Here is a 54,360-nt window from a genome sequence, read left to right as displayed (position 1 = left end):
ATCGAGGCGCCCCTGACCTGGGCACAGATGAAGGGTGCGTTCGAACGCACGGCGCCGCTGGCGCAGCAGGCTTACGAGCATCTGGGATCGAAACCCGAAGCCGCCGAGTTCACGCGTAAGGACACTAGCGACCTGCGCAGCCTTCCGTCCTGGCAGATCGAAGACTAGACGGATCGGACCTGATAAGCCGTCTGGGGTGGGCATCGCCTGCTCGTCATAGGCTCTTTAGAAAGGCAACCAGAGCCTCACGCTCGGAGTCTCCGAGCGTGAGCGCCTCTACGAGGGGAGACAGGCGCGCCGCCTCTTGAAACAGGGGCCGCGCCGCCTCCGCCGCGTTGCGGGCGCGCACGTCGCCGCCGCCGCGGGCGTAGAAGTTCACGACGGCCCGCAGCGAGGGTAGGAGCCCATTGTGCATGTAGGGCGCCGTCATCGAAACGTGCCGCAGGCTGGGCGTTCGGAAGCGGCCGGCATCCTCGGGCACCGACGTCACGTCATAGCGCCCGAGATCCTGACTGACCTCGCCGAACGAGGAAAGGCGAAGATTGTGGAACCGTCCGTCCGTTAGAAGCTGGCCGGAATGACAATTGGCGCAGCCAGCCTTCGTGCGGAATAGGTGGAGCCCCTCAAGTTCCTCGTCGCTGAGAGCCGACTTGTCGCCGGCGAGGAAGAGGTCAAAGCGGCTCGGCCGTTGCAACGTCCGGACATAGGCCGCAAGCGACTCGCCGATCTCCGCGGTACCCAACCCTACGCGATCCTCGAGCCTTGTGGCCGTCTGCGGACCCATCTCCGCCGGGTCGAACAGCGGCGCGAGGCTCCGCGCGGCCAGGGGGTGGCCTTTGCCATCCCAGTCGAAGAGCGGAGTCCTTGCGGTGTGAAGAAGGCTCGGCGTGTTGCGCCGCGTGGCCTTGCCACCCGTGCCGCGAGACAGTGGCTTGTCGTCCGCCCACGCCAGTTCCGGCCAATGACAGGTGGCGCAGGACACGTCGCCCCTTGCGGATAGTCGCCGATCAAAAAAGAGCCCGGCACCGAGGGCGGCGCGCTCGGCGTACGGTGGCACGGTGGCGGGGGGAAGGCCCATTTCGGCAAAGATGGCCCCCGCCCGCAGGTGCGGACGCGGCCACGTTTCCGGCGTACCTGCATACGACAGGCGTAGATCCCGAACTGGCGAGATCGACGGGTGAGAGGAGGCCTGGCTTATGGAGAAGGCCGCAAGAAGAGCCGCCGCGAGGCGTCCAGCCTTCACGGCGCAGCGATCAGGGCCCTCAGCTTGGAGATCTGCTCCTCCTGCGATGCCCGGTAGTCCAGCTTGTCGAAGAAGCGCCCGTGCTGGTCCATCAGGAAGACCAGCGCCGTATGGTCCATCGTGTAGTCGTCGTTGGCCGTCGGCACCTTGCGATAGGTGACGCGGAAGGCCTGGGCGGCGGCCGCAGTCTCGTTGGGCGTCCCGTGTAAGGCGACGAACCGTTCGCCGAACGGTGACAGGTAGGCTTTCAGCCGCTCCGGCGTGTCACGCTCGGGATCCACGGTGATAAAGGCGACGCGCAAGTTCTCCGCGTCCGCTCCGATGGCATCGAAGGCACTGGAGATTTCGTAGAGGGTCGTCGGGCACACTTCGGCGCACGAGGTGAAGCCAAAGAAGACGAGATACGGCCGGCCTGCCAGATCGGCGTCGCCGAAGCGCCGGCCCTCCTGCGTCGTCAGGCTGAATGTGGTGCCGACGGACGGCCCCGAGACGGCGGCCCGCGGGGCGGCTGCGGCGATCAGGGCCGCCAAGGCGATGCGGGAGAGCATTGTCAGTGACAATCGGGAGCCTCCTGGTCGAGATAGATTTCGAACGCGACATTGGCCGCCCACCGCTCCACCCGCCGGCTCCAGGGCTTCTCGGCATTGATGCGTGCGAGGGCCGCAGCGAATTCCTCCCTTGTGGCAGGCGATGCGGAGAGGTGGAGGTCGCGCGCTCCGACCGGCTGCAGCGTGGCCGAGAATTTTTGCCAGTTCTCCTGCCGGAACAGCCGGTCGAGCAGAACGGCGTCGTGGATCGCGACGTCGCATTCGCCTGTGCGTACCCGCATCAGCGAGCGCGCGGGGACGGGTTCCTTACGGATGCGCGCCTTGTGGCGGGTGGCCAGCGCCAGTGCCTCTTCGTTGCCGTCCGAGACGCAGGCCGTACGCCCCTCAAGGTCGTTCCAGGAACGGATCGTCGTATCGGAGCGCATGGCGACCGTCAGCGCCGAGCCGTAGCCCGTTTCGATACCCTCGCCGCCCCTCGCGAGAGCCGCGTCGATCCGGCCGTCCGCAAGGGCCGAAGCCATGTCGTCGGGAGCGACCACCTCGAAGGCGACGGGGCGGCCGAGCGCCTTGGCGAGGTCTCGAGCGAGATCCGTCTCGAAGCCTTCTTCCGTGTAGAGCCGCGCGGCAGGCGTCGCGGGCTCCGGCGTGAGATGGGAGACGCCGACGCGCAAGGGGATGGGGTAGGCGGGAGTTCCTTCCGTCGCGGCGGCGCTGGCGCACGAGATGATCGCCGATGCTATGGCGACGGCGGATGAGAAGAACGGGTTCGGCATTCTGGATTGAAGACCTTGGCCGGCGGAAATGCCGGGAGGCTGCCTCGATCGGCATGCCACCGAAAGAAATTTTTTCTTCGCATTCTGAAAAGGAAAAATTGCAAGGAAAATATTCGTTTCATCCAGTACGGGAGCGATAGACGCCATTCTCCTAGGAGTGCCAGCCGAAGAACGAAAGGTTCGGCGATCGGCGGTTCATAGGAAGAAAGGAAATATTTTCTCACGCAGTATGCTTTGGCGGGCCGTAGCTTGTTCGGAGCGGATCGGAGAAGACGAAGACCCCTCAGGCTTCTACTCACGTCCGGTCAGGAGAGATTTCAATATGATTGGAAAGATCAAGGCGACGATTGCGGGAAGCGTTCTGTCCGCTGCCCTTCTGGGTGTTCTGTCGGTGGGACAGGGCGTCGTCGAGCCTGCCGGCGCGAGCGAACAGGCGACCGGCGCCGGGCCGACCGAAGTCCTGCCCTATATCAATCTCCAACTCCGGCCCTGGACCGTCGTCGCGCAGGAGAAGGGCTTCCTCAAGGAGGAATTCGATAAGATCGGCACCCGCGAGGTGAACCTAATCGCCTCCGGCACGGCCGAACTCGTCGGCGCCGAATCGGCGGCGCTCGACCGTGGCTCGATCGCGATCGCCCAGCGCATGATCTATCCGGCGACTGTCCACAAGGCGAACGGGCTCGACGCGGTGATCGTCTGGGAGTCGGAGCCGTCCGACCAGTACCGGACGCCCATTCTGGCGCGCGTCAACAACGACGAACTGAACAGCGTGGCCGATCTGGAAGGCAAGAAGTTCGCCTCCAGCCGCATCTCCTGCTATTTCACGTCGCCTTTCGAGATCCTGACCAAGGCTGGCCTGCCGCTGGACTCCCGGCTGAAGGAAGGCAAGGTCCGCTATCAGTCGATCGACAACACGGCCGCCGTCAACGCCGCACTCCTTTCCGGCGCGATCGACGCGACCGCGGCGCATCTGGGCACCAACAACGCGGCTGCGCTCTGGCTTTCGGGGCAGGTCAAGGTGATCGGTCGCTCGCCCGACGACGGCGTCTACGTCAACGGCGCGGGCCGGGTCTCCTATTTCGCCATGCGCGACTTCGTGGATCGCTACCCGCAGGCGGTGAAGGCGTTCCTCGTCGCGCATGAGCGCACCAAGGCTTGGATCGCGGCCAATGTGGACGAAGCCGCCGAGATCATCGCGGAAGGCACGCGCGTGCCTGTCGAGGTCGCGAAGTTCCAGATCACCGATCCGTCCTCCTTCGAGTTCATGAAGGGCGAGCCGGACGCCGACAAGGCGCGGGCGGGCATCAAGGCGTTTCAGGACTGGTACATCGCCAACGGCGACGACATCCTGACCGACCGCCGTCTCAGCGAAGCGGCGATCGACGACTTCGTGGACGAGCGCTTCTTCGCCGGCGGCCAGTACTCGATCTACTGACCTCAGCCTGCGGCTGCCCGTCGCGGCGGGCGGCCGTGTCCTGCCATATTTCACAGTCGGAATCCGCCATGAGCCAAGTCGCCGCCCCAGGCGAGGCGATCCTCGCCGCCTCCGCCTCGCCCTTCTGGTCGAACCGGTTCGGACGCTTCTTCGACAGGTCCAACGCCATCGGCCTGATCCTGCCGCTGATCATCTTGTCGCTCTGGCAGGCCTCCTCGTCGCTCGGCTGGATCCAGCCGGTCTTCCTACCGTCGCCGCTGGCGACCGCGGAGGCCTTCTGGGTCATGCTGACGCGCCAGAACCTCCATTGGGACTTCCTGGTCTCCATCTCCATCGTCGGCCAGGCCTTCCTCTACGGCTCCGCTCTCGCGATCGTTCTGGGTGTGGCGGCGGGTCTCTCGCGCAACGTGGAGCGATTCCTCGGGCCGACCTTCGATTCCATCCGCCACATTCCGGGCATCGCGTGGCTGCCGCTCATCGTGCTCTGGCTCGGCATCGGCGCGCCGGCCAAGGTCGTGGTGATCGCGAAGTCGGTGTTCTTCCCGGTCTTCCTGAACACGCTGCAGGGCATCCGCAACGTCGATAAGTCGCATGTCGAACTCGGGGCGGTGCTGACGCTGACGCGCTGGCAGCTGGTGCGCAAGGTGATCCTGCCGAGCGCGGTACCTAGCATCATGGTGAGCCTGCGCTATTCGGCGGGCCTCGCCTGGGCGCTCGTCGTCGTCGCCGAGGGGCTCAGCGGTCTGGAGGGCATCGGCTTCCTGATCTTTCGCGCGCAGGGGCTTCTGCTGACCGACCAGCTTCTCGTCTGCATGGTCATCATCGGCCTCGTCGGCTTCGGCATCGACCGCCTGATGTATCTCGCCCAGCGCCGCGTCCTGCGGTGGAAGCAGGGCTTCGAAGGCTGAACCGGACGATAAAGGAACCACCATGATGACCCACCATGCCGGAAGCCTGAAGATCCGCGACGTGTCGAAGTCCTATTCGGTGGAGGGGCGGAGCTTCCCGGTCCTCTCGCATGTGGACCTCGATGTCGAGCCGGGCGATTTCGTTTCCATCGTCGGCCCCAGCGGGTGCGGCAAGTCCACCCTGCTTCGGCTCGCCGTGGGCCTGGACACGACCTACAAGGGCGAGATCCTGCTCGACGGACGCCGCATCGTCGGGCCGGGCCTCGATCGGGGCATCGTCTTCCAGGACCACCGGCTCCTGCCCTGGCTGACGCTGAAGGGCAACATCGCTCTCAGCCTCGAGAACTCGGGCTGGAGCGCCGCCGAAAAGGAGAAGGCGGTGCGCGAACACATCGCGCTCGTCGGTCTCGAAGGTTTTGAGCACGCCTATCCGCACCAGCTCTCCGGCGGCATGGCCCAGCGCGCGGCGATCGCGCGCGGCCTCGTCGGCCGCCCGGAGATCCTGCTTCTCGACGAACCCTTGGGCGCTCTAGACGCGCTGACCCGCGCTCGCCTTCAGGAGGAGCTTCTGCGCATATGGCGCGCCGAGGGCGTGACGATGATCCTCGTCACCCACGACGTGGAGGAGGCGATCTACCTGTCCGACCGGATCGTCGTGATGCACGCCCATCCTGGCCGCATCGCCCAGACGATCGCCGTCGATCTGCCCAGGCCGCGCGACCGCGCGAGCCACGCGTTCGCCGATCTCAAGCGCCGCATCCTCGCCGACATGGAGGCCGCGCCGGCCCTGGCCGCCGCGTGAGGCGCGCCGGCCTTGCCGCCGCCCTGCTCGCCGCACTGATCGCGGCGCCGGCGGCGGCCGTCGACACGCCGCCTTCGGACGATCTGCCGGATCTCTCCGCGATCCGCGCGAAGATCTACTCCGATGACTTCGAGGGGGCGGCCGCCGATCTCTCGGCCCTCTCGAAGACGGTCCGGCACGCCGACATCTACAACCTCCTCGGCTTCGCCACGCGCAAGCTGGGCCGGTTCGAGGAGGCGGGGCGCTGGTACCGGGAAGCCCTCTACTACGACCCGCAACACCGCCCGGCCTTGGAATACCAGGGCGAGCTGTTTCTCCAGACCGGCGACGTTGAGGCCGCGCGCGGCAACCTCGTCCAGCTCGAGTTCCTGTGCCCGGAAGGCTGCGAGGAACTCGATACGCTCCGCGCCGCGATCGCCTCACGGGCTGGGTCCTGACTGGACCCGAAATCTCATCGAAAGGCTCCCCATGGCTAGACGCAAGGATCAGATTCGGCTCGGCGCCTTCCTCTATTTCACAGGGCATCACGTCGCCGCCTGGCGCCATCCGCAGGCGGCGGAGGGCATCGAGCTGGAGGACTACGTCCAGCTCGCCCGTCTCGCCGAGGACGCCAAGTTCGACATGGTGTTCCTCGCCGATGGCGTCGCCGTGCGCCTGCGCAATGCGGCGGCGGCGAGCCGTAAGGCACATTCGGGCGTCACGCCCTTCGAGCCGCTGACGCTCCTGTCGGCGCTGTCGGCCGTGACCCGGCGCATCGGTCTCGTCGGCACGGCATCCACGAGCTTCTCCGACCCGTTCAACCTCGCACGGCAGTTCGCCTCGCTCGACCGGCTGAGCGGGGGGCGGGCGGGGTGGAACCTCGTGACCTCGACCGACCCGGAGGCCGCGCTCAACTTCAGCCACACGGACGCGATCGATCACGGCGACCGGTACGACCGGGCCGTGGAGTTCCATGAGGTCGTCCGGGGGCTATGGAACTCGTTCGAGGACGACGCCTTCCTGCGGGACCGTGCGAGCGGGCTCTACTTCGATCCGGCCAAGGTTCATCTCCTGAACCACGAAGGCCGCCATTTCCGGGTTCGCGGGCCGCTGAACGTCCCGCGTTCGCCGCAGGGGCATCCGGTGGTGATCCAGGCGGGCGCGTCCGAGGCGGGGAAGGATCTGGCCGCCCGTTCGGCCGAGGCGATCTTTGCCGCGCAGGTCACGCTGGAGGACGCCGTCGCCTTCTATGCCGACGTGAAGGGCCGCTTGGCCCGCTATGGCCGCGCGCCGGAGGACGTGAAGATCATGCCCGGCATCTTCCCGGTCGTCGGGCGCACGCGCGACGAGGCGCAGGAGAAGTTCGAGGAATTGCAGAGCCTGATCCAGCCGGAGGTCGGCCTGGGCCTTATCTCCGACCTCACCGGTGTCGATCTCTCGTCCTATCCGCTGGACGGGCCCGTGCCGACCGACCTGCCGGAGACCAACGGCGGCAAGAGCCGGCAGGCTCTGGTGCTGGACCTCGCGCGTCGCGAGGATCTCACCATCCGCCAGCTCTATCTCAAGGTCGCCGGCGCGCGCGGGCATTGGCAGGTTGTGGGCACGCCGACCGATATCGCCGACGTTCTGCAGGAGCGGTTCGAGGCCTATGGCGCGGACGGCTTCAACATCATGGCTCCGCTGAAGCCTTCGGGCCTCGTGGACTTCATCTCGCTTGTTGTTCCCGAACTCCGCAGGCGCGGCTTGTTCAGGTCCGAGTACGCGGGTCAAACGCTGCGCGAACATCTCGGCCTGAAGTTTCCCGGGCACCCTCACGCGCGGCAGCGGGTCGCTGCGGAGTAGTCTCAAAGACGGCATCAGCGGAAGAAGGCCCGGCGGATCGCTCCGCCGGGCCTTCTGGTTTGTCGGGTTTGTCAGGCCGCTGTCGGATCGATCCAGGTGTGCTGGAGACCGCTGATCAGCCCCGTGGCGCCCACCGCATAGTCGCGCACCTTGCGGTTCGCCACGATCGGCTGGATGGGCTGGATCAGGTTGATGACGGGCAGGTCCTGGTTCACGATGACCTGGAATTCCTTGAATAGCGCGATCCGCTTCGCTTCGTCGGGCTCGACGGCCGCCGCTTCCAGCAGCCGGTCCACCTCCGGATTCTCGTAGCGGCTGGCGTTGGAGAAGGGCAGGCCGATCTTGAAGTTCCTGCTCCAGTAGACGCGCTGCACGCCCGCCGTCGGGTCGAACGTGTTGGACATGGCGTCGACCGACAGATCCCAGGCTCGGTCCGTATAGACCTTCTTCACGAAGGTGGCGAAGTCGAAGCGCTCGATCTGCGCATCGATGCCGACACCGGCCAGCGCCTGCTTGATGAAGTCGGCATAGGCCGGCGGGTTGAACGGATTGTTGGTCAGGCGGAGCGAGAAGCGACGGCCGTCAGCTCCGATGGGGTAGCCGGCCTCGTCCAGAAGCGCCTTGGCGCGTTCGGGATCGAAGGCGGCCGGCTGGATGTCGGTGTTCTGGAACCTGGCGAGGCCCGGTCCGATGGGGGTCGGCGAGATGACGCCGTAGCCGTATAAGACGATGTCGAGCAGCGCCTGGAGGTCCAGCGAATGGGCGATCGCCCGTCGCACCTTGAGGTTCTTCAGGTACTCGTTCTCGAGGTTCAAAGTGAGCTGGTTGAAGTTGCCGGCATAGGCATACACCCTGTCGTCCACGACGAGGTTCGGAATGGCGCGGAAGCGCTCGATGTCGGACAGCGGAACAGGGTTGGGACCGATGTCGACCTCGCCGGCTTCGAGCGCGGCGGCGCGCGCCCCGGGATCGTTGATGAGACGGACCACGACGCGGTCGAGATAGGGGCGGGGCCCGTCCCAGTAGTCCGGGTTCTTGTCCAGGATCACATGGCTGCCGGGAACCCACTCGTTCAGCTTGAACGGACCGCTGCCGACGATCTGGGCGACGGTCGGGTTCTCCTCCGGCTTCAGCGTCTCGTAGATGTGCTTGGGCACGATGGGCGACTCGGACGCGGCAAGCGCCGTGATCAGCGCGGGTGAGGGCTTGGCGAGCTTGAGCCGGGCGACATGCGGGTCGGTGGTGTCGATGCTCTCCACCTGCGCGAAGATCGCACGGCCGCGGGGATGCGCCTCCTTCAAGCGCAGGATCGAGAAGGCGACGTCGGCCGAGGTCAGCGGCGTACCGTCATGGAATGTAATGCCACGCCGGATATTGAAGACGTAGTCCAGCCCATCCTCGCTGACGGCCCAGCTTTCGGCGATCTGGGGCCTGGGGTTCAGGTCGTAGTCGTAGTCCAGAAGCCCGTCGAAGAGCTTGGAGCCGACGAACTGGGGACCGCCGGCGCTGGTGTTGATCGACACCAGCCCGTTTGGTTCGGGGTGATAGACGATGTTGAGGGTGCCACCGGGAACGGGCTGCGCAGCGGGGGCAGCGACCTCGGCGAAAGCTGGAAGGGAGAAGCCGGCTCCAAGGCCAATGCCTCCGAGGAGCAGGAACTGGTTGAAACGGCGACGGTCGATCGTCATGGCAGGCCTCGAGCTGGTGTGAAGACGCCGACGATGCGAGAGGAAATCGGTGGGTCGGAAGACTAAATTTCTTTCGCCCCTGCAAAGATTTGCTTCCTGCGGAATGTCGACCTTCTGCAGCTAATTTCATGAGTAAAAACGGCTTCCATTGCGGTTGTGGACGGAGATCGGTGCTCCGTTCCTGGGTGGAACGGAACGATGGTTCCCGGCGGGGTTCAGCCTCAGGAACTAATCTCCGCACCCGATAAATTGACTGATTTTGTAGACTATGCAGTCTGGTTTGATCGAAGGTCGACGCTGCGGCGCAGGACCGCCGTCGTCCTGCAGCGCATGATTCAAGGATCACGCATGGCGATTTCCCACGCTCCCGGATCGCTTGTGGGGCTCGACCGCTTCGTTGGCCCGACCGACTTCGCCGAAAGCCCCTTGTCTCGCGCCCTCCGCGAGCAGCCGATCCTGCTGGGCCTGTTCCTGCCGATCCAGGCAGGCGGATGGACCAACTCGACGTTGCCGCGTTCGACCGACTGGCGCTTCGACTACAACCGCGATCTCGTGCTGCGCGCGGAGGAACTCGGCTTCGACCTCGTCTTCGCGCTCAGCCAGTGGCTGCCCAAGGGGGGCTACGGCGGCGTCTTCAACGGGCAGGCGCTCGACAGCTTCACCACCATCGCCGCACTCGTCGCGATGACGAAGCGGATCATGCTGATCTCGACGATGCACGTCCTCTACGGCCCGTGGCATCCGCTGCATCTGGCCAAGTTCGGGGCGACGCTCGATCACATCTCAAACGGGCGTTGGGGCATCAACGTGGTCACCGGCCACAGGGCGGTGGAGCATGAGATGTTCGGCTGGAATCGGATCGAGCACAACAGGCGCTACGAACTGGCCGCCGAGTTCGTCGAGGTGCTGCAGCGCCTCTGGCAGGATGAGGAAAACTTCACCTTCGAGGGACAGTCTTCCTGGCGGATGCAGGGGGGCTACGTGTCGCCGAAGCCGCATTACGGGCGGCCGATCCTCGTCAATGCGACCGGGTCAGACGCCGGCATCGCCTTTGCCGGGCGCTATTCCGACATCGTCTTCATCACCAGCCCGGCCGGCTCCGACATCGCTTCGACGCTGGAGGCGCTTCCGGCCCACACGGAAAAGGTCAAACGCAGCGCCCGCGAGGTCGGGCGGGAGGTGCGCACGCTGATTAATCCGCTCGTGATCGCCCGTCCGACCGAGAAGGAGGCCTGGGACCTCGCTGACCGCATCGTCGCCCAAACCGACAAGCGCAGCCCGAACGGGTTCAAGAGCTTCGAGAGCGATGCGCACGCCTGGAAGGGGCGCGAGGGTCGGACGGACCCTTACGCGCAGATCGGCGGCAACATCTATCTCGTCGGCACGCCCGAGCAGATCGTGGAGCAGTTCGCGGGACTCAAGAAGGCGGGGATCGACGGACTGCAGCTCAGCTTCTTCGACTTCAAGGAGGATCTGGAGATTTTCGGCTCGGACGTGCTGCCGCTGATGAAGCAGGCGGGACTGCGAAACTGATGCGGCACGACCGCGATCCGCCGCGCGTGGACTTCGGTCCGATCCTCGCACGCGCCGAGCTTCTCGGACGCGAGTTTGCCAGGACGGCCGCCCACCACGACGCGACCGGCGACTTTCCCTTCGACAACTTCGACGCCCTCTTCGCGGCTGGTCTCCTCGTGGCCTGCCCCCGTTAGGTGGCCCGGTTCAAATCTAATGCATGGTGGGCTTGTCGGCGACGTTTGAGGTGGCCGGCGAAGCGGGTTGGGGTGGCGCAGCCGGCCACGGCACGACGGCTGGAGCGGGTGGACGGTAGCCCAGGCTCGAGTGTGGACGCTTGGTGTTGTAGTGTCGGCGCCAGCTCTCGATGACGATGCGGGCCTCTGCCAGGCTGTAGAAGATCTCACCGTTCAGGAGTTCATCGCGGAGCTTGGAGTTGAAGCTCTCGCAGTAGCCGTTCTCCCATGGGCTGCCGGGTTCGATGAACGCCGTTCTGGTGCCGACCGCGGTGATCCACTCGCGAACCGCCTTGGCGATGAACTCCGGACCGTTGTCGGAGCGGATGTGACCCGGCACACCACGCAGGATGAACAGATCCGACAAGACGTCGATGACGTCCGAAGATCTCAGCTTCCGATCGACGCGGATGCACAGACATTCGCGGGTGAACTCATCGACGATGTTCAGCATGCGGAACTTGCGGCCGTTGTGGGTGCGATCCTCCACGAAGTCATAGGACCAGACGTGGTTGGGGTGCTCGGGCCGAAGCCGCACGCACGAGCCGTCGTTCAGCCAGAGCCGACCGCGCTTGGGCTGCTTGGCCGGCACCTTCAGACCTTCCTGCCGCCAGATCCGCTCCACCGGCTTCATGTTGACAAGCCAGCCAGCCTCGCGAAGCAAGGCCGTGATCCGGCGGTATCCATAGCGTCCATACTGCGTCGCCAGCTCGATGATGTCGGCCGTCAGCGCCGCATCGTCAGATCGCCCCTTGGGCGCCTTGCGCTGCGTCGATCGGTGCTGCCCCAGGACGCGGCACGCCAAACGCTCCTTCACGCCATGCTTCTTCATGACGTGCTCGATGCATTGGCGACGGCGGGAGGGGCTCACCAGTTTCCCGAGGCGGCCTCCTTCAGGATCAGCTTCTCCAGCGTCAGATCGGAGACCGCCTTGCGCAGCCGCTCGTTCTCCTTCTCCAGCTCCTTCAGCCGCTTCACCTGGTCCACCTTCAGCCCGCCATACTCCTTGCGCCAGCGGTAGTAGGTGAACGGCGTCACGCTGATCGTGCGCACTGCTTCGGCAACGGGGCGACCCTGCGACACGAGAACGTCCACCTGCCGCAGCTTGGCGACGATCTCTTCCGGGCTCGGCTTCTTCCTCGGCATTCTCGGCATCCTCCAAAAAGGCTCAAAAGCCTACTTCACGGAGGACCACTTTTCAGGGGGCAGGCCAGAAACGTTCCCCCCATCAGGGCACGCTCCGACGGCCGACCGACGCGCCTCGTCGGCATCACCTGGACGGACGAATTTCAGGCAATCATCGCATTGCCCCAATCGGGGATCCGGTCCGCGTCCGATCTTGCAGGCAAGCGGTTCGGCGTTCCGCGCCGGCCCGAGGGCATCGTCGATTTCATGCGCGCCACGGCCATCAAGGGGCTCGTGACGGCGCTCGAGCTCGAAGCGGTGGATCGAACCAGCGTGGAGCTCGTCGATCTCGTTCACGAAGACACCGTCTTGAGCGATCAGGAGGGGCCATCGCTCTTCGGTCTGCCGCGACGTCTCGCTTTCGGCGATGAATGCGCAGCACTGCTCCGCGGGAAGGTGGATGCCGTCTTCGTCAAGGGCACGGCCGGCGTCGCCGCAGCCAACTTGATCGGCGCGATCGCGGTGTCAAAATTCGGATTCCACCCCGACCCGGCCGTGCGCATCAATTCCGGCTCACCCCGCATCCTGACGGTGGACGATCGGCTCGCGGAGGAGCGGCCGGATCTCGTGCGGCGGCTGATCGGCATCATCGTGCAGGCCGGAGACTGGGCGGCCGGGCATCCCGAGGAAACGCGCCGCTTTATCGCGCGCGAGAGTCACGCCAGCGAAGAGGCGGTTCTGGCCGCGAACGGTGCGGACGTTCATCGGAACCTCGGTCTTTCGCTTCGCCCCGACCTTCTCGACGCCGTCCGACGCTTCAAGGACTTCCTCTTGGAGTGGGATTTCATCGAGAGGGATTTCGACGTGGGCGCGTGGGCCGACCATCGCGCTTGGGAAGCGAGCGAGCGCCGTGTCGCCTGACCTTGGAACAAACGGATAGACGATGAGCCACGTTACGACCTCGCCTTCGCTCAGTCTGGCCAGGCTTCCCCCACTGACGGCGCTTCGTGCATTCGTCGTCACGTCCCGGCACCACAGTTTCTCCGACGCAGCGCGTGAACTGCACGTGACCCCCGCAGCGGTGGGGCAGCAGGTGCGGCTCCTGGAAGAGCATCTGCAGCAGCCCCTGTTCAGGCGTGCCCGCGGACGGCTGGAGCTGACGGAGGCGGCGATCCTCCTTCTGCCGCATCTCGACAGAGCGTTCGACCACTTCCAGCAGGCCTTCGTCCACCTTGTCGCGCACAGAGACGAGGCAACGTTGCGGGTGGCGGCTACGCCCTCCTTCGCGGCCAAATGGCTGATGCCGCGCCTCGACCGCGTCCGAGAAGCCATGCCACGCCTGAGGATCTGCATCGAAGCGACGAACGATTCAGCCGTCATCGAGGACGGGCAGGCGGACTGCGCGATCGTCTACGGGGCCGGCCATCATCCCGGTTCGCGGGCCGAGCGCCTGTTCGGCGAGGCGATCCTACCGGTCTGTACGCCTGCCTTTGCCGAACGCCTCCGTTCGGAGGGCGACGTACGGAGCCTGTCCGATGTGACGCTGCTGCAGGAGGACGGCGCGGAACGGCATCCCCGGCACTCGAACTGGGCGCACTGGATGGGAACCGGCCGAGTGCCGCAGGGCGATCTCGCGCGCGTGGTCAGATTAGGCAGCCCCTCCCTGGTTCTGGATGCCGCCCTGGCAGGGCAGGGTATCGCGCTCGGCAAGCTGCGTCTGGCGGAGCCTGAACTGGAAGCCCGACGGCTCGTTTCTCCATTCGGTCAGGTTCAAACGCTGGAGACCGCGTATCACTTCGTCTCGGGCGCATCGGATCGGGCGGAGCGCCACGTCGCCGCCTTTCGCCTGTGGCTGCGGGAAGAGATGCGGATAGCGCACGGAAGTACCGGCATCCTCGCTGCCGACCCAACGGCTTAGCGCTACGGCCGGGATGGCCCTGCGCCGCGTTGGCCTCTGCAGCGAGGCGATCGCACGGACATCGAGTGAGGACGGCCGTCCAGGTATCGCGTTCTACGCAATCGGTCGGACGCGGACGATTTAACCGCTCCTGCCCGTTCCGCCGATCCCTTTCCGCTTTGCGATATCAATCTACATCGCCACTATAGAGATGCGGCGCCGAGGAGGCGTTCGCCGGATGCCCGCTCCGTCTGCGCGGCATTCGCGATCCGACGCCCTTCGATCCTCGGGAACGTTCCGCATGACATCCTATCTGACTCGAACCATCGTCGCAGCCGGGCTCGGCCTTGCGACCCTTGCCGCGTCCGCCGCTCCGAGTCTCGCGGAGGAGGGGCGGATCCGCATCGCCCAGCAGTTCGGGATCGTCTATCTGCTGCTCAACGTGGTGGAGGATCAGAAGCTGATCCAGAAGCACGGGAAGGAGGCGGGGCTCGACATCGACGCCGAGTTCATCCGCCTCTCCGGCGGCTCGGCGGTGAACGACGCGCTGCTCTCGGGAAGCGTCGACATCGGCGGCGCGGGCGTCGGCCCGCTGTTCACGCTCTGGGACCGGACCAAGGGCTCGCAGAACGTGAAGGGCGTCGCCTCGCTCGGCAACTTTCCCTACTACCTCGTCTCCAACAACCCGGCCGTGAAGACGATCGCCGACTTCACCGACAAGGACCGTATCGCGGTGCCGGCGGTCGGCGTGTCGGTGCAGTCGCGCATCCTGCAATGGGCGTCGGCCAAGCTCTGGGGCAACGAGGCCTTCGACAAGCTCGACGCGATCTCGGTCGCCGTGCCGCACCCGGAGGCGGCGGCGGCGATCATCTCCGGCGGCACGGAGATCACCGCCCATTTCGGCAATCCGCCCTTCCAGGAACAGGAACTGGCGGGCAATCCGAACGCCCACATCGTGCTGAAATCCTACGACGTGCAGGGCGGGCCGGCCTCGTCCACGGTCCTCTACGCGACGGAGGCCTTCCGCGACGAGAGCCCCAAGACCTACGCCGCCTTCGTCGCGGCGCTCGACGATGCGGCGGCGTTCATCACGGCCAACCCGGAAGCGGCGGCGGACATCTATCTGAAGGTGGCTGGCGGCAACGTCGATCGCAAGCTCCTGCTCGACATCATCACAAACCCCGAGGTGACCTTCAAGGTGGCGCCGGAGAACACGCTCGGCCTCGGCCGGTTCCTGCACGGCGTCGGCGCCATCCGCAACGAGCCGACGGCGCTCGCCGACTACTTCTTCGACGATCCGCGCGTGGCGGGCGGCTCGTGAGCTCGGTCCGCATCCTGCCCTTCCGTCAAGCCGAGGTTCCGGGTCCCACCCCCGCCGCCCCGGTCTTCCCGGTCGACGGATCGCCGGCGCCGGCCGGCGAGCCGCTTCTGGCCGTGCGGGGCGTCTCGCTCGAATACCGCACGCCGGAGCGCGTCGTGCGCGCAACGCATCGGATCGACCTCGACATCCACCGCGCCGACCGCTTCGTGCTGCTCGGCCCCTCCGGCTGCGGGAAGTCGACGCTCCTGAAGTCGATCGCGGGCTTCATCCTGCCGATTGAGGGCGAGATCGTCCTGGACAGCAGGCGCGTGAGCGAACCGGGCCCCGACCGGATCGTGGTGTTCCAGGAGTTCGACCAGCTCCCGCCCTGGAAGAGCGTCCTCGACAACGTCGCCTTTCCGCTCGTCGCCTCGCGCGCCCTGGGCAGGCGCGAGGCGCGAGAGCGGGCGCGGCACTATCTCGACAAGGTCGGGCTCGCGACCTTCGCCGACGCCTTCCCGCACCAGCTCTCGGGCGGCATGAAGCAGCGCGTGGCGATCGCCCGCGCGCTGGCGATGCAGCCACGGGTGCTCCTGATGGACGAGCCCTTCGCCGCGCTCGACGCGCTGACGCGCCGGCGGATGCAGGAGGAACTCCTCGGCCTGTGGGAGGAGGTGCGGTTCACGCTGCTGTTCGTGACCCATTCGATCGAGGAGGCCCTGGTGATCGGCAACCGCGTGGCGCTCCTGTCGCCGCGTCCGGGCCGCGTCCGGGCCGAGATCAACGCGCACGAATGGGGGCTGCACAGCCTCGGCGGCGAGACCTTTCAGGCCGCCAGCCGGCGCATCCACCGCCTCCTGTTCGACGACGGCGCCGGCACGGTCGCGAGCGAGGAGGGCGCCGGGTGAGCCTAGCCCTCGACCCTCCCGTGCGGCCCGAATACGAGCGCGACCTGCCGCCGTTCACCGAGACCGTCGTCGAGCGTCGGCTGCCGCTCGCCGAGCGCCTTTGGAGCCAGGGCTGGCTGCGCAAGGCGCTGATCGTGGCGGTGCTGATCCTGGTCTGGGAAGCGGTCGCGCGCTGGCAGGGCAACCCGCTGCTGCTGCCGACCTTCGGCGCCACGGCCAGGGCCTTCGTTTCCGGCATGACCAGCGGCGAGCTTCTGGAGCGCACGCGGATCTCGCTCCTCGTGCTGGTCCAGGGCTATGCGCTCGGCATCCTGCTCGCGCTCGTCTTCACGACGCTCGCCGTCTCGACCCAGATCGGCCGCGACCTCCTGTCGACCCTCACGGCCATGTTCAACCCGCTCCCCGCCATCGCGCTCCTGCCGCTGGCGCTGCTCTGGTTCGGGCTCGGACAGAACAGCCTGATCTTCGTGCTGGTGCATTCGGTGCTCTGGCCTCTTTCCTTGTCGATCTTCTCCGGCTTCCAGGCCGTGCCCGAAACGCTGCGCATGGCCGGGCGCAACTACGGCCTGAAGGGCTGGCGATACGTCGTCCGGATCCTGCTGCCGGCGGCCCTGCCGTCCGTCCTGTCGGGCCTGAAGATCGCCTGGGCCTTCGCCTGGCGCACGCTGATCGCCGCCGAACTCGTGTTCGGCGCCTCGTCCGGGCGCGGCGGGCTCGGCTGGTACATCTTCCAGAACCGCAACGAGCTCTACACCGACAACGTCTTCGCCGGGCTCGCTCTCGTCATCCTGATCGGCCTCCTCGTCGAGAACCTCGTCTTCGCCAGCCTCGAGCGGGTGACGGTGCGTCGATGGGGGCAGCAGCGATGAACGGGCCGAGCGAATTCCTCTGGTACATCCCGAACCAGTCGGTCGCGGGCCATCGCGGCGACACGGCGGCGGCCGACCACAACAGCCTCGACACGCTGGTCGCGCAGGCCGAGGCGATCGAGCGGAACGGCTGGACGGGCGCTCTCCTCGGTACGGGTTGGGGACGGCCGGACACGTTCACCGTCGCGGCCACGCTGGCCGCGCGCACGACGCGCTTCGAGCCGCTGGTGGCGATCCGGCCGGGCTACTGGCAGCCGGCGCTCGCGGCCTCGGCCCTTGCCACGCTCGACAACCTGACCGGCGGGCGCGTGCGCGTCAACATCGTGTCGGGGATCGACGATCCGGCCGCCTACGGCGACGGCGAGTTCGACAAGGCGAAGCGCTACGAGCGCACGCAGGAGTTCATGCAGATCCTCCGGCGCCTGTGGACGCAGGACGGCGTCTCCTACGACGGCCGCCACTTTACGCTCACCGGCTCGACGCTGGCGCCCAAGCCGGTGGCCCGCGAGGGTAGGGCGCATCCGACCCTCTACTTCGGTGGCGCGTCAGAAGCGGCTGAGCGCGTTGCCGCCGCCGAGGCCGACGTCCAGCTCGTCTGGGGCGAGCCGCTGGCGGACGTCGCGGAGCGCATCGCGCGCCTGCGCGCGCTCAGCGACACGGTCGGCCGGCGGCATGCGCCGCTGGAGTTCGGCCTGCGCATCACGACGCTGGTGCGGGAGACGAGCGGCGAGGCCTGGAGGGACGCCGAAGCCAAGGTGGCCGACATGGCGCGGACGGACGGGGCCGGCTGGCACGACCATCGCGGCGAGGTGGCGGTCGGCCAGCGCCGGCTTCTCGACCTCCAGGCGCGGGGCGACGTTCTGGACACCAACCTCTTCACCGCGCCGGGGCGCTACGGCGGCGGGGGGGCGGGGACGACCTGGCTCGTCGGATCGGCCGAGGAGGTCGCGGCGTCCCTGAACCGCTACCGCGCCCTCGGCGTGTCGCACTTCATCCTGTCCGACACGCCGTATCTCCGCGAGATCGAGCGGCAGGGCCGAACACTTCTGCCGCTCCTAGGGGCCCGAGGCACCGAAACCGGAGGGTAGCCATGACGAATATGCCCACAGTCCTGGATGCCTTCACGCCCGCTGCGGCGGGGGTGATTGCCGACGCAGCCTTGCATGCGCGGATCGACATGTATTGGGCGCAGTTGCGACGCGAGGCGGAACGCATTGTTGGGCGAGAACCGACGCTGGCCGCGCTCGTGATCTCGACAGTCCTGCCGCAACACTCGCTTGGACTTGCCCGGGAAAGTGGAGAGCGATTTTGATGTTACGCGGCCTGTTTCTCGAACTGAAGCGGGCTGGTGAAGTCGAGCGTCGAATGTCGCCGGATGGGATTGTAGAAGCCATCGATGTAGCGGCCGATCGCGGCGGTAGCCGCGGCCCGGCCGTAGAAGACGGTGCGCCAGACGAGTTCGGCTTTCAGCGTCTTGAAGAAGGTCTCGACCATCGCGTTGTCGAAGCAGTTTGCCTTGCCCAACATCGAAATCCGAATGCTGTGCCGGCGCACTACGATCTGGTACTCCAAGGAGCAGTATTGGCTGCCGCGGTCCGCTTGATGGATGAGGCCGGCGGTAGGCCGGCGCAAAGCGATGGTTCGGCGCAGGGCCGACAAGGCCAGTTTCTTGTGCAGGCGGTCGCTGGTGGCCCAGCCGACGAGAGTCGGGCGAGCAGGTCGATGATGATGGCCAGATGCAACCAGCCCTCCTGGGTCCAAACGTAGGAGATGTCGGCACTCCACTTCTGGTTCGACCCGGTTGCAGCGAAGTTCAGGTCAAGCAGGTTCGGCGCGACCGGGAAGGCATGCAGGCCGCGCGAACATGCGCGAGCAGCATCAGGTCGGTACGATGACGGTGACAGGCCGAGCGGTTCTGCCAGGCGAAGTAACTGCTTGGGCTGACACCGAGGATTTTGCATAGGCGCTGGACAGGGAACTCCTTCTTCGCCGCATCGATGAAACGGAACCTTATCGACTTCCCTCCTTGGCGAAAAAGTCGCGGCCATCTTCAGGATCTCGTGCTGCTGGCGAAGGATCTCGTTCTCGCGGCGCAGCCGCTTTAGTTCGGCCGCCATGTCCTCATGGCGCTTGGGGGCGGTACCTCCAGATCACGCTCCCGGCGCTTGTTTAGCTAGCGCCGCAATGTCGATAGTCGATGCCGAGATCCTCGGCGATCTCGCGCTGCGTGCGCCCCCTCGTCTCCACCAGGCGAACGGCCTCCGCCTCAAACTGCCTAGGCTCAGGACTCATTGATCAGAGCCAGAAGATGACGGCGGCGGCGATGCAGATGGCGGAGAAGAAGGTGTGTGCGCATCGGTCGTAGCGCGTGGCGACGCGCCGCCAGTCTTTAAGCCTGCCGAACATGACCTCGATCTTGTGGCGCTGCTTGTAGAGCGTGGCGTCGTGCGGGACGGGATTCCTGCGCTTGGCACGTGAGGGGATGCAGGCCGCAATGTCGCGCTCGCTCAACGCCTCGCGCAGCCAGTCGGCGTCGTAGCCCTTGTCTGCCAGCAGTTTGCGGGCTGGCGGTAGATGGGGCAGCATCAGGCGGGCGCCGCGATAATCGCTGGCCTGGCCCTCGGTCAGCGTCATGACAAGCGGGCGGCCTTGTGCGTCGCAGATGGCATGCAGCTTGGAGTTCAGGCCGCCTTTCGTGCGTCCGATACGGCGGGGAACATCCCCCCTTTGAGAAGGCTGGCCGCGGTGCGGTGCGCCTTCAGGTGCGTGGCGTCGATCATGATGCGCTCGGGCCTTGGACCTTCACCGGCAAGGCTGGCGAAGATGCGGTTGAAGACCCCCAGCCGCGACCAGCGGATGAAGCGGTTGTAGAGCGTCTTGTGCGGCCCGTAGCCGGTGGGCGCGTCCTTCCATTGCAGGCCGTTGCGGATGACGTAGACAATCCCGCTCACCACCCGCCGGTCGTCCACCCTCGGCACGCCGTGCGCCAGCGGAAAGTGCGGCGCGATCCGCGCCATTTGGCGCTCGCTCAACAGGAACAACTCGCCCATCAGACACTCCCTTAGTGCCCAACTGAATCACGCATCAAACCAAATTAATAGGTCCTGAGCCTAGAGGCTGTTATGGACCGGTTGCGAGCGTGGCGGCCTGTTTGAGCATGATGCAGGCGAATGCGACGACGTGCAGGTCTGCCAGAGTGCTTGCATATCGCTCATAGTCCTTTGCGAGACGGCGAAAGCGGGTGGCCCAGGCGAACGAGCGCTCGACCACCCATCGCCGTGGCAGGAGCACGAAACCGCGTTTGGCGTCCGGCAGTTTGATCACCTCCAGATCGATGCCGTGCGTCTTGGCCGCCGAGGCGGCTCGCGCACCGCTGTAGCCTTGGTCGACATAGGCCAGGTCGACGCTCTGCCCGGTCGATGCCTGCACCGCCTTGGCCAGGCGCTCGACCTCGCCGCGATCCTCGGCGTTTGCCGGCGTGACGTGAAGGGCCAGGAGATGGCCGAGCGTGTCGACGGCCAGGTGCAGCTTGGAGCCCTTCTTACGCTTGGCCCCGTCATAGCCGGCCCTCGTCCCGCTCTCGGGCGAGGAGCGAAGCGTCCGGCTGTCCAGGATCGCCGCACTCGGCTGGGGCTTGCGGCCCGCGGCAAGGCGCAGAACCGCCCGCAGATCCTCGGCCAGCGTTTCGAAGCCGCCGGCTGCAAGCCAGCGCTGCGCCTGCTGGTAGAGCGCCGCCCAGGGCGGCAGATCGTTGGGCATCCAGCGCCAGGGCGCACCCGTCGTCACGATGTAGTGCAGCCCGTTGAACACTTCGCGCAGGCAATGCTCGCGCTGCCCCGCCTCCGCGGGCAGGAGCGTCAGAAAGGGCGCAACAAGCGCCCACTCCTCATCCCAAACGTCCGACGGATACGCCTTGCGACTAGTCCTCATCCCTCGCCAGATGACGCATCCCTCCAGGACACTCCATAACAAGCCTCTAGCCTGGCTGGCCCAGTTCCGGCGCCTCGCCATCCGCTACGAGCGCCGGGCCGACATCCACATCGCACTCACCACCTTCGCAGCCGCCCTCATCACATGGCGCTTCGTTGCAAAGTGGTTTTGTTAGAGGCTCTTAGAGCCCTTGCCGCGTCCGGCGGACGGGACGAGCCGCATGGATTCGCCGGGGGCGCGCCGCGGCGCCTCGATGGTCCGCTCGGTTATGGCTCGCGTGACGGCCTCGGGCCTGAAGAACGCCGTGTCCGCCCGAGACAAATCGGCGTCCCGATCTACAACCGCGAACACTCCAGGGTTGTAGGCCCGTCGAGTGCGGATTGCCTATCCTGACGTTCCCACGAGGTCGCCGACGCGGCTGAGATGGGCGCGCATGGCGGCTTCGGCCTGATCGGGCTCGCGGGCGGCGATGGCCTCGACGATGGTCAGGTGCTGCGCGACAAGCGCGTCGCGCACGGTCGGCGTGAAGGACTTTTCGCGCATGACCTTCCAGTTCTGCTCGACGCGCACCGCGCCGATCATGGCGAAGAGGCCCTCGAACAGGCTGTTGCGCACGCTGCCGGCGATTTTTGCGTGAAAGGCGCTGTCCCAGCGCTCGTATTGGGCGCCGGTCTGGGCCTGTGAGCCCTTTTCGGCGAGGCGGCGCATGGCCTCGATGTCGGCGGGCGTCGCGCGCAGCGCCGCGAGCTTGGCGAGGGCCGGCTCGATCTCGCGGCGCACCTCCATGATCTCGACGGGGCTGGTGTGGAGCGAGAGCCCGCTCGTGCGCATGGCGGGGGCGGGCACGGGCTTGATGAAGGTGCCCTGGCCCTGGCGGCGGAAGACGAGCCCTTCCGCTTCGAGCTGTTCCAGCACGATCCGCACCGAGCGCCGGCCGACGCCGAAGACCTCCATCAGGCGCCGCTCGGGCGCGAGGCGCCCGTCGACGACGAGCGCGCCGTCGCCCGATTCCACGGCGCCGCGCAGCGCCCCGAGAAGGGCCTCGGTGTCGTCGGTCGCGGCGCTCATAGGCTCTGGTAGAGATCGTAGAACATGCGGGCGGAGGTCAGCAGCAGGAAGCCGGCAAAGCAAAACTGCAGCGCGCGGCGGGGAATGGAATGGGCGAGGCGCGCGCCGACCGGCGCCATGAGCATGGTGAGAGGCACGAGGGCGAGAGCAGCGGCGGCGTTGAAGTATCCCAGCGAGAAGGGCGGGCGCCCCTCGGCGCCCAGGCCCGTCACAATATAGCCGAGCGTGCCCGGGATGGCGATCACGAAGCCGATGGCCGCGGCGGTTCCGACCGCGCGGCGGATGTCGAAGCCATAGGTCGTCAGGATCGGCACGCTCAACGTTCCGCCGCCGATGCCCATCATGGCGGACACGCCGCCGACGAAGAAGCCGGAGCTGATCTTGGCGAAGCGGTTCGGAAAGCCGTCGGCAACCGCGACGCCTTCGCGCCTCAGGAGCATGTTGATCGCGACGAGAAGGGCGACGGTCGCGAAGACGCCGGTGAGGACGCGCCCGTCCACCGTGCCCCCGAAGGCGGTCCCCGCGATGACGCCGATGAAGATCGGCAGGCTCCAGCTCTTCAGGAGCGAGAGGTCGATCGCGCCGCGCCGGTGGTGGCTCATCACCGAAACGGAGGAGGTCGCGATGATCGTGGCGAGCGAGGTGGCGACCGCGACCTTCATGCGCAGGCCCTCCTCGACGCCGAAGCCGGCGAGCACCTGATAGAGCACGGGCACGATGACGATGCCGCCGCCGACCCCGAGGAGGCCGGCGATCAGGCCTCCCACGATGCCGGCGAAGACCATGGAGGCGACCCAGAGGGCGATCGTGCCGGCGTCTGCTTCGAAACCCATGACCCTACCCTGTCGAATTCTTCGCGTGCCTGATCCAATAAGAACCAATCGATAATGGTTCTCCTCTTGGTCCTGCACGGAAACCGCGGGTTTGTCGAGAGACATGATCGAGGCGCGGAACGAAACAGCTAAGAACGGCGGCCTCCGCGGGCGTCGTCGGCGCCGGGAGGAGCAACCTTCTTCGAACCAATTTCCATCATCCATCTGAAAGGCAGTTGACAGGAGCGGGTGGTTTGAAATTATCTAGCGATAAATAAAGTCGCATCCGCAAGTCGCCGGCCGAGTGCCGGCGACCCGGAGCGGCACCCCGGCGAAGGCGCCGGCGAGCGGACGCGCGCGGTTGGAGGACCCGCTCGTTCGCGGCTCAACCTGGGAGGATACAGACGATGTTTGGACTTGGCCGCGCGGTTCTGGCCGCGACCTTCGCCACCCTGGCCCTGGCCGGCCCCGCCGCGGCCGACCCCGTCAACATCCGGATCGGCTGGTCCACCATGCCGGGCCACCTGATCCCGGTTCTCTACTCCAAGCCCGAGATCCTGAAGCACTACGGCACGAGCTACACGGTGGAGCCCGTGCGCTTCAAAGGCTCCTCGCCGCAGATCGCCGCCATGGCGGCCGGCGAGATCGACATGGCCGCCTTCGGCGCGCTGACCCTGACGCTCGCCGTCACCAATGCCCGCCAGGACGTGAAGGTCGTCGCCGACATCATCCAGGACGGCGTCGAGGGCTACCACTCCGAGACCTTCCTCGTGCGCGCCGATTCCGGGATCGAGAGCGTCGAGGACATGAAGGGCAAGCGCGTCGGCACCAACGCCATCGGCTCGGCCTCCGACACCGCCATGCGCGCCATGTTCCGCAAGCACGGCATGGAGGACAAGCGCGACTACACCATGGTCGAGGTCGCCTTCCCCAACATCCCGGCCATGATCGACGAGGGCAAGCTCGACATGGGCACGGTGCTGCAGCCCATGTCCGGCCAGCTGACCGCGGGCGGAAACTACAAGGTCCTTTTCACCGCCAAGGACGCCATCGGCCCCTCGCAGCTCGTCTTCCTCACCGCCAAGGCCGACTTCCTGGAGGAGAACCGCGAGCAGCTCCAGGACTTCTTCGAGGACCACGTGCGCGCCGCGCGCTGGTTCAACGATCCGGCCAACCGCGAGGAGGCCGTGAAGATCGTCGCCGACTTCATGCAGCAGCCGCCCGAGACGCTGAGCCACGTCTTCACCGACAAGGACTATTACCGCGATCCCTTCATGGTCCCGAACGTTTCGACCATCCAGAGCGGCATCGACATCGCCGTGGACCTCGGCCTGGCGCCCCAGGGCATCACCGTCGATCCCGACTACGTCGACCTGTCCTTCGTCCAGGAAGCCAAGCGCCGCATCGAGGCGGAAGGGCAATGAGCGCCCTTCGCCAGGCCCCGGCGGCCGATGGTGCCGCAGCGCCCGGCGCGTCGGGCATCCGGATCGACACCGTTACCCACGCTTATCGCTCGCCCGGCCGCCCGCCCGTCATCGCGCTCGACCGCATCAGCCTCGACATCGGGCCGACCGAGTTCCACGCCCTTCTCGGCCCGTCCGGCTGCGGGAAGTCGACGCTCCTTTATCTTCTCGGCGGCTTCATTCCCGTCCAGGAGGGCGCGATCACGACGCCCAAGGGCCGCGTCACGGCCCCGGGGCCCGAGCGCAGCATCGTGTTCCAGAACTTCGCGCTGTTTCCCTGGAAGACGGTGCGCGAGAACGTTCTCTACGGCCTTCGCAAGTCCGGCGTCGGGCGCGAGGAGAGCGAGGCGCGGGCGCGCGATTTCATCGCGCTCGTCCATCTCACCGGCTTCGAGGACGCCTATCCCTCGCAGCTGTCGGGTGGCATGCAGCAGCGCGCCGCGATCGCCCGGACCCTCGCGGTCGACCCGAAGATCCTCCTGATGGACGAGCCCTTCGGCGCGCTCGACGCCCAGACCCGCCGCGTCATGCAGGAGGAGCTGCGGGCGATCTGGCAGCGCAGCCCGAAGACCGTCGTCTTCGTCACCCACGACGTCCAGGAAGCCGTCTTCCTCGCCGACCGCATCTCGATCATGAGCTCGCGCCCGGGGCGCATCCAGCACATCCTCGACGTGCCGCTCCCCAAGGAGCGCGGCGAGGACACGCTGGAAAGCCGCGAGTTCATCCAGCTCAGCGAACACATCTGGCGCCTGGTGCGCGAGCAGGCCGTCGCCGCGACGCGGGGGCGGCTGTGAGCGCGGCCGGCGCGCAGGGGCGGGCAGCCCCGGCGGTGCCGGGAAGCCCGCGCCTCTTCGGGATCCTCGACGCGGCCTTGCGCTACAGCCCGCTCCTCGTCCTCGTCGCGATCTGGGAGGGGCTGGGCCTCTCCGGCCTCGTGTCGCGCCAGATGCTGCCGGATCTCGGAACCATCCTGTCCGAGTTCTGGCGCATGCTGGTCGGGGGCGATCTTCTCTACAACACCGCCCGCTCGCTCTCCCGCTCCTTCTCCGGCCTCGCCCTTGCCATCCTCGTCGGCCTCGCCGCGGGGCTCGCCATGGCGACCGCGCGGCCCGCCCGGCTCCTGATCAACCCGGTCGTGCAGATCTTCTATCCCATGCCCAAATCGGCCCTGATCCCGGTCGTGATGATCTGGCTGGGCCTCGGCGACGCGTCCAAGGTCCTCCTGATCTTCCTCGGCTGCCTCCTGCCGGTCGTGGTCGGCGCCTATAACGGGGCGCGCGGCGTCAATCCCTTCCTCATCTGGTCGGCGCGGAGCCTGGGCGCCGGGCGCTTCGAGGTGCTGCGCGAGGTGATCGTCCCGGCCGCCATGCCGGAGATCCTCAACGGCTGCCGCACGGCGCTCGCCTTCTCCTTCATCCTGATGGTCTCGTCCGAATTCCTGATCGCCAGCGACGGCGTCGGCTACATGATCTCCTCGCTCGGCGACGGCGGCATCTATCCCGCCATGTTCGCGGTGATCTTCTTCGTCGCGGCGATCGGGTTCGCCGCCGACCGGATCTACACCGCGATCATGCGCCGGCAGCTGCGCTGGAGGAACGCCTGATGGCCGGCTCCGCCCAGAACACCGCCGTTCCCGTCGGCGCCGAGGCCAAGCCCGCCCCGCCGCGATCCCGGCTCGGCCGCCGGCGCCCCGGCGCGTTCCTCGACCTGTCGGTCCAGGTCGGCGTGGTGCTCGCCCTCTGCCTCGCCTGGGAGGCGGGCGCGCGGCTCGGCGCGATCAACCCCTTCCTCCTGCCGCCGCTCACCGACGTCCTGGCGCGCATCGGCGAGGATGCCGCGTCCGGCGCCGTCTTCGTCGACCTCGGCCTGACGCTCTACCGCGCGCTTCTCGGCTTCTTCATCGCGGCCGTGATCGGCATCCCCGTCGGCATCCTGATGTCGCGCGTGGCGGTCGTGCGCTGGTTCTTCGATCCGCTTCTGTCGGTCGGCTTTCCCATGCCGAAGGTCGCCTTCCTGCCGATCTTCATCCTCTGGTTCGACATCTACGACACGTCGAAGGTGATCATGGTCGCCTTCTCCTGCTTCTTCCCGATCGCGGCGGCGACCTATGCCGGCACCACCGGCCTCGACAAGTGGCCGATCTGGTCCGCCCGCTCCTTCGGTGCCAAGGAGGTCGAGATCCTGTGGGAGGTGAACCTCCCCATGGCCCTGCCGCAGATCCTCACCGGCCTCCAGGTGGCGCTGCCCGTCGGCATGATCACCACGGTCGTCACCGAGATGCTGATGGGCGGGCGCGGCATCGGCGGCTCGATGATCATGGCCGGCCGCTTCGCCGACTCCGTCGGCGTCTTCGCCGGCATCGTCGAGATCGTCGCTCTCGGCTTCCTCGTGGTGAAGAGCCTCGAGCTCCTCCGGGCGCGGCTCCTCGCCTGGCACCCGGAAACGCGGCGATGAGGCCGAACCCATGGCCGAGCCTTTCGACGAGCGTCAGGGCGAACTCCGCTTCGGCACTGCCGCGCCGAACAAGGCCGGCGGCCTGCGCATCCGCGTCGACGCGCTGGCCGGCGAGCCCCTGCGCATCTCGAGCGTCGATCTCGGCCTGCCCCGGCCGGGCTCGCTCGGGGCCGGATCGTTCTCGCGGTGCGAGCTCCTCCTCGCCGCGCTGGAGCGCCTCCTCGACCCCTTCGACGCGCTCGGCCGGCGCGTCCTTGCCCGCTACTTCGCCTGGCTCGACCGGCGGATCGGCCGGGCGCGCGCCGCGATCGAGGCGCGCCTCGCCCCCTTCCACGGCCTCTACGCGCCGGAGGACTACCTCTTCTCCGCGCCTCTGCCGCTGCCGCGCGCCCATCTGCCGGTGGGGGAGGGGATCCTCGTTCCCGCCGACGTCGCCTTCTGGACCGGGCGCGGCTTCGCGGTCGCGCTGGCGCGGCCCGCGCGCCTTTCGCCCGCGGCGCAGCGCGAGCGTCTCGCCCGACTGGACGCGGCCGGCTGGCGCCGCGCCGCCTTCGACGCCGCGCCCGCGGCTCCGGAGGCCGACGACGCGCTGTTCGACGCGCTTCTCGCCCTCGACGACGCCCGGCTTCTCGACCTCGACCGGCCGCCCGTCGGCCCGGGCCTCGACCTCGACTTTCCCTTCTGACCGAACGCAGCCCCCAAGGAGGCTCAACGACTCGTGACACCCGACCTGATCAAGGGAATGCGGCTGATCGCCCACGACGACCTCCTCGGTTTCGGCGGCGTCGGCGAGGGCATGTCGATCCAGGCGACGCGCGACGGGCGCCGCATCCTCTGGCTCGCCCATGAGGGGCCGCCGAAGAACTTCACCGGCGTCGACGTGACCGATCCCCGCCGCCCGCGCGTCGTCGTCCAGACCGAGCTGCCGAACCGCCACGTGCGCTCGAACTCCCTGGAAACGAGCGGCGACCTCATGGCCGTCGCCTATCAGGTGCTGGAGCACGGCCAGACGCCGGCCGGCATCGAGATGTTCGACATCTCCGATCCCGAGAACCCGCGCTCGATCAGCTTCTTCGACTGCTCCGGCCCGTTCTCGCGCGGCGTCCACCAGCTCTGGTTCGTGGACGGCGAGACCGTGCACTTCGGCGGCGGCTCGGCCGACTTCACCCCGAAGAACAAGCTCGACGACCAGCCCTACCGCATGCTCGACGTGCGCGACCCGGCGCGGCCCCGCGAGATCGGCCGCTGGTGGATTCCGGGCACGCGCGAGGGCGACCCCGAGCCCGAGCCGGCGCGCCTGGCCATCGACACCGGCTTTCGCGCCCACAACACCAACGTTTATCCCACGCGTCCCGACCGCGCCTATGTCGGCATGATCGACGGGGGCGGCTACGTCCTCGACATCGCGAATCCTTCGGCCATCAAGCCGGTCAGCCACTGGAACCCGAACCCGCCCTTTCCCGGCTTCACCCACACGGTGATGCCGCTGTTCAGCCGCGACCTCCTCGTCTTCACCCATGAATGCGTGATGGACGACGGCGCCGACTGGCCGAAGCTCACCTGGATCGTCGATGCCCGGCGCGAGGACAACCTCGTGCCGCTCTCGATCCTGCCCATGCCCGACGTCGAGGAGTATGCGCCGAAGGGCGGGCGCTTCGGCTGCCACAATGTCCACGAGAACACCCCGCGCGAGACCTCCTTCCAGTCCGACACGCTGATCTTCTCCTCGCTGTTCAACGGCGGCGTGCGCGTCCACGACATCTCCGACCCGACCGCCCCGAAGGAGGTCGCGGCCTTCGTGCCGCCGGCGCCTGCCGGCTCGCGCGTGCCCTCGGCGCAGATCAACGACGTCCACGTCGACGAGAACGGCGTCGCCTACGCCGTCGATCGCCACACGGGCGGCCTCTACGTCCTCGAACTCGACATCTGACGGCCGCAACGGCCAGCCTTAAGGGAGGAAGAACCGCATGAGCGCAGCCGAGACGACCATTCCCGAGACCCGCAACAAGGGCGCCGTCAAGGGCGGTGCCCAGGGCTACGTCTTCCAGCTCGCCGAGCTCGACAAGATCGACGCCGGCAAGGGCTATTCCACCGCCTTCGGCGCGGTGGTCGAGGGCGAGCGCACGCAGGTCGGCCTGATGAACAAGGCGCGCGGCACGGGCGCGCGCCCGCACTCGCACCCGAACGAGCAGTGGAACTACGTCGTGAAGGGGCGCCTGCGCGTCCACATCGAGGGCGAGGAGGACCGCATCGTCGGCCCCGGCACGCTTCTCTACTTCCCGCCGAACAAGGTCCACGCGACCGTCGCCCTGCCGGACGAGGACGTCGTCTTCTTCGTGGTGAAGGACCTGTCGCACGGCATCGTCGGCATGGCCGCCGACGGCACCATGGCCGGCCCGCACTACGACGCGGGCTTCGAGCCCAAGGGCTGATCCGAACGCCGCGCCGGCCACCGGCTCCGGGGAGGAGGCCCGGCCGGCGCGACGCATCCGCATGCAGGCCCACGTCCACGTCATTCTCGGGAGGAACGACCATGAAGCGCATCGCCGCGGCCTTTGCCGCCTGTCTTGCCGCAACGATCGCGGGGTCGCTCCCCGCCGGCGCGCAGGAGGACTATCCGAGCCAGCCCGTCGAGCTGGTCTGCTCGACCTCGCCCGGCTCCACCGCCGCCCAGTGGTGCCAGCTCATGGCCCAGGTCCTGGCGCAGGAGGACAAGCTCGGTGTGCCGGTCAACGTCACCTACAAGGGCGCGGGCTCGGGCAACGAGGCGGCGGTCTATACCACCGGCCGCGAGGCCGACGGCTACACGATCCTCCACGCCAATGCGAGCTGGAGCGGCTACATGAACCTGCCGACCTTCGAGCGCAAGCCCGAGGACTTCGAGTTCCTCGCCCGCATCGAGAAGTTCATCTATGCCCTCGGCACGCATGCCGACAATCCGTACCAGAGCTTCGAGGACGTCGTCGCGGCGGCCAAGGAAGCTCCCGGCTCGATCGCGGTGGCCGGCAACAAGATCGGCTCGATCCACCACAAGCACATCCTGTCCGTCTTCAAGGCCGCGGGCGCGGAGGTCGTGCACATCCCCTACGAGGGCTCGGGCGATGCGGTGCGCGACGTCCTCGGCCAGCACGTGCCGGTCGGCCTCGGCTCGATCGGCCAGTTCCAGTCGCACGTCCAGGCCGGCACTGTGCGGCCCCTGGTGGTGCTGAACGAGGCGCGCGTCGCCGCCATGCCGGACGTGCCGACCCCGGCCGAGCTCGGCTACACCTATCCGATCAGCCACCAATGGCAGGGCATCTTCCTGAAGAGCGGCACGCCCGAGCCGGTCAAGGCGAAGATCCGCGACGCCCTGACCAAGGTCATGTCGAGCCCGGAATACGCCGCCTATCTCGAGACGAGCCCGCACGTCGAGAAGAACTTCGAGGTGGACCCGGCCACCCTCAAGCAGTCCTTCGACGCCGAGCTGACGGACACCCGCGCCTTCATGGAAGAGAACGGCCTGCTCTGACCGGCCGGCTGGGCGCGGCATCGTCGCCGCGCCCAGCCCGCAACGCCGCATCTTTCCCGCCCTTCGCGAAAGGACATGCCCATGCTGTCGCTGCATCGCCGGACGGCCGAGCTCGTCACCGCGCTGGTTCTTCTCGGCCTCGTCGCCTTTCTCATGCTGGAGGCGGCCAAGCTTCCGCCCTCGCCGGTGCGCGGCTATCCCGGTGCGGCCTTCTTTCCGATGCTGGCGCTCGGCGGCACCGGGCTCTTCATCCTCGTCTGGATCGCGATGGTGGCCTTCCGCCCGCGGTCGCAGGCCGCGGCCGCCATGACCGCGGACGGGGACGAGCCGAAGGACGGCCCCCGCTTCACCTTCGAGCTGCGCGACTACCTCGTCACCATCGGCGCGACGCTCGCCTTCGTCTACGGCATGAACCTCGTCGGCTTCGAGATCGCCGCCTTCCTGGTTCTCGCCGCGCTGCTCTGGACGCGGATGTCCAGCCCGGCGGTGGCGCTCGCCACGGCGGCGCTCACCATGCTCGCCCTTTACGGCACCTTCGTTCTTCTCCTGAACGTCTCGATGCCGCTCCTCTTCCTTCCCCGCTTCCTGCAGTTCTGAAGGAGGACCGGCCGTGACGCTCGTCGAGAACTTCCTGCCCGCGCTCTGGGTGGTGCTGAGCCCCACCAACATGGTCATCATGACGATCGGCGTGGTGATCGGCATCCTTCTGGGGGCGCTGCCCGGCTTCGGCGCGTCGCAGGCGCTGGCCCTGACCTTTCCTTTCACCTTCGGGATGGAGCCGGTTTCGGGCGTCCTGTTCTTCATCGCGATCTACGCCGCGGCCGAGTACGGCGGGGCGATCCCCTCGATCCTGATCCGCACGCCCGGCAACGCGGCGGCGGCGATCACGATCCTCGACGGCTTCCCCATGGCGCAGAAGGGCCTCGCCGGCCGGGCGCTGAAGATCTCGCTCTATACCGGCGTCTTCGGAAGCATGATGTCGAGCTTCGTCTTCCTGTTCGGCGCCTCCGGCCTCGCCTGGGTCGGCCTCCAGTTCGGACCGACCGAGATGCTGGCGGTCGGCATCTTCGGCCTCGCCATCATCGGCAGCTTCTTCGGCGACAGCCCCGTCCGCGGCTTCATCGCGACCGGCATCGGCCTGTTTCTCGCGACTATCGGCTCCTCCGGCTTCAGCGGCACGCGGTTCGCCTTCGGCCAGGCCGCGCTCCTCGACGGCCTGCCGCTCATCGTCGTCATCACCGGCCTTCTCGCCGTGCCCGAGGCCTTCAACCTCATGGCCGCGCGGCGCGGCGACGACATGAAGCTCGCCAAGCACCTCGACCAGTCCGCCGCCGGCAACCGCGTCGGCTGGAAGGACATGCGGGCGCTGATGCCGACCATGTGGCGCGGCACGCTCATCGGAACCGCCGTCGGTGCCGTCCCGGGCGCGGGCGCGACCGTCGCCTCGCTTCTCGCCTACAACGAGGAGAAGCGCTGGTCGAAGCATCCGGAAAAGTTCGGCACCGGCGTCGACGAGGGCGTCGCCGCTCCCGAGACCGCCAACAACGCCATCGTCGCGGGCGCGCTCATCCCCTCGCTCGCCCTCGGCATTCCGGGCTCGGGCGCCATCGCCATCCTTCTCGGCCTCCTGATCAGCCGCGGCATCGTGCCGGGGCCGCTTCTCTTTTCCCAAGGCGGCGACCTCGTGATGTCGGTCTTCGTGGGGCTGATCGTCTCGGCGCTCCTGATGCTCGTCGTCGGCATCGCCGGCATCCACGCCTTCGTCCAGGTGGCGCGCGTGCCGCGCTACATCCTCGCGCCCTTCGTGCTGATCACCCTGATGATCGGCACCTACGCCTACCAGAACTACGCGACCCACGTGGTTCTCACTCTCGTCATCGGGGCGGTCGCCTACTGGTTCGAGAAGATCCGCATCCCGGTGATCCCGATCGTTCTCGCCTTCGTCATGGGGCCGATCATCGAGGCGAACCTCAACCGCGCCATGGTGATCCACGGGGGCGACCTGTCCTTCGTCCTCCAGCGACCGATCGCCCTGGTGATCCTGGTGCTGGCCGTCGTCACCGCGGTCTTCTCCTTCCTGCGCGGGCGCCCGCGCATCGTCCGGCAGGCCGAGGCTTGAGCATGAGCCGGACGGTGCGCCTGCGCGGGGTCGGGCCGGCACAGGCCGGCGGGGCCGAAGAGGGCGTCGAACGCGTGCCGGCGACGCTTCTCACGGGCTTCCTGGGCAGCGGCAAGACCACGCTCCTCAACCACCTCCTGTCGCATCCCGAGATGGCCGACACGGCGGTCGTCATCAACGAGTTCGGCGACGTCGCGATCGATCATCTCCTCGTCGAGAGCGCCATCGAGAACGCCGTGGTGCTGCAGAGCGGCTGCATCTGCTGCACGGTGCGCGGCGACCTCGTCGACACGCTCACCGACCTTCTCGCCAAGCGGGCGAGCGGCGCGCTGCCGTTCTTCTCGCGCATCGCGATCGAGACGACGGGCCTCGCCGACCCTGCCTCGATCGTCCAGCTCTTCGTCGCCGAGCCGCTGGTGGCGAAGCGCTTCCGCCTGCGCGCGGTCGTGACCACGGTGGACGCCGTGAACGGGGCGGGCCAGCTCGACGCCTTCGCGGAGGCCGGCCGGCAGGTGGCGCTCGCCGATCTCCTCGTCGTCACCAAGTCCGACATCGCCGAGCCCGGCACCGCCGCCGCCCTCGTCGATCGGCTCAGCCGCCTCAATCCCGGAGCCTCCGTCCTTGCCATCGAGCAGGGCCGATTGTCGCCGGACGCGCTGTTCGGCGCCGTGCCGGACACGCTGGAGACGGGCGGAGCCGTCGGGGCCTGGCTCAAGGCCGACGCCTTCGAGCCGGCCGATGTCGGGGGAGCGGGTTCCGGGCGATCGGCGCACGGCAACGACATCCGGGCTTTCGCGCTGGAAACGTCGCGCTCGATCAGCGCTCAGGGCCTGAAGCGCTGGCTCGGCTCGATCCTGTCGCTTCGCGGAGCCGCCCTCCTGCGGATGAAAGGGCTGGTCAAGGTCGAGGGCCTCGACGGCCCGATCGTCCTGCACGCCGTCCAGCACGTGCTCCATCCGCCCCTGCGCCTCGCCCGGTGGCCGACGGCCGATGCCACGACGAAGCTCGTCTTCATCACCAACGGGCTGCCCGCCGCGGGTCTCCTCGCGAGCTTCGAGGCCTTCTGCCAAGAGGATCGCGCGGGCGGCGACGACTGACGCCCCGAAGCGACGGGCATGGGGCGAGATGCCCTCTGCCTGCTCGCGCAGGACTGCGACGATTTGTTCTTTCGCGAGGCGCGACGTCTTTGCCCGAAGGCGGTTCAAGCGCATGCCGGTAAGCAATCGGTCGCGGAAGGACGCCCGCCTTTCTTCGTGGGCGGCCAAGAACTGGTCGAGTTCGACGATCGTCGCTCTATGTCAAAATCACTGCCGCGACGAAAACTGCTGAACGGCAGCCTCCGCGCGCATGCAAGCGATCGCGTCGGCGCGCATGCAAGCCGCACGTCCGAAGACGGGACTGCCCCGATATGCATTCCTTCGTGTCGCGATCGGCCGATGTGTCCGGGCGCGAGACTTGCGGAGGAAGATCAGCCTGAATTGCGCGCCCTTCGCGGCGCGCTCCTATTGGAGGCGGTTCGTGTTCGATGCTTTTGATCCGGTTCTGCTGGCGCGCATCCAGTTCGCCTTCACGGTGGCCTTCCACTTCATCTTCCCCGCCTTCACCATCGGACTGGCATCGTTCCTGGCGGTCTGCAACGGCCTCTGGCTCTATACCGGCCGAGAGGTCTACCAGACGCTCTTCCAGTACTGGCTGAAGATCTTCGCCCTGTCCTTCGCGATGGGCGTCGTGTCCGGCATCGTGATGAGCTACCAGTTCGGCACGAACTGGTCGGTGTTCTCCGACCGGGTGGGGCCGGTGCTGGGTCCCCTGATGGCCTACGAGGTGCTGTCCGCCTTCTTCCTCGAAGCGGGCTTTCTCGGGGTCATGCTGTTCGGTCTGAATCGCGTGGGCAAGAAGCTCCACTTCTTCGCCACCCTCATGGTCGCGATCGGCACGCTCGGCTCGGCCTTCTGGATCCTGTCGGTCAATTCCTGGATGCAGACGCCGGCGGGCTACTCCGTCGCGGCGAACGGGCAGTTCGTTCCCGAGGACTGGTGGGCCATCGTCTTCAATCCCTCCTTCCCCTACCGCCTCGTCCACACCGTCCTCGCGGCCTACCTGACAACGGCCTTCATCATCGGCGCGGTCGGCGCCTTCCACCTCCTGCGGGACCGGCGCAACGCGGCGGCGCGCACCATGTTCTCCATGGCGCTCTGGATGGCGACGGTGGTGGCTCCGATCCAGATCTTCGCGGGCGACGCGCACGGGCTGAACACGCTCGAGCACCAGCCCATGAAGGTGGCCGCCATGGAAGGGCACTTCGAGACGAACCGCGACGGCGGCATGCCGCTCACCCTCTTCGGCCTGCCCGACATGGCGGAGGGCCGGATGCGCGGGGCGATTGAAATCCCCCATGCCGGCTCCCTGATCCTCACCCATTCCCTCGGCGGCGAGGTCGCCGGCCTCGATCAGTTTCCCCGCGAGGACTGGCCGAATGTCGGGCTCGTCTTCTTCGCGTTCCGCATCATGGTCGCCATCGGCTTCGCCATGCTCGGGATCGGCCTTTGGGGACTTTATCGCCGCTGGCGCGGATCGATCGACGAGGCGACCTGGCTGCAGCGGGCGATGGTGCTGATGGGACCGTCCGGCCTCGTCGCGGTGACGTGCGGCTGGTTCACCACCGAGGTCGGGCGCCAGCCCTACACGGTCTACAACCTCCTTCGCACCGCCGACAGCCACTCGCCGATCGCCGCCTCCGCCGTCGGCACCTCGCTCGTGGCCTTCATCCTCGTCTACTTCGCCCTGTTCGGAGCCGGCACCTACTACATCCTCCGCTCCATGCGGCGGGCGCCGAACCTCCTCGAGCCGGGACCCGATCCCCGCGAGCCGATCCGCACCGCGGGCATCACGCCGGGACCGGCCATGGACGTCCAGAACGGCCCCGTCTCGGGCGCCCTGAGCTGAGGAGCGACGTCATGGATCTTCCGCTCCTCTGGGCCTTCATCCTCGCCTTCGCGGTTCTCGCCTACGTGGTGCTGGACGGGTTCGACCTCGGCATCGGCATCCTGTTCCCGTTCCTGAAGCGGCACGAGAACCGGGACACGGCGATGAACACGATCGCGCCCTTCTGGGACGGCAACGAGACGTGGCTGGTGCTGGGCGGCGGCGGCCTCTTCGCCGTCTTCCCGCTGGCCTACGCGATCGTGATGCCGGCGCTTTACGCGCCGGTCATCGCCATGCTCCTCGCCCTGATCTTCCGGGGCGTCGCCTTCGAGTTCCGCTGGCGCACGGTGCGCTGGCGCGGGGTCTGGGACATGTCCTTCTTTATCGGGTCGGTGGTCGCGGCCTTCGCGCAAGGCGTCGCTCTGGGGACCATCGTGCAGGGCATCGAGGTGTCGGGGCGCGCCTATGGCGGGGGCTGGTACGACTGGCTGACGCCCTTCTCGGTCGTCACCGGCCTCGCCGTCGTCGTCGGCTACGCGCTTCTCGGCGCGACCTGGATCATCATGAAGACGGACGGCCCGTTGAACCGTCTCGCCGCCCGCTACGCGGCCGCGCTCGCGATCGGAACGCTCGTCGGCATCGCGATCGTGTCCGCCTGGATGCCGTTTCTCCAGCCGACCTTCTACTCGCGCTGGTTCAGCTTTCCGCAGATCCTGTTCGTCGCCCCCATCCCGATCCTCGTGGCGCTCGCCGCCTTCAGCCTGTTCCAGGCGCTGAAGGATCACGTGTCCAACTACCGCCCGTTCCTGTCGGCCTTGGCGCTGTTCGTCCTGTCGTTTGTCGGGATCGGCATCTCGTTCTATCCGAACATCCTGCCGCCGGAGCTGACGATCTGGCAGGCGGCGGCGCCCGATTCCAGCCTCCTCTTCATGCTGGTCGGCGCCTCGGTTCTGATCCCCGCGATCCTCGCCTACACGACCTATTCCTACTGGGTCTTCCGGGGGAAGGTGATCGAGGGCGAGGGCTACCACACCCATCATCACTGAGGCGGGGGATGTCGAAGCGCCTGCGGCAGCTCGGCTGGTTCGTCGCCCTCTGGAGCGCGGGCGTCCTGGCCGTGGCATCGGTCGCCTACGCCATCCGAGCCGTGCTTCTGTGACGCGCCGGCGCCGGCGCCCGGATGGCCGGCAGGCCGGTGCGGCGTGACGGTTTGGTCGCCTGTTTCGTCGTGGTCCGGCCAAACTCAGCCGGCGAAGCGCAGCCGCATAAGCGGCTAATGCTGGCACCACGGCGCCGGATGGCCGTAAGGTCGGCCTACTCACGGTTGAGCGGAAGGGCGGCGATGTTCGATCCCAGGCAGTTCCGATTGGACGGCGACGTGGCGCTGGTCACGGGCGCGGGCGCGGGCATCGGACGGGCGATCGCCGGAGCCTTTGCCGGGGCCGGCGCGGCGGTGGTGGTCAGCGACCTCAAGGCTGAGACCGCCGAGGCCGCCGCGGCCGAGATCGCGCAGGCGGGAGGACGGGCGGTGGGTATCGCCTGCAACGTCACGAAGGAAGACGATCTCGAGGCCGCGGTGGGGACCGCCGTGGAGCGCTTCGGGGCCGTGACGCTTCTCGTCAACAATGCCGGCGGGGGCGGGCCCAAGCCCTTCGACATGCCCATGGACCAGTTCCGCTGGGCCTTCGAGCTCAACCTGTTCTCGCTCTTCCGCCTGTCGCAGCTCGCCGCCCCGCACATGGCGGCCGCCGGTCACGGGGCGATCCTGAACATTTCCTCGATGGCTGGCGAGAACAAGAACGTCCGGATGACCTCCTACGGCTCGTCCAAGGCGGCGGTGAACCATCTGACGCGCAACATGGCGTTCGACCTCGGGCCGCGAGGCATCCGGGTCAACGCCATCGCGCCGGGGGCGATCCGCACCGATGCCCTGGGGAGCGTGCTGACGCCCGAGGTCGAGGCGACGATGCTGCGTCACACGCCGCTCGGACGGCTGGGAAGGCCCGAGGACATCGCCAACGCCGCCGTGTTCCTGTGCTCGCCGGCCGCGTCGTGGATCAGCGGACAGGTGCTCACCGTCTCGGGCGGGGGCGTGCAGGAACTCGATTGACCGGAGCCGCCGTCGCGGCGCCCAACGCAAGGACGAGGCTCATGGCGCGGTTCGATCCCTTTGCCGACTTCCGCATGGACAATCACGTCGCCCTGGTCACGGGCGGGGCGCAGAACATCGGGGAGGCGATCGCCCGCAGCTTCGCGGGGGCCGGCGCCCGCGTGATGATCGCCGATCTGAACGGCGAGATGGCGGAGGGCACGGCCGCGACCATCGCCGCGCAGACCGGGAGCGAGGTGCGGGGCATGGGCTGCGACGTCACGAGCGATGCCGATGTCCGGTCCTGCGTGGCCGAAACCGCGAGGGCCTTCGGCGGCGTTTCCACCCTGGTCAACAATGTCGGCTGGGGGCGCGCCTATGACGATCCCCTGGCCGTTTCCGCCGAGGACATGATCGAGAGCTACAAGCTCAACACGCTCTCGTCGATGCGCGTGACGGCCGCCTGCCGTCCGCACCTCCTGAAGGCGGAGAATGCCACCGTCACCAATTCCGGATCGCTCGTCGGCATCGAGCCGGCCTTCGATTTCATCGCCTATTCCGCCGCGAAGGCGGCGCTGAACCACCTGATGCTCGGGCTCGCGCATTATTTCGCCCGCGAGGTGCGGATCAACACGGTTCTCATCGGAACCGTGCTGACGCCGGGCTACGCCGCGGCCGGGCTCGACGCCAAGGCGCAGGAGGCTCTCGCCCATCCCGACAATCTGACCGGCCGGGCCGGCCAGCCGCAGGATGTGGCCAACGCCTTTCTCTGGCTCGCGTCGCGGGCCGGAAGCTGGGTGTCGGGCCAGACCATCAAGGTGCACGGAGGCGGTCGCCGCATCCGCCTGAAGCCGGAGTGATGCCGCGCCGATGTCAGCGGGAGCTGAGCGTCGGCTCGGCCGGCAGTCGGAGGCGTTCGAGAAGGCCTTGCGTGTCGAGCGTGAGGCAGTAGCCCGCGAAGGCCCGCAGCGCCGCCTCGTGCCGCTCGGGCGTATGGGTGGCGCAGGCATCCGACACGCAAACGGGATAGAAGCCCCGGTCGGCGGCGTCGCGCAGCGTGTGGTCGACGCACTGGTCGGTCAGGAAGCCGGTGACCACCAGCGTGTCGATGCCGATGTTGCGCAGGACGTATTCGATGTTGGTGGAGTTGAAGACGCCCGACGAGGTCTTCGGGATGACGATCTCGTCCTCGCCCGGCGCGAGCGCGTCGAAGACCTTGGCCTCCCACGAGCCCTTGGCGATGAAGAAGTTCGACAGCTTGTAGTCGAGGCTGCGGTCGCGCCCGTCCTTGGTCAGGTTCTCCATCACCGTGTACATGACCTCGGCGCCGGCCGCCCGGAAGCCCGCGACGAGGGCTTCGAGGTTCGGCAGGACGGTTTCGCGCACGGTCGCGTCGAACCCGGGCAGGCGGGTCGCGACCTCGGGGTTCCACACGACGTTCTGCGTGTCGACGAGAAGAAGGCAGGTGCGCTTCGGGTCGAACGGGCGGTTCCGGCTGAGGGCGGCGTCTTCGGGGCGTTGCATGGGATCTCGCTCCTCCTTCAGACCATGATGTCGCCGCCGTTCGGATGGAACGTCGCCCCGACATAGAAGGCGGCGTCCTCCCCGGCGAGCAGCAGCGCCGTGGGCGCGACCTCCTCGACGCGGCCCTGGCGGCCGATCACGAGCTCGGATTCTTTCTTGCCGACCCATTCGGGCGGCAGCTTCATGTCGGTGTCGAGCGGCCCCGGGCAGATCGCGTTGACGGCGATGCCGTGGCGCGTCACCTCGTAGGCGAGCGAGCGGGTGAGGCCGACGACGCCGGCCTTGGCGGCGGCGTAGTGCGCCATGCCCTCGCCGCCCTTGTAGGCGAGCTGGCTCGATATGTTGACGATGCGCCCATAGCCCCGCGCGCGCATCCCCGGCAGCACCGCGCGGGTGCACAGGAACACGCTCTTCAGGTCGATCCGGATCATCTCGTCGAAGGTCTGCGTCGGCATGGTCTCCAGGAGCGAGACGGTGACGATGCCGGCATTGTTGACGAGGATGTCGAGGGGGCCGAGTTCGGCCTCGATCCGGGCGAAGGCTTGCGTGACGCCGGTCTCGTCGCCGACGTCGACGGTCACCGCCAGGCTGCGGCGGCCGAGGGCGCGGATGCGCGCCGCCACCACCTCCGCGCCCTCGCCGTTGCGGTCGAGAACGGCGACGTCGGCGCCTTCCGCGGCATAAAGCAGCGCGATGGCGCGGCCGAGGCCGGTCGCGGCCCCCGTGACGGCGGCGATGCGCCCGTCGAGCTTTCCCATGGGTGCTTCCATTCTCAGTAGACGGCCGCGTAGCGGCGGCAGAGCTCGTCGGGGCTCCAGTCGCGGGTGAGGTCGAGCTCCGCCCGCTTGTTGGCGATGTAGGCCTCGGTGAGGGGCGCCGGGAGGAAGGCCCGGGCGACCGGGTCGGCTTCGAGGGCTTCCAGCGCCTCGTCGGCGCTGGCGGGCAGGCGGCGGATGCCGCGCGCCGCGCGCTCGGCCTCGCTCATCGCGCCGGGATCGACGCCGCTCGTCGGCTCCGGCGCGGGAAGGCTTTCGCGCAGGCCGGCAAGCCCTGCGCGGATGATCGCGGCGAGCTGGAGATAGGGATTGGCCGTCGCGTCGGCGGCGCGGAACTCGAAGTTGAACTGGCGCGCCGTCTTCTCGGGCGGGCCGAAGACCGGGCAGATGCGGATGCCCGCCTCGCGGTCGTGGAGGCCGAGATTGGACCAGACGCCCGTCCAGGTCTTGGGCACGAGGCGCAGATAGGAGACGGCGGTCGGCGCGGTGAAGGCGCAGAGCGCCGGCATGTGCCGGATGACGCCGGCAAGGAAGTGCCCGGCCGCCTCGCCGACGCCGAAGGGGCGTCCGGCATCGTGGCTGACCGGCTCGCCGGTCTCGGTCCAGAAGCTGAAATGGATATGGACGCCGCTGCCGAGGCCGTCCGGCTTGACGCGCGGGGCGAAGGTGACGCGGTGGCCGAGCCGGTGGGCGGCGGCGCGGGCGATCTCCTTGAGCACCACCGCCCGGTCGCAGGCGGCGAGCGCCTCGGCGGGCGGAACGGTGACCTCGAACTGGCCGCCCCCGAACTCCGGCAGGTAGGAATCGACTTCGACGCCCGCCGCGTGGAGGGCGGCGATGAAGGTCTCGCCGAAGGCCCCGTGGCGGCGGACGGCGCCGAGCCCGTACATGTCCCCGGTCCAGGTCTCGGCGCCGGAGTAGACGAACTCGTGCTCGAAGGCGGCGCGAAGAACGAGCCCCGTCTCGCGCCGCAGGTCCTCCACCGCGCTCTTCAGGGCCGTGCGCGGGCAGCAGTCCCAGGGCGTTCCGTCGGTCTGCGTCACGTTGCAAAGGAAGAAGCGCTCGGCGGGCGAGCCGTCGGCGAAGTCCACCTCGACGCCGGTTCCGCGGTCGGGCATCAGCGTCAGGTCGCCGTGCGGTCCCCAGGGCGAGGGCGCGATGGTGCCGAGCGCGGTGAACATGAGGTTGGTCGGCGTCCAGCCGATGCCGCCGGCGAGGCGCTTGTCGAGGAGGCGGGTGGGAAAGCCCTTGCCGCGCACCTGGCCGGACAGGTCGGCATAGCAGAAGAGGGTCAGCGGCTCGCTTATCATGCGGGGATCAGCTTCCGAGGTTCGTGGACTTGCGCAGGTCTTCCAGCGCGGCCATGCGGTCCCGCGCCTCCGCCCCCAGCCGCTCGACGACGCCGGCGACGAGAAGCTCGACGACGGCGAGACCCCCGACGCCGCTGTCGAAGGCGGTGGGCAGGTCGACGGGGCAGGGGATCACGAGGTCGGCATGGGCCGCGATCGGAGAGCGCCAGGGATCGGTGACCAGCACCACCTCGGCCCCGAGCGAGCGGGCGCCGCGGGCGAAGTCGAGGACGTCGCGCTGGTAGCGGCGGAAGTCGAAGACGGCGAGGACGTCGCCCGGCCGGATGTCGACGAGATCGTCCGCCCAGGCCGCGGTGGTGTCGCGCACGACGCGCACGCCGGGGCGCAGCTCCCGCAGGTACTGGTAGAGGTAGGTCGCGACGAGCCAGGAAAAGCGCCCGCCCATGCAGAAGACCGCGCGGGCCGGGTCGGCGAGGCGCTCGCAGGCGGCGCCGAGGTCGTTGCGCGCCATCTCGGACGACAGGCGCTCCATGTTGAGGCGCAGCGCGTGGCCGACGTCGCGGAACACGTCCCGCCCGCTCGCCGGCTCGCCGGGCGGGGCGGGATAGCGCGCGAGCGGGCTCTGGAGGCGCAACTGCACCTCCGCGCGCAGCGCGTCCTGGAACTCGGCATAGGTCGGGAAGCCGAGGCGCGAGACGAAGCGCAGGATGGTCGGCCCGCTCGTCGCCGCCCGCGCGGCGAAGCGCGCGACGGTCTCGAGCCCCGCCAGGGGGTACTCTGCGAGGAGAGCGTGGGCGACGCGGCTCTCGGCCTTCGACAGGTCGGGCAGGCTCGCCAGGGCGCGCTCCTTGACCGACCCGGCCGGCGCGGGTCCGGGCGTCGGCGCGGTGCTCAAGGCGCCAGCACTCCCGACCGCTCGGCCGCCAGCGGAAACAGCCTGCCGCAGAGCGCCGCCCATTCGGCCTGGCCGGCGGGATCGCCGATGAGGTCCTGCCGGATCTCGATCTCGGCATAGGGAAGGCCGCGGCCCTCGGCATGGACGGGCACGGTGTAGTCGGTCTCTGCGCTGACCGTGTAGGGCTGGTTGCGGCCGACCGTGAAGTTCGTTTCTGACTCCAAGACGGCGATCAGCGCGTTGCCGAAGCGCCAGTCGCGGTCGGCGAGGACGCCGATCTCCCAGGGGCGGGCGATGCCGTTCGAGCGCAGCCTGTCGGTGCAGCTGTGCATGGCGACGAAGAGGGTCGGTCGCCCCGCCGCGCGCCGGGCGTCGAAGAGGCGGGCGAGAGCCGCGTGATAGGGCTCGAGGATCTCGCTCTGGCGCGCCCGGACCTCGGCCGGCGACAGATCCGCATTGGCGGGAACGGGGGTCGTGTCGCTGACGGGGGCGATCGACTGCGCGTGGCCGGGGCGCCGGTTGCAGTCGATCACGAGCCGCGAATAGGGCTGAAACACGTAAGGCGCGTCGAGGGCGCGCGCGAGGGCGCGCGTCACGCCGTGGATGCCGATGTCCCAGCCGATGTGGCGCGACAGCTCGGCCTCGGGCAGGCCGAGGTCGCCGAGGCGGGCCGGCACGGCGCGACCCGCATGGTCGCAGGCGAAGACGAAGGGCGAAGCGCCGGCCTCGTTCTCGATCCCGAAGGGCGCCGGGTCGCCCGGCTGCAGCAGTCTGTCCATGGCTCGAATCCATGTCCTCGTCGTTCGGGGAGGAGGGCGGCCGCCGAAAGGGGCCGCCCTCCGATCCGCCCCCGGTCCGGGTCAGCCCTTCGGCGTCACCGTGGTCTCGAAGTTCATCTTGCCCTCGCCCACCTTGATGATGGCGACGGGCTTGGTCGGCACGCGGCCGCCTTCGGGATAGACGATCGTGCCGGTGACGCCCTCGAAGCCCTTGGTCTCGGCGAGCGCCTTGGCGACGGCGGCCGGCTCGCTCGTGCCGGCGCGGGTGATCGCGTCGGCGACGAGACCCACCGCGTCGTAGCCGAGCGCGGCGAACGCGTTCTCAGGCGGCGTGCCGTAGTCCGCCTGATAGGCCGTGCGGAATTCCTGCGCCGGCCCCGTCTCGATGCCGGCATAGGCGTGCGTGGTGAAGTAGACGTCCTTGGCGAGGGCTTCTCCGGGCACGGACAGGACGAGGTCGGTGTCGAAGCCGTCGCCGGCCAGGATCGGCAGCGCGACGCCCGCCTCGCGCAGCTGCTTGACGATGATGCCGGCGGTGTCGGGACCCGAGGAGGCGAAGATCGCGTCGACGCCCTCCGTCGACTGGAGGCGGGACACGAGGGCGGAGAAGTCCTGGTCGGTCGTCATGTAGACGTCCTCCAGCACCACCTTGCCGCCGAGCTCGGTGAAGCGCTCGGTGAAGTAGCGCGACAGGCCCGTGGTGTAGTCCATGGCGTTGTCCGTCCAGACCGCGACGTTGCGCAGACCCAGCGTCCCGTAGGCGTATTCGGCCATGGCGTGGGCCTGGACGTCGTCGCCGAAGGGCACGAGGAACATCTTGTCGCCGACCATCTCCGGCAGGTCGGGAGCGGTGGCGCCCGACGTCACGAAGGCGATGCCGGCCGTCTGGAAGAGGGGCGCGGCGGCGAGGGCGAAGGTCGAGTCGCTCTGGCCGATGCCGGCCGACAGGCCGGGGATCGCCACGGCGCGCTGGGCGGCGGTGGCGGTTTCACGGGTGTCGTTCTTGGTGTCGATGGCGGTGAGCTCGATCATCCGGCCGCCGAGGAGGCCGCCGGCCTCGTTGATCATCTTGGCCTTCAGCTTGGCGCCGTTGAAGGAGGGCGCGTCGAGCGAGGACAGGCCGCCGCTCGTCAGGTTGTAGAGCGCCGCGATGTTGATCGGCCCGGTGTCCTGCGCGCGGGCGGGCAGGGTGGAGGCGGCCGAGAGAAGGGCGGCTGCGGCGATCGCCGCGGCGCCCGAGATCCAATTGCGCATGCTGCTTCTCCTTCTACGGGACGGGATCGGGGGGAACGGCTCGACGGCGGCGCCGGGCCGCGAGGGCGGCGAAGGGTCTCGGCTCGGCCGTGCCGAAGAGGCCGGAGGGGCGGAAGATCAGGACGAGGATGACGCCGACGGCGACGATGATCTGGCTGGCGCCGAAGAAGCCGGCGGCCTCTTCCAGCGGCCGCAGCCATTCCGTCGCGAGGGTCAGGACCACGGCCGCGATCGCCGTGCCGACGATCGAGCCCGTGCCGCCGAGCACCACCATGACGATGAGCTGGAAGCCGAGAAGGATCGAGAAGGAGCTCGGGCTGATCAGGGTGACGAGGTGGGCCCAGAGCCCGCCCGCCACGCCGGCGAAGAAGGCGCCGAGGGCGAAGGCGAGGACGCGGGTGCGCGCGACCTTCACCCCGAGGCAGGCGGCGGCGAGCTCGTTCTCGCGGATCGCCAGCATGGTGCGCCCGAGCGAGGCGTGCTTCACGCGCCAGCAGACGAGAAGCGTCAGGACGAGGACGAGGTACACCCACCACGGATTGGTGAGGGGCGGCAGGCCGCTGAGGCCGAGCGCGCCGCGGGTGATGCCCGGCAGGTTCACCGCCAGGCTCTGAACGATGAAGATGAGCCCGAGCGTGGCGACCGCCAGGTAGTGCCCGCGCAGGCGCAGGACCGGAATGCCGACGACAGCGGCCGCGAGCGCGGCGACGAGCCCGCCGGCCGCGAGCGCCAGCGGGAAGGGCCATTCCTGCCCGGCGAGGAGGGGCGGCAGGTCGCGCAGCATCGCGGTCTTGCGCGCCGTGGGCATGGCGAGGATCGCCGCGACGTAGCCCCCGATCGTCATGAAGGCGGGATGGCCGAGCGAGAACAGGCCGGTGAAGCCGTTGGTGACGTTGAGGCTGACGGCCAGGATGACGTTGATGCCGACGAACTGGAGGATCGTCAGGCTGTAGGGATCGAGCCCGAGGGTCGCGGCGAAGACGAGCGCCGCGCCAAGGGCGATCGGCAGGACGAGGCGAAGGAGGAATGCGCCGCCGCTCATGCCCGCGTCTCCGCCGACTTGCCGAGGAGGCCGTTCGGCATGACCAGGAGGACGAGGATCAGCGCGGCGAAGACGAAGGCGTTGCGGAAGGCCGAGAACTCGGACGGCAGGAGGCCGACGAAGAGAACTTCGGCAAGGCCGAGGACGAAGCCGCCGAGCACCGCCCCCGAGATCGAGCCGACGCCGCCGATGACCGCCGCCACGAAGGCCTTGAGCCCCGGCACGGTGCCCATCAGCGGGCTGATCTGCCCGTATTTGGCGCCCCACATCAGGCCGGCGACGGCGGCGAGAGCGCTGCCGATCGCGAAGGCGAGCGCGATCATGCGGTCGATGTCGATGCCCATGAGGCGCGCCACGGCGTAGTTCTCGGCCGTCGCGCGCATCGCCATGCCGGTGCGGGTGAAGCGCACGAAGGCGACGAGCGCCGCCATCAGGACGAGCGCGAGCCCGACGATGGCGAGATCCACGACCCGCACCGAGATGCCGCCGAGCGGCACGAGCGTGCCGAGCCAGGCGGGCACGGCGAAGGTTCGCGGCTGGGCGGTGATCGTCATCACCGCGAGGTTCTCGATGATGATCGCGACCGCCAGCGAGGCGATGAAGCCGGTGACCTGAGGCGCGCCCCGCATCGGCCGGAAGGCGGCGCGCTCGACGAGCAGCCCGACGAGGGCGCCGGCCGTGAGCACGGCGAGGACGGCGATGGGAAAGGGCAGGCCGGCCAGCGCGATGCTGCCGAGGGCGGCGAAGGCACCGATGGCGAAGATGTCGCCGTGGGCGAAGTTGATGAGCCGCACGATGCCGTAGATCATCGAGAAACCGATCGCGATCAGCGCGTACATGGCGCCGAGAACGAGGCCGTTGACGATCTGCGAAAGGAGATAGGCGCCGGTCATCGCTCAGGCCGCTCCGAGGTAGGCGCGCTGGACGTTCGGATCCTCGGCGAGGGCGCGCCCCGTTCCTTCGAGGACGATCGAGCCCGCTTCCAGGACATAGGCCCGGTCGGCGATGTCGAGGGCCATGGCGGCGTTCTGCTCGACGAGAAGAACGGTCATCCCTTCGTCGCGGATGCGCTCCAGGATGTCGAAGATCTGCTCGACGAGGCGCGGCGCCAGGCCGAGGGACGGCTCGTCGAGAAGCAGGAGCTTGGGCCGGCTCATCAGCGCGCGACCGATCGCCAGCATCATCTGCTCGCCGCCCGACAGCCGATCGCCGGGAACGCTCGCGCGCTCCTTGAGGATCGGAAACAGCCGGTGGACGTCGGCGATGTCCTTCGCGATGCCGTCGCGGTCCCGGCGCAGGAAGGCCCCGATGGCGAGGTTCTCGGCGACCGACAGGTTGGCGAAGATCTGCCGGCCTTCCGGACAGTGCGACAGGCCGGCGGCAACCACGGCCTCGGCCTTGAGGCTGGTGATCTCGATCGGGGTCGCGCCCGGTTCGGCGGCGAAGCGGACGGTTCCCGAGCGCGGACGCAGGAGGCCGGAGATCGTCGCCAGCGTCGTCGTCTTGCCCGCGCCGTTGGCGCCGATCAGGGCGACGATCTCGCCCCGGCGCACTTCGAGGCTCGCGCCGCGAAGCGCGTGGGTGCCGCCGCGCCGCACGTCGAGGTTCTCAACCCACAGCATGGCGCCCCTTCCGGCCGTGGCCGAGATAGGCCTCGACGACGCGCGCGTCGGCCCGGATCTCGGCGGGCGTGCCCTCGGCGAGCATCCGGCCCTGGTTGATGACCACGAGGCGCTGGCAGATGCCCATGACCATCTTCATGTCGTGTTCGACGAGAAGCGTCGTGATGCCGAGCTCGCGGTGCAGGCGCTCGATCGTCGCGCCGAGATCGGCGGTCTCGTACGGGTTCATGCCGGCGGTCGGCTCGTCGAGGAGGAGCAGCGTCGGCTCGCTCGCGAGGGCCCGGGCGAACTCGACCTTGCGCTGGTCGCCGTAGGGAAGGCTGCCGACCCGCTCTCCGGCGCGCTTCTTCAGGCCGAGGATGCCGAGCACCTCGGTGGCGCGAACGCGGATGGCGGCTTCCGAACGCCGCGCGGCGGGAAGGCCGAGAACCGTGGCGAGGAAGCCGGGACCCCGCTTGCGGTGCAGGCCGACCATCACGTTGTCGATGACCGGCAGGTCGTTGAACAGCCGGATGTTCTGGAAGGTGCGCGCCATTCCGAGCGCGGCGTTGGTTTCCGGCCGGTTGCCGGTGACCTCGGCGCCCTCGAAGAGGATGCGCCCCGAGCTCGGCTTCAGAACGCCCGTGACGATGTTGAAGGCCGTCGTCTTGCCCGACCCGTTGGGGCCGATCAGCCCGACGAGCTCGCCGGGCGCGAGCGCGAAGTCGATCCCGTCGAGCGCCCGCACGCCGCCGAAGCTCTTGGCGAGCCGGTCGACCTTGAGGAGCGGGCTGGACGAGGATGGCATGAACGTCATCGACCGATGCGCGGGCAATGCCGCCCGCTGGATTTTTCATTTGTTAGATCGATAACATGCACATACTATTTGTTACAAGAACCATTCTGCCGTAAAACTGTGCCTGCCTAGCATGCGGGCATACGGCCTGCGCGGGCGGAAACGGGAACTCTCATGACGCAGCAATGGAGCCGCGAGGTTTCGCTCGATCCGCGCCAGTCGGCGCTGCTCTTCGTCGACGTGCAGAACTACGCCGTCCATCGCGACGGCGCCGAGTTCAAGGAGGGCGGCGGCGCGCAGGCGGAGCGCTTCGCCTACTATCTCGAACGTCTGGAACGCGTGGCGCTGCCCAACATGACGCGCCTCCAGGCGGGCTTCCGGGCGGCGGGGATCGAGGTTCTCTACACCGTCATCGAGAACCTGACGGCGGACGGCCGCGACCGCAGCCTCGACTACAAGATCTCCGGCATCGACGTGCCGAAGGGATCCTGGGACGGCCAGGTTCACGCGTCGATCCAGCCGGGCGCGGACGAGATCGTCATCCGGAAGACCTCGTCCTCGGTCTTCATCTCCACCAACATCGACTACGTCCTGCGCAATCTCGGCATCCGTCAGCTGGTGATCTGCGGCGTCGTGTCGGACCAGTGCGTCGAGTCGGCCGTGCGCGACGCCTGCGACCTCGGCTACCTCGTCACGCTCGTGCCCGACGCCTGCGCGACCTATTCCGCCGACCGGCAGGCGGCGAGCGTGCGGGCGATCGCCGGCTACTGCCGCCAGCGCGACACCGACGCGCTTCTGGCGGAACTGGCGGCGCTTCCCCGATGACCGCCCGCCCGGCGCGCACCCTCGGCCGCGTCCTCCTGACCGGGGGGCGCGGCTTTCTCGGCACCGCCCTTCGCGCGCGCCTGGCGCGGGCGGGCATCGACGTCGTCGCCGCCGACGCCGACGTCGGCGACGGCTCGCCCGGCGACGGCGTCGTGCCCTTCGACCTGATGCGGCCGGCCGAGATCGCGGCGCTCTTTGCGGGACCGCCCTTCGACACGGTGCTGCATTGCGGAGCGGTGTCCGGCCCGATGGTGCTCGCCGACCGGCCGGCCGACATCTGGCGCATCAACGCGCAGGGAACGGCGGACCTCCTGGAGGCCGCGCGGCGGAGCGGGGCCGGCCGCGTCGTGGTCTGCTCCTCCGTCGAGATCTACGGCACGCGCCGGCGCGGCATCCTCGACGAGGACGCGCCGCCCGATCCGCCCGGCGTCTACGGGGCGAGCAAGCTCGCCGCGGAAGCGGCCGTTCTCGGCTATGCCAACGGGCAGCGGCTCGACGCCCTGGCCATCCGCCTGGGCTGGATCTACGGTCCCGGCCGCAGGACGCCGACGATGCTCGACGCGCTGTTGCGCGCGGTCGAGGATGGGCGCGCCTTCGAGGTTCCCGCCCACCCGGCGGACGCCACGCACTACCTCTTCGTGGAGGATGCGGTTTCGGGCCTCCTGGCCGCCGCGAGCGCCCCGGCGCCGACCGCGCGCGTCTACAACATCGCCGCGCCCGAGGGGCAGACCATGGGCGAGGTGATCGACGCCGTCCGGCGGCTGCGGCCGGGCAGCCGCATCGCCTTCGCGGCCGCCGATCCGTCCACGGACGGGCCGGACGGCTATTCCACCCGCCGCGCCCGCGACGAACTCGGCTTCCGCGCCGCGACCAGTCTCAGTGACGGAATGGCCCTTACGATGCAGGCTCTGGGATCGACGCCGCTCCCGTCCGGCAGTTGATCGGCGCTTTGCCGCGATCCCGCATCCCCGAGCTCTTGGGAGCGGGACCGACCGGACCGGTCGTCCTTGGCCGGGTCAGCCGTGCGCCACCATGACGTGGCGGACGGCGGTGTAGTCCTCCAGGGCGTAGGTCGAGAGGTCCTTGCCGTAGCCGGACTGCTTGAGGCCGCCATGCGGCATCTCGCTGACCAGGGCGAAGTGGGTGTTGACCCAGGTGCAGCCGTAGCGCAGGCGCGCCGCCGTCTCCATGGCCTTCGAGACGTCCTTGGTCCAGACGGAGGAGGCGAGGCCGTAGTCGGAATCGTTCGCCCAGGCGATGGCGTCCTCGGCCTCGCTGAAGCGCGTGACCGACACGACGGGGCCGAAGACCTCGCGGCGGACGATCTCGTCCTCCTGCCGGGCGCCGGCGATGACCGTCGGCTGGAAGAAGAAGCCGTCCTCGCCCGACACCTTGCCGCCGGTCGTCACCTCGATGTGCGACAGCTCGGCGGCGCGCTCGACGAAGCTCGAGACGCGGTCGCGCTGGCGCCGGGAGATCAGCGGGCCGATCTCGTTCTGCGTGTCGTCCGCCTCGTTGTAGCGGATGGTGGAGACGGCGGCGGACAGGTCGGCGACGAGCCGGTCGTGGATGCCGGGCGCGGCGTAGATGCGGCAGGCGGCGGTGCAGTCCTGGCCGGCATTGTAGAAGCCGAAGGCGCGAAGCCCGTTCACCACGGCGTCGAGGTCGGCGTCGTCGAAGACGATCACCGGCGCCTTGCCGCCGAGCTCCAGATGGGTGCGCTTCACCGACTTGGCCGCGGCCTGGAGAACCTTCTTGCCCGTCGCGATGTCGCCGGTGATCGAGATCATGTCGATCTTCGGGTGGTTGATCAGCGCGTTGCCGACGCTGCCCCCTTGCCCGAGCACGACGTTGACGACGCCTTCCGGCAGGATGTCGGCCAGGAGCCGGCCGAGCTTCAGGGCGGTCAGCGGCGTCTGCTCGGAGGGCTTGAAGACCACCGTGTTGCCGCCGGCGATGGCGGGGGCGAGCTTCCAGGCCATCATCATCAGGGGATAGTTCCAGGGTGCGATCGAGCCGACGATCCCGACGGGATCGCGCCGGATCATCGAGGTGTGGCCGGCCATGTACTCGCCCGCCACCTGCCCCGGCATGGCGCGCACGGCGCCGGCGAAGAAGCGGTAGCAGTCGACGATCGCGGGAATCTCGTCGTTGAGGACGGCGTTGATCGGCTTGCCGCAGTTCAGCGCCTCGAGGCGCGCGAAGTCCGCCGCCTCGCGCTCGATCGCGTCGGCGATCTTCAGGAGATAGTTGGAGCGCTGGGCCGGCGTGGTGCGCGACCATGTGCGGAAGGCGGTCTCGGCGGCGGCGACCGCGCGGTCGATCTGCGCCGGCGACGCCTCGGGAAGCGTCAGGATCGTCCGGCCCGTCTTCGGATCGAGGATCGTCTCCGGGCTTTCCGTGCCCGCCTCGAAGGCGGAGCCGATCAGCATCGCGGTGTCCATGGGGTCTCTCCCGGCTGTCACGTGGATCATTTGCCCACGCCGGCGGTCTCGCCGCCGTCGCGGGTGAGGAAGAAGGCGGCGAGGATCGGCAGGAAGGTGACGAGCACCACGACCATCGCGACGACGTTGGTGACGGGCCGCTGGCGGGGGCGGATCAGCTCCTCCAGCATCCAGAGCGGCAGGGTCTGCTGCTGGCCGGCGGTGAAGGTGGTGACGATCACCTCGTCGAAGGACAGGGCGAAGGCGAGCATGCCCCCGGCGAGCAGCGCCGAGCCGATGTTCGGCAGGATGATGTGGCGGAAGGTCTGGAAGCCGTCCGCGCCCAGATCCATCGAGGCCTCGACCAGCGAGCCCGACAGGCGGCGGAAGCGGGCGACGGCGTTGTTGTAGACGACGACGATGCAGAAGGTCGCGTGGCCGAGAACGATGGTCCAGAAGGAGAAGGGGATCTCCATCATGCCGAAGGCCGAGCGCAGCGCGATGCCCGTGACGATGCCGGGCAGCGCGATCGGCAGGATGACGAGGAGCGAGATGGTCTCGCGCCCGAAGAAGCGCGTGCGCGACACGGCGGCCGCCACGAGCGTTCCGAGGACGAGGGCGAGAAGCGTCGAGACCGCCGCGACCTTGAGGGAAAGAAACAGCGCCGCCCAGACGTCCGGCCGCTCCCAGGCGACGGCGAACCAGCGCAGCGTCAGCCCCGGCGGCGGCCAGGCGAAGGAGCGCTCCTCCGTCGTGAAGGCGTAGACGAAGATCAGGAGGAGGGGTCCGAGCAGGAACAGGAGCCCGGCGCCGGCCGCGAGCGCCAGGGGGAGGGGCGTGCGCTCAGAGCGCATCGAAGGCCCCCGCGCGCTTGGCGCCCCAGAGATAGAGCCCCATGATGGCGATCGGCACCATCGTGAAGGCGGCGGCGAGGGGCACGTTCCCGGCGGTGCCCTGCTGGGTGTAGACGGCCTGCCCGATGAAGAGGCGCGACGAGCCGACGATCTGCGGGATGATGTAGTCGCCGAGCGTCAGCGAGAAGGTGAAGATCGAGCCGGCGACGACGCCGGGAAGCGCGAGCGGCAGGATCACGTGCCGGAACGTCTCGCCCGGCCGCGCGCCGAGATCGGCGGAGGCGTCGAGGAGGTTTGTCGGCACCCGCTCCAGCGCCGCCTGCATGGGCAGGATCATGTAGGGGAGCCAGACGTAGAGGAAGACGAGAAAGGTGCCGATATAGCTGACGGAGAGCGAGTTGCCGCCGATGCCGGGGATCGCCAGCACCGCCTCAAGGAGGGGCGTCAGCCCGACCTTGGCGAAGGCCCAGGTGAGGATGCCCTCCTTGGCGAGGATCAGCTTCCAGGCATAGACCTTGACGAGATAGCTCGACCAGAGCGGCAGCATCACCGCGAGATAGAAGGCCGCCTTGCGCCATCCCCGCGCGTAGCGCGCCGCGACATAGGCGATGGGGAAGGCGACGACGGCGCTGGCGAGCGTGACCGCCGCGGCCATGAGGACGGTGCGCTGGATGATCGCGAGGTTGGCGGCGGTGAAGAGCTGCGCGTAGGTCGCGAGCGTGAACTCCTCGACAACGAGGCCGGAGAAGTCGTCGAGGGCGTAGAAGCTCTGGACGAGGAGCGCGGCGAGCGAGCCGAGGTAGACGACGACGAGCCACAGGACCGGCAGCGCGAGAAGCAGCGCGGCGAGAAGCCCCGGCCGCCGCCACAAAGCGTCGGCGAGCGATCCGCCCGGCCGGCGAGGCGGCCGGGTCATGGCGAGGGCGCTCACGCTTCGCGCTCCATCAGGTGCAGCGCCTCGCGCTCGAAGGCGATGGCGACGGGTCCCTCGGTGGGCAGCAGCTCGCCGGCGGGGCGCACCACGTGGACGGACAGGCCGCCGAGGTCGAGGGCGAGCCGTGTCGAGGCGCCGAGATAGGAGCGGGCGGTGATCCGGCCGACGAGCGCGGGGTCGGCGCCCTCGCAGGCCACGAGGCGCACGTCCTCGGGGCGCAGGCTCGCCCAGCGCCGCTCGCCGGCGAGACGCGCGACGAGGCCTGGGGGCAGGATGTTGGCCGAGCCGACGAAATCGGCGACGAAGCGGTTGGCCGGCCGGCGGTACACGTCCTCGGGGCTGCCGACCTGCTCGATGCGGCCGGCGCTGAAGACGGCGATGCGGTCGGCCATGGAGAGCGCCTCGCCCTGGTCGTGGGTGACGAAGACGAAGGTGAGGCCGAGCGCGCGCTGCAGGCTCTTCAGCTCTTCCTGCATGCTTTCGCGCAGCTTCAGGTCGAGCGCGCCGAGCGGCTCGTCGAGAAGCAGCACCTTCGGCCGCGCCACGATGGCGCGGGCGAGCGCCACGCGCTGGCGCTGGCCGCCGGAGAGCTGGGCCGGCCGGCGCGCGCCGTAGCCGGACAGGCGCACCATCTCCAGCGCCGCCTCGGCGGCGGCGTGGCGCTCGGCCTTGGAGACCTTCCGCAGCATCAGGGGATAGGCGACGTTGTCGCGCACGTCGAAGTGCGGGAACAGGGCGTAGTCCTGGAAGACGGTGTTGACCGCGCGCCGATAGGGCGGGACGCCCGTGACGTCCTCGCCGAAGATCGCGACGCGCCCGCTCGAGGGCTGCTCGAAGCCCGCGACGAGCCGCAGGCACGTCGTCTTGCCCGAGCCGGAGGGGCCGAGCATGGCGAAGAACTCGCCCGGCCGCACGTCGAGATCGATCCCGTCCAGCGCCGTGACCGGGCCGAAGACGCGCGAAACCTTGGACAGGGACACGGCGGTGGACGCGGGCACGGGCTCTCTCGATTGATCGTGTCGATGCGCGGCGGGGCCGCCGCGTCCGCCCCGCCGAGGGCGGAACGGACGCTCGTCTCGGGCCTTGCCGCCCGACCGCTGCTCGCCGAGGATCAGCCGCCCATGACGGCGATGTAGTCGGACACCCAACGCGAATAGGGCACGCAGGCGCTGCCGTCGGCGCACTTGGCGGTCGGGGTGCGCCAGAAGCGGATCTTGTCGAAGTTGTCGAAGCCGTTGGTCTTGCAGCCCTCGGATCCGAGAAGCTCGCTCGCCTCGCAGGCGGCGGGCACGGCCGGCACCGAGCCGAACCAGGCGGCGACGTCGCCCTGGACCTTGGGCGAGAGCGAGTGCTCCATCCACTTGTAGGCGCAGTTCGGGTTCTGGACGTCGGCGGCCAGCATCGTCGTGTCCGCCCAGCCGGTCGCGCCCTCCTCCGGCACGGTCGAGGCGACGGGCTGGTTGTCGGCCTTCAGCGTGTTGACCTGGAAGGGCCAGGAGGAGGAGGCGACGACGCCTTCGGTCTTGAAGTCGTCCACCTGCACGGCGGCGTCGTGCCAGTAGCGGCCGACGAGCTGGCGCTGGCCGCGCAGGAGTTCGAGCACCGCGGCGTACTGGTCCTCGTTCAGCTCGTAGGGGTCCTCGATGCCGAGGTCGGGCTGCTTGTGCATGAGGTAGTTGGCGGCGTCCGCGACGTAGATCGGGCCGTCATAGGCCTGGACGCGGCCGGCATTCGGCTTGCCGTCCGGCAGGTCCTGCGGCTCGAAGATCACGCCCCAGCTCGTGGGCGCCTCCTTGAAGACCGCGGTGTTGTAGAGGAGGACGTTCGGCCCCCACTGGTAGGGCGTGCCGTAATGCTCGCCGTTCACCGTGAACCAGGGCGCGTCCTGAAGGCGCGGGTCGACCTTGCTCCAAC

Annotated in this window: 55 protein-coding genes and 3 pseudogenes (2 of these 58 cut by a window edge); 33 read left to right on the top strand and 25 right to left on the bottom strand. The window is 68.4% G+C overall.

The window, feature by feature from the left end; translation table 11 throughout:
- Positions 1 to 168, top strand: the 3' portion of a protein-coding gene (locus FZN60_RS06505; RefSeq protein WP_158872310.1) for a hypothetical protein. Its footprint begins 159 nt before the window's first position; the window shows 168 of its 327 coding nt (coding positions 160–327); its start codon lies off the left edge, out of view; its stop codon occupies positions 166 to 168.
- Between the two features lie 46 nt (positions 169 to 214).
- Here the strand turns inward: FZN60_RS06505 and FZN60_RS06500 are convergent, their stop codons facing one another.
- From FZN60_RS06500 to FZN60_RS06490, 3 genes are all read right to left on the bottom strand, one after another.
- Entirely contained in the window at positions 215 to 1,078 is an 864-nt protein-coding gene (locus FZN60_RS06500) for a cytochrome-c peroxidase (protein WP_255475900.1), read from the bottom strand.
- Between the two features lie 161 nt (positions 1,079 to 1,239).
- The gene (locus FZN60_RS06495) at positions 1,240 to 1,791 is read right to left on the bottom strand and encodes an SCO family protein (protein ID WP_158872307.1); all 552 of its coding nucleotides are present in this window, start codon (positions 1,789 to 1,791) and stop codon (positions 1,240 to 1,242) included.
- 2 nt (positions 1,792 to 1,793) lie between these two features.
- Positions 1,794 to 2,711, bottom strand: a complete 918-nt coding sequence (locus tag FZN60_RS06490; RefSeq protein ID WP_158872305.1) for an amino acid ABC transporter substrate-binding protein — start codon at positions 2,709 to 2,711, stop codon at positions 1,794 to 1,796.
- Positions 2,712 to 2,721: 10 nt separating this feature from the next.
- On the opposite strand from FZN60_RS06490, the gene FZN60_RS06485 reads away from it, so the two are divergent.
- The 5 genes from FZN60_RS06485 (at position 2,722) to FZN60_RS06465 (ending at position 7,530) form a co-directional block, all read left to right on the top strand.
- Positions 2,722 to 3,999: an ABC transporter substrate-binding protein gene (locus FZN60_RS06485; protein WP_246726618.1), complete on the top strand. Its 1,278-nt coding sequence runs from the start codon at positions 2,722 to 2,724 to the stop codon at positions 3,997 to 3,999.
- Between the two features lie 68 nt (positions 4,000 to 4,067).
- A complete protein-coding gene (locus tag FZN60_RS06480) occupies positions 4,068 to 4,907 on the top strand; it encodes an ABC transporter permease (RefSeq protein ID WP_158872303.1) in 840 nt (279 codons plus the stop codon).
- Between the two features lie 22 nt (positions 4,908 to 4,929).
- Positions 4,930 to 5,709, top strand: a complete 780-nt coding sequence (locus FZN60_RS06475) for an ABC transporter ATP-binding protein (RefSeq protein ID WP_246726617.1) — start codon at positions 4,930 to 4,932, stop codon at positions 5,707 to 5,709.
- Entirely contained in the window at positions 5,706 to 6,146 is a 441-nt protein-coding gene (locus FZN60_RS06470; RefSeq protein ID WP_158872301.1) for a tetratricopeptide repeat protein, read from the top strand. The genes FZN60_RS06475 and FZN60_RS06470 overlap by 4 nt, the downstream gene beginning before the upstream one ends.
- Before the next feature lie 31 nt (positions 6,147 to 6,177).
- Positions 6,178 to 7,530: an LLM class flavin-dependent oxidoreductase gene (locus FZN60_RS06465; RefSeq protein ID WP_158872299.1), complete on the top strand. Its 1,353-nt coding sequence runs from the start codon at positions 6,178 to 6,180 to the stop codon at positions 7,528 to 7,530.
- 71 nt (positions 7,531 to 7,601) lie between these two features.
- Here FZN60_RS06465 and FZN60_RS06460 read toward each other — a convergent pair whose 3' ends face one another.
- Positions 7,602 to 9,218, bottom strand: coding sequence for an ABC transporter substrate-binding protein (locus FZN60_RS06460; protein WP_158872297.1), 1,617 nt, complete (start codon positions 9,216 to 9,218; stop codon positions 7,602 to 7,604).
- 348 nt (positions 9,219 to 9,566) lie between these two features.
- Here FZN60_RS06460 and FZN60_RS06455 point away from each other — a divergent pair, with 348 nt between their 5' ends.
- Positions 9,567 to 10,751, top strand: coding sequence for an LLM class flavin-dependent oxidoreductase (locus tag FZN60_RS06455; protein ID WP_158872295.1), 1,185 nt, complete (start codon positions 9,567 to 9,569; stop codon positions 10,749 to 10,751).
- On the top strand, positions 10,751 to 10,927 hold the full coding sequence (locus tag FZN60_RS06450) for a hypothetical protein (protein ID WP_158872293.1): 177 nt from the start codon (positions 10,751 to 10,753) through the stop codon (positions 10,925 to 10,927). The genes FZN60_RS06455 and FZN60_RS06450 overlap by 1 nt, the downstream gene beginning before the upstream one ends.
- 16 nt (positions 10,928 to 10,943) lie before the next feature.
- On the opposite strand, the gene FZN60_RS06445 is transcribed toward FZN60_RS06450, so the two are convergent.
- A protein-coding gene (locus FZN60_RS06445; protein WP_158872291.1) for an IS3 family transposase occupies positions 10,944 to 12,112 on the bottom strand; the annotation gives its coding sequence in 2 pieces (ribosomal slippage) (positions 10,944 to 11,848 and positions 11,848 to 12,112; 1,170 coding nt in all).
- A gap of 27 nt (positions 12,113 to 12,139) precedes the next feature.
- Between FZN60_RS06445 and FZN60_RS06440 the strand changes: the two are divergent.
- The 7 genes and pseudogenes from FZN60_RS06440 to FZN60_RS06410 form a co-directional block, all read left to right on the top strand.
- A pseudogene (locus FZN60_RS06440) lies at positions 12,140 to 13,012 on the top strand (ABC transporter substrate-binding protein); the annotation flags it as partial.
- 22 nt (positions 13,013 to 13,034) lie between these two features.
- Positions 13,035 to 14,009, top strand: a complete 975-nt coding sequence (locus FZN60_RS06435; RefSeq protein WP_158872289.1) for a LysR substrate-binding domain-containing protein — start codon at positions 13,035 to 13,037, stop codon at positions 14,007 to 14,009.
- A gap of 280 nt (positions 14,010 to 14,289) precedes the next feature.
- The gene (locus FZN60_RS06430; protein WP_158872287.1) at positions 14,290 to 15,309 is read left to right on the top strand and encodes an ABC transporter substrate-binding protein; all 1,020 of its coding nucleotides are present in this window, start codon (positions 14,290 to 14,292) and stop codon (positions 15,307 to 15,309) included.
- Positions 15,306 to 16,196 (top strand): ABC transporter ATP-binding protein, encoded by an 891-nt coding sequence (locus FZN60_RS06425; RefSeq protein WP_422570083.1) that lies wholly within the window; start codon positions 15,306 to 15,308, stop codon positions 16,194 to 16,196. Before FZN60_RS06430 ends, FZN60_RS06425 begins: the two co-directional genes overlap by 4 nt.
- A complete protein-coding gene (locus tag FZN60_RS06420; RefSeq protein ID WP_158872285.1) occupies positions 16,193 to 17,065 on the top strand; it encodes an ABC transporter permease in 873 nt (290 codons plus the stop codon). The genes FZN60_RS06425 and FZN60_RS06420 overlap by 4 nt, the downstream gene beginning before the upstream one ends.
- The gene (locus FZN60_RS06415) at positions 17,062 to 18,153 is read left to right on the top strand and encodes an LLM class flavin-dependent oxidoreductase (protein ID WP_158872283.1); all 1,092 of its coding nucleotides are present in this window, start codon (positions 17,062 to 17,064) and stop codon (positions 18,151 to 18,153) included. The genes FZN60_RS06420 and FZN60_RS06415 overlap by 4 nt, the downstream gene beginning before the upstream one ends.
- Before the next feature lie 2 nt (positions 18,154 to 18,155).
- Entirely contained in the window at positions 18,156 to 18,377 is a 222-nt protein-coding gene (locus FZN60_RS06410) for a serine acetyltransferase domain-containing protein (protein WP_158872281.1), read from the top strand.
- A gap of 2 nt (positions 18,378 to 18,379) precedes the next feature.
- On the opposite strand, the pseudogene FZN60_RS06405 reads toward FZN60_RS06410, so the two are convergent.
- The 3 genes and pseudogenes from FZN60_RS06405 to FZN60_RS06395 all read right to left on the bottom strand — a co-directional run bounded on the left by FZN60_RS06405 (position 18,380) and on the right by FZN60_RS06395 (position 20,995).
- Positions 18,380 to 19,357 (bottom strand): annotated as a pseudogene (locus tag FZN60_RS06405) (IS3 family transposase).
- Positions 19,358 to 19,360: 3 nt separating this feature from the next.
- Positions 19,361 to 20,115, bottom strand: a protein-coding gene (locus tag FZN60_RS06400) for an IS5 family transposase (protein WP_422570082.1) whose coding sequence is annotated in 2 segments (ribosomal slippage) — positions 19,361 to 19,780 and positions 19,783 to 20,115 — 753 coding nt in all. Because the reading frame shifts where the segments join, the coding sequence is not laid out codon by codon here.
- A gap of 70 nt (positions 20,116 to 20,185) precedes the next feature.
- Complete coding sequence (locus FZN60_RS06395; protein WP_158872278.1) at positions 20,186 to 20,995, bottom strand: IS5 family transposase; 810 nt, start codon at positions 20,993 to 20,995, stop codon at positions 20,186 to 20,188.
- 43 nt (positions 20,996 to 21,038) lie between these two features.
- Here FZN60_RS06395 and FZN60_RS06390 point away from each other — a divergent pair.
- A pseudogene (locus tag FZN60_RS06390) lies at positions 21,039 to 21,170 on the top strand (IS5/IS1182 family transposase); the annotation flags it as partial.
- A 209-nt stretch (positions 21,171 to 21,379) separates the two neighbouring features.
- Here FZN60_RS06390 and FZN60_RS06385 read toward each other — a convergent pair.
- The gene (locus FZN60_RS06385) at positions 21,380 to 22,063 is read right to left on the bottom strand and encodes a FadR/GntR family transcriptional regulator (protein WP_158872277.1); all 684 of its coding nucleotides are present in this window, start codon (positions 22,061 to 22,063) and stop codon (positions 21,380 to 21,382) included.
- Positions 22,060 to 22,896, bottom strand: a complete 837-nt coding sequence (locus FZN60_RS06380; protein ID WP_158872276.1) for a sulfite exporter TauE/SafE family protein — start codon at positions 22,894 to 22,896, stop codon at positions 22,060 to 22,062. Before FZN60_RS06380 ends, FZN60_RS06385 begins: the two co-directional genes overlap by 4 nt.
- 386 nt (positions 22,897 to 23,282) lie before the next feature.
- On the opposite strand from FZN60_RS06380, the gene FZN60_RS06375 reads away from it, so the two are divergent.
- The 15 genes from FZN60_RS06375 to FZN60_RS06300 all read left to right on the top strand — a co-directional run bounded on the left by FZN60_RS06375 (position 23,283) and on the right by FZN60_RS06300 (position 38,293).
- On the top strand, positions 23,283 to 24,299 hold the full coding sequence (locus tag FZN60_RS06375) for an ABC transporter substrate-binding protein (RefSeq protein ID WP_158872275.1): 1,017 nt from the start codon (positions 23,283 to 23,285) through the stop codon (positions 24,297 to 24,299).
- Positions 24,296 to 25,132: an ABC transporter ATP-binding protein gene (locus FZN60_RS06370; RefSeq protein WP_158872273.1), complete on the top strand. Its 837-nt coding sequence runs from the start codon at positions 24,296 to 24,298 to the stop codon at positions 25,130 to 25,132. The genes FZN60_RS06375 and FZN60_RS06370 overlap by 4 nt, the downstream gene beginning before the upstream one ends.
- Positions 25,129 to 25,941, top strand: coding sequence for an ABC transporter permease (locus tag FZN60_RS06365; protein ID WP_158872271.1), 813 nt, complete (start codon positions 25,129 to 25,131; stop codon positions 25,939 to 25,941). Before FZN60_RS06370 ends, FZN60_RS06365 begins: the two co-directional genes overlap by 4 nt.
- Positions 25,941 to 26,792, top strand: coding sequence for an ABC transporter permease (locus FZN60_RS06360; RefSeq protein WP_158872269.1), 852 nt, complete (start codon positions 25,941 to 25,943; stop codon positions 26,790 to 26,792). Before FZN60_RS06365 ends, FZN60_RS06360 begins: the two co-directional genes overlap by 1 nt.
- 10 nt (positions 26,793 to 26,802) lie before the next feature.
- On the top strand, positions 26,803 to 27,477 hold the full coding sequence (locus tag FZN60_RS06355) for a hypothetical protein (RefSeq protein ID WP_158872267.1): 675 nt from the start codon (positions 26,803 to 26,805) through the stop codon (positions 27,475 to 27,477).
- A gap of 33 nt (positions 27,478 to 27,510) precedes the next feature.
- On the top strand, positions 27,511 to 28,722 hold the full coding sequence (locus FZN60_RS06350; RefSeq protein ID WP_246726616.1) for an LVIVD repeat-containing protein: 1,212 nt from the start codon (positions 27,511 to 27,513) through the stop codon (positions 28,720 to 28,722).
- 37 nt (positions 28,723 to 28,759) lie between these two features.
- On the top strand, positions 28,760 to 29,224 hold the full coding sequence (locus FZN60_RS06345; protein WP_158872265.1) for a cupin domain-containing protein: 465 nt from the start codon (positions 28,760 to 28,762) through the stop codon (positions 29,222 to 29,224).
- A gap of 101 nt (positions 29,225 to 29,325) precedes the next feature.
- Positions 29,326 to 30,300: a Bug family tripartite tricarboxylate transporter substrate binding protein gene (locus FZN60_RS06340; RefSeq protein ID WP_158872263.1), complete on the top strand. Its 975-nt coding sequence runs from the start codon at positions 29,326 to 29,328 to the stop codon at positions 30,298 to 30,300.
- 81 nt (positions 30,301 to 30,381) lie between these two features.
- Positions 30,382 to 30,897 (top strand): tripartite tricarboxylate transporter TctB family protein, encoded by a 516-nt coding sequence (locus FZN60_RS06335; protein ID WP_158872261.1) that lies wholly within the window; start codon positions 30,382 to 30,384, stop codon positions 30,895 to 30,897.
- Between the two features lie 13 nt (positions 30,898 to 30,910).
- Positions 30,911 to 32,419 carry a tripartite tricarboxylate transporter permease gene (locus FZN60_RS06330; RefSeq protein ID WP_158872259.1) on the top strand — a complete coding sequence of 503 codons (1,509 nt, stop codon included), beginning with the start codon at positions 30,911 to 30,913 and terminating at the stop codon, positions 32,417 to 32,419.
- 2 nt (positions 32,420 to 32,421) lie between these two features.
- Entirely contained in the window at positions 32,422 to 33,516 is a 1,095-nt protein-coding gene (locus FZN60_RS06325) for a CobW family GTP-binding protein (RefSeq protein ID WP_158872257.1), read from the top strand.
- A gap of 421 nt (positions 33,517 to 33,937) precedes the next feature.
- Positions 33,938 to 35,365 (top strand): cytochrome ubiquinol oxidase subunit I, encoded by a 1,428-nt coding sequence (locus tag FZN60_RS06320; protein ID WP_158872255.1) that lies wholly within the window; start codon positions 33,938 to 33,940, stop codon positions 35,363 to 35,365.
- Between the two features lie 11 nt (positions 35,366 to 35,376).
- Entirely contained in the window at positions 35,377 to 36,390 is a 1,014-nt protein-coding gene (gene cydB, locus FZN60_RS06315; protein ID WP_158872253.1) for a cytochrome d ubiquinol oxidase subunit II, read from the top strand.
- Positions 36,391 to 36,686: 296 nt separating this feature from the next.
- Positions 36,687 to 37,454: a 7-alpha-hydroxysteroid dehydrogenase gene (gene hdhA / locus FZN60_RS06305; protein WP_158872249.1), complete on the top strand. Its 768-nt coding sequence runs from the start codon at positions 36,687 to 36,689 to the stop codon at positions 37,452 to 37,454.
- A gap of 41 nt (positions 37,455 to 37,495) precedes the next feature.
- The gene (locus tag FZN60_RS06300) at positions 37,496 to 38,293 is read left to right on the top strand and encodes an SDR family oxidoreductase (RefSeq protein WP_158872247.1); all 798 of its coding nucleotides are present in this window, start codon (positions 37,496 to 37,498) and stop codon (positions 38,291 to 38,293) included.
- Between the two features lie 13 nt (positions 38,294 to 38,306).
- Here the strand turns inward: FZN60_RS06300 and FZN60_RS06295 are convergent, their stop codons facing one another.
- The 10 genes from FZN60_RS06295 to FZN60_RS06250 all read right to left on the bottom strand — a co-directional run bounded on the left by FZN60_RS06295 (position 38,307) and on the right by FZN60_RS06250 (position 47,422).
- Positions 38,307 to 38,957 (bottom strand): cysteine hydrolase family protein, encoded by a 651-nt coding sequence (locus FZN60_RS06295; protein ID WP_158872245.1) that lies wholly within the window; start codon positions 38,955 to 38,957, stop codon positions 38,307 to 38,309.
- Between the two features lie 17 nt (positions 38,958 to 38,974).
- Positions 38,975 to 39,715: an SDR family NAD(P)-dependent oxidoreductase gene (locus tag FZN60_RS06290; RefSeq protein ID WP_158872243.1), complete on the bottom strand. Its 741-nt coding sequence runs from the start codon at positions 39,713 to 39,715 to the stop codon at positions 38,975 to 38,977.
- A gap of 14 nt (positions 39,716 to 39,729) precedes the next feature.
- Positions 39,730 to 41,043: a glutamine synthetase family protein gene (locus FZN60_RS06285; protein WP_158872241.1), complete on the bottom strand. Its 1,314-nt coding sequence runs from the start codon at positions 41,041 to 41,043 to the stop codon at positions 39,730 to 39,732.
- Between the two features lie 7 nt (positions 41,044 to 41,050).
- Entirely contained in the window at positions 41,051 to 41,938 is an 888-nt protein-coding gene (locus FZN60_RS06280) for a MurR/RpiR family transcriptional regulator (protein WP_158872239.1), read from the bottom strand.
- Positions 41,935 to 42,717 (bottom strand): N-formylglutamate amidohydrolase, encoded by a 783-nt coding sequence (locus FZN60_RS06275; RefSeq protein WP_158872237.1) that lies wholly within the window; start codon positions 42,715 to 42,717, stop codon positions 41,935 to 41,937. Before FZN60_RS06275 ends, FZN60_RS06280 begins: the two co-directional genes overlap by 4 nt.
- Before the next feature lie 81 nt (positions 42,718 to 42,798).
- A complete protein-coding gene (locus FZN60_RS06270) occupies positions 42,799 to 43,971 on the bottom strand; it encodes an ABC transporter substrate-binding protein (RefSeq protein WP_158872235.1) in 1,173 nt (390 codons plus the stop codon).
- 13 nt (positions 43,972 to 43,984) lie between these two features.
- Positions 43,985 to 45,013 carry a branched-chain amino acid ABC transporter permease gene (locus FZN60_RS06265; RefSeq protein ID WP_158872233.1) on the bottom strand — a complete coding sequence of 343 codons (1,029 nt, stop codon included), beginning with the start codon at positions 45,011 to 45,013 and terminating at the stop codon, positions 43,985 to 43,987.
- Positions 45,010 to 45,906 carry a branched-chain amino acid ABC transporter permease gene (locus FZN60_RS06260; RefSeq protein ID WP_158872231.1) on the bottom strand — a complete coding sequence of 299 codons (897 nt, stop codon included), beginning with the start codon at positions 45,904 to 45,906 and terminating at the stop codon, positions 45,010 to 45,012. Before FZN60_RS06260 ends, FZN60_RS06265 begins: the two co-directional genes overlap by 4 nt.
- Before the next feature lie 3 nt (positions 45,907 to 45,909).
- The gene (locus FZN60_RS06255; RefSeq protein WP_158872229.1) at positions 45,910 to 46,635 is read right to left on the bottom strand and encodes an ABC transporter ATP-binding protein; all 726 of its coding nucleotides are present in this window, start codon (positions 46,633 to 46,635) and stop codon (positions 45,910 to 45,912) included.
- Positions 46,622 to 47,422, bottom strand: a complete 801-nt coding sequence (locus tag FZN60_RS06250) for an ABC transporter ATP-binding protein (protein WP_158872227.1) — start codon at positions 47,420 to 47,422, stop codon at positions 46,622 to 46,624. Before FZN60_RS06250 ends, FZN60_RS06255 begins: the two co-directional genes overlap by 14 nt.
- A 162-nt stretch (positions 47,423 to 47,584) precedes the next feature.
- Between FZN60_RS06250 and FZN60_RS06245 the strand changes: the two genes are divergently transcribed.
- Complete coding sequence (locus FZN60_RS06245) at positions 47,585 to 48,235, top strand: cysteine hydrolase family protein (protein ID WP_158872225.1); 651 nt, start codon at positions 47,585 to 47,587, stop codon at positions 48,233 to 48,235.
- Complete coding sequence (locus FZN60_RS06240) at positions 48,232 to 49,176, top strand: NAD-dependent epimerase/dehydratase family protein (RefSeq protein ID WP_158872223.1); 945 nt, start codon at positions 48,232 to 48,234, stop codon at positions 49,174 to 49,176. Before FZN60_RS06245 ends, FZN60_RS06240 begins: the two co-directional genes overlap by 4 nt.
- A 75-nt stretch (positions 49,177 to 49,251) precedes the next feature.
- Here the strand turns inward: FZN60_RS06240 and FZN60_RS06235 are convergent, their stop codons facing one another.
- From FZN60_RS06235 to FZN60_RS06215, 5 genes are all read right to left on the bottom strand, one after another.
- Entirely contained in the window at positions 49,252 to 50,679 is a 1,428-nt protein-coding gene (locus FZN60_RS06235; protein WP_158872221.1) for a gamma-aminobutyraldehyde dehydrogenase, read from the bottom strand.
- 26 nt (positions 50,680 to 50,705) lie between these two features.
- Positions 50,706 to 51,512, bottom strand: coding sequence for an ABC transporter permease (locus tag FZN60_RS06230; protein ID WP_158872219.1), 807 nt, complete (start codon positions 51,510 to 51,512; stop codon positions 50,706 to 50,708).
- The gene (locus tag FZN60_RS06225; RefSeq protein WP_158872523.1) at positions 51,502 to 52,428 is read right to left on the bottom strand and encodes an ABC transporter permease; all 927 of its coding nucleotides are present in this window, start codon (positions 52,426 to 52,428) and stop codon (positions 51,502 to 51,504) included. The genes FZN60_RS06230 and FZN60_RS06225 overlap by 11 nt, the downstream gene beginning before the upstream one ends.
- Positions 52,429 to 52,439: 11 nt before the next feature.
- Complete coding sequence (locus FZN60_RS06220; RefSeq protein ID WP_158872217.1) at positions 52,440 to 53,444, bottom strand: ABC transporter ATP-binding protein; 1,005 nt, start codon at positions 53,442 to 53,444, stop codon at positions 52,440 to 52,442.
- Between the two features lie 113 nt (positions 53,445 to 53,557).
- Positions 53,558 to 54,360 carry the 3' portion of an ABC transporter substrate-binding protein gene (locus FZN60_RS06215; protein WP_158872215.1) on the bottom strand. 352 nt of this gene lie beyond the right edge of the window, so only the last 803 of its 1,155 coding nucleotides appear in the window; its start codon lies off the right edge, out of view — the gene reads right to left on this strand; its stop codon occupies positions 53,558 to 53,560.

The sequence above is a fragment of the Antarcticirhabdus aurantiaca genome (genome assembly GCF_009765365.1).
GTDB lineage: Bacteria > Pseudomonadota > Alphaproteobacteria > Rhizobiales > Rhizobiaceae > Antarcticirhabdus > Antarcticirhabdus aurantiaca.
Note: the sequence above shows the minus strand (reverse complement) of the source record. Positions and strands in the feature narration are given on the sequence as shown.

What these genes read in the sequence shown, in the direction of transcription:
- FZN60_RS06395 (WP_158872278.1), bottom strand. Translation starts at nt 20,995, where the DNA reads ATGAGGACTAGTCGCAAGGCGTATCCGTCGGACGTTTGGGATGAGGAG.
- FZN60_RS06500 (WP_255475900.1), bottom strand. Translation starts at nt 1,078, where the DNA reads ATGGGCCTTCCCCCCGCCACCGTGCCACCGTACGCCGAGCGCGCCGCC.
- FZN60_RS06360 (WP_158872269.1), top strand. Translation starts at nt 25,941, where the DNA reads ATGGCCGGCTCCGCCCAGAACACCGCCGTTCCCGTCGGCGCCGAGGCC.
- FZN60_RS06275 (WP_158872237.1), bottom strand. Translation starts at nt 42,717, where the DNA reads ATGGACAGACTGCTGCAGCCGGGCGACCCGGCGCCCTTCGGGATCGAG.
- FZN60_RS06255 (WP_158872229.1), bottom strand. Translation starts at nt 46,635, where the DNA reads ATGCTGTGGGTTGAGAACCTCGACGTGCGGCGCGGCGGCACCCACGCG.
- FZN60_RS06475 (WP_246726617.1), top strand. Translation starts at nt 4,930, where the DNA reads ATGATGACCCACCATGCCGGAAGCCTGAAGATCCGCGACGTGTCGAAG.
- FZN60_RS06415 (WP_158872283.1), top strand. Translation starts at nt 17,062, where the DNA reads ATGAACGGGCCGAGCGAATTCCTCTGGTACATCCCGAACCAGTCGGTC.
- FZN60_RS06260 (WP_158872231.1), bottom strand. Translation starts at nt 45,906, where the DNA reads ATGACCGGCGCCTATCTCCTTTCGCAGATCGTCAACGGCCTCGTTCTC.
- FZN60_RS06480 (WP_158872303.1), top strand. Translation starts at nt 4,068, where the DNA reads ATGAGCCAAGTCGCCGCCCCAGGCGAGGCGATCCTCGCCGCCTCCGCC.
- FZN60_RS06265 (WP_158872233.1), bottom strand. Translation starts at nt 45,013, where the DNA reads ATGAGCGGCGGCGCATTCCTCCTTCGCCTCGTCCTGCCGATCGCCCTT.
- FZN60_RS06410 (WP_158872281.1), top strand. Translation starts at nt 18,156, where the DNA reads ATGACGAATATGCCCACAGTCCTGGATGCCTTCACGCCCGCTGCGGCG.
- FZN60_RS06250 (WP_158872227.1), bottom strand. Translation starts at nt 47,422, where the DNA reads ATGCCATCCTCGTCCAGCCCGCTCCTCAAGGTCGACCGGCTCGCCAAG.
- FZN60_RS06245 (WP_158872225.1), top strand. Translation starts at nt 47,585, where the DNA reads ATGACGCAGCAATGGAGCCGCGAGGTTTCGCTCGATCCGCGCCAGTCG.
- FZN60_RS06380 (WP_158872276.1), bottom strand. Translation starts at nt 22,896, where the DNA reads ATGGGTTTCGAAGCAGACGCCGGCACGATCGCCCTCTGGGTCGCCTCC.
- FZN60_RS06295 (WP_158872245.1), bottom strand. Translation starts at nt 38,957, where the DNA reads ATGCAACGCCCCGAAGACGCCGCCCTCAGCCGGAACCGCCCGTTCGAC.
- FZN60_RS06375 (WP_158872275.1), top strand. Translation starts at nt 23,283, where the DNA reads ATGTTTGGACTTGGCCGCGCGGTTCTGGCCGCGACCTTCGCCACCCTG.
- FZN60_RS06385 (WP_158872277.1), bottom strand. Translation starts at nt 22,063, where the DNA reads ATGAGCGCCGCGACCGACGACACCGAGGCCCTTCTCGGGGCGCTGCGC.
- FZN60_RS06370 (WP_158872273.1), top strand. Translation starts at nt 24,296, where the DNA reads ATGAGCGCCCTTCGCCAGGCCCCGGCGGCCGATGGTGCCGCAGCGCCC.
- FZN60_RS06270 (WP_158872235.1), bottom strand. Translation starts at nt 43,971, where the DNA reads ATGCGCAATTGGATCTCGGGCGCCGCGGCGATCGCCGCAGCCGCCCTT.
- FZN60_RS06430 (WP_158872287.1), top strand. Translation starts at nt 14,290, where the DNA reads ATGACATCCTATCTGACTCGAACCATCGTCGCAGCCGGGCTCGGCCTT.
- FZN60_RS06490 (WP_158872305.1), bottom strand. Translation starts at nt 2,711, where the DNA reads ATGGCGTCTATCGCTCCCGTACTGGATGAAACGAATATTTTCCTTGCA.
- FZN60_RS06495 (WP_158872307.1), bottom strand. Translation starts at nt 1,791, where the DNA reads ATGCTCTCCCGCATCGCCTTGGCGGCCCTGATCGCCGCAGCCGCCCCG.
- FZN60_RS06235 (WP_158872221.1), bottom strand. Translation starts at nt 50,679, where the DNA reads ATGGACACCGCGATGCTGATCGGCTCCGCCTTCGAGGCGGGCACGGAA.
- FZN60_RS06285 (WP_158872241.1), bottom strand. Translation starts at nt 41,043, where the DNA reads ATGATAAGCGAGCCGCTGACCCTCTTCTGCTATGCCGACCTGTCCGGC.
- FZN60_RS06240 (WP_158872223.1), top strand. Translation starts at nt 48,232, where the DNA reads ATGACCGCCCGCCCGGCGCGCACCCTCGGCCGCGTCCTCCTGACCGGG.
- FZN60_RS06435 (WP_158872289.1), top strand. Translation starts at nt 13,035, where the DNA reads ATGAGCCACGTTACGACCTCGCCTTCGCTCAGTCTGGCCAGGCTTCCC.
- FZN60_RS06345 (WP_158872265.1), top strand. Translation starts at nt 28,760, where the DNA reads ATGAGCGCAGCCGAGACGACCATTCCCGAGACCCGCAACAAGGGCGCC.
- FZN60_RS06465 (WP_158872299.1), top strand. Translation starts at nt 6,178, where the DNA reads ATGGCTAGACGCAAGGATCAGATTCGGCTCGGCGCCTTCCTCTATTTC.
- FZN60_RS06460 (WP_158872297.1), bottom strand. Translation starts at nt 9,218, where the DNA reads ATGACGATCGACCGTCGCCGTTTCAACCAGTTCCTGCTCCTCGGAGGC.
- FZN60_RS06300 (WP_158872247.1), top strand. Translation starts at nt 37,496, where the DNA reads ATGGCGCGGTTCGATCCCTTTGCCGACTTCCGCATGGACAATCACGTC.
- FZN60_RS06455 (WP_158872295.1), top strand. Translation starts at nt 9,567, where the DNA reads ATGGCGATTTCCCACGCTCCCGGATCGCTTGTGGGGCTCGACCGCTTC.
- FZN60_RS06225 (WP_158872523.1), bottom strand. Translation starts at nt 52,428, where the DNA reads ATGACCCGGCCGCCTCGCCGGCCGGGCGGATCGCTCGCCGACGCTTTG.
- FZN60_RS06340 (WP_158872263.1), top strand. Translation starts at nt 29,326, where the DNA reads ATGAAGCGCATCGCCGCGGCCTTTGCCGCCTGTCTTGCCGCAACGATC.
- FZN60_RS06325 (WP_158872257.1), top strand. Translation starts at nt 32,422, where the DNA reads ATGAGCCGGACGGTGCGCCTGCGCGGGGTCGGGCCGGCACAGGCCGGC.
- cydB (WP_158872253.1), top strand. Translation starts at nt 35,377, where the DNA reads ATGGATCTTCCGCTCCTCTGGGCCTTCATCCTCGCCTTCGCGGTTCTC.
- FZN60_RS06450 (WP_158872293.1), top strand. Translation starts at nt 10,751, where the DNA reads ATGCGGCACGACCGCGATCCGCCGCGCGTGGACTTCGGTCCGATCCTC.
- FZN60_RS06335 (WP_158872261.1), top strand. Translation starts at nt 30,382, where the DNA reads ATGCTGTCGCTGCATCGCCGGACGGCCGAGCTCGTCACCGCGCTGGTT.
- FZN60_RS06230 (WP_158872219.1), bottom strand. Translation starts at nt 51,512, where the DNA reads ATGCGCTCTGAGCGCACGCCCCTCCCCCTGGCGCTCGCGGCCGGCGCC.
- hdhA (WP_158872249.1), top strand. Translation starts at nt 36,687, where the DNA reads ATGTTCGATCCCAGGCAGTTCCGATTGGACGGCGACGTGGCGCTGGTC.
- FZN60_RS06355 (WP_158872267.1), top strand. Translation starts at nt 26,803, where the DNA reads ATGGCCGAGCCTTTCGACGAGCGTCAGGGCGAACTCCGCTTCGGCACT.
- FZN60_RS06290 (WP_158872243.1), bottom strand. Translation starts at nt 39,715, where the DNA reads ATGGGAAAGCTCGACGGGCGCATCGCCGCCGTCACGGGGGCCGCGACC.